The 55,286-nt window shown below is 37.7% G+C and carries 75 protein-coding genes and 1 pseudogene (1 of these 76 running past the window's edge); 49 read left to right on the top strand and 27 right to left on the bottom strand.

What is annotated here, in order from left to right; translation table 11 throughout:
* The 29 genes and pseudogenes from NSQ09_RS22345 to NSQ09_RS22485 form a co-directional block, all read left to right on the top strand.
* Positions 1-603 (top strand): annotated as a pseudogene (locus NSQ09_RS22345) (hypothetical protein); the annotation flags it as partial.
* A gap of 27 nt (positions 604-630) precedes the next feature.
* Complete coding sequence (locus tag NSQ09_RS22350) at positions 631-1,722, top strand: hypothetical protein (RefSeq protein WP_341032720.1); 1,092 nt, start codon at positions 631-633, stop codon at positions 1,720-1,722.
* A 48-nt stretch (positions 1,723-1,770) separates the two neighbouring features.
* Entirely contained in the window at positions 1,771-4,131 is a 2,361-nt protein-coding gene (locus NSQ09_RS22355; protein ID WP_341032721.1) for a VirD4-like conjugal transfer protein, CD1115 family, read from the top strand.
* 13 nt (positions 4,132-4,144) lie between these two features.
* On the top strand, positions 4,145-6,913 hold the full coding sequence (locus NSQ09_RS22360) for a pLS20_p028 family conjugation system transmembrane protein (protein WP_341032722.1): 2,769 nt from the start codon (positions 4,145-4,147) through the stop codon (positions 6,911-6,913).
* Entirely contained in the window at positions 6,910-7,221 is a 312-nt protein-coding gene (locus NSQ09_RS22365) for a DUF5592 family protein (RefSeq protein ID WP_061670945.1), read from the top strand. Before NSQ09_RS22360 ends, NSQ09_RS22365 begins: the two co-directional genes overlap by 4 nt.
* A gap of 2 nt (positions 7,222-7,223) precedes the next feature.
* On the top strand, positions 7,224-7,802 hold the full coding sequence (locus NSQ09_RS22370; RefSeq protein ID WP_341032724.1) for a hypothetical protein: 579 nt from the start codon (positions 7,224-7,226) through the stop codon (positions 7,800-7,802).
* Positions 7,803-7,815: 13 nt separating this feature from the next.
* Complete coding sequence (locus NSQ09_RS22375) at positions 7,816-9,711, top strand: VirB4 family type IV secretion system protein (RefSeq protein WP_326226310.1); 1,896 nt, start codon at positions 7,816-7,818, stop codon at positions 9,709-9,711.
* A gap of 2 nt (positions 9,712-9,713) precedes the next feature.
* Positions 9,714-10,337 carry a hypothetical protein gene (locus NSQ09_RS22380; protein ID WP_341032725.1) on the top strand — a complete coding sequence of 208 codons (624 nt, stop codon included), beginning with the start codon at positions 9,714-9,716 and terminating at the stop codon, positions 10,335-10,337.
* Positions 10,330-11,436 (top strand): bifunctional lytic transglycosylase/C40 family peptidase, encoded by a 1,107-nt coding sequence (locus NSQ09_RS22385; protein ID WP_341032726.1) that lies wholly within the window; start codon positions 10,330-10,332, stop codon positions 11,434-11,436. Before NSQ09_RS22380 ends, NSQ09_RS22385 begins: the two co-directional genes overlap by 8 nt.
* Before the next feature lie 18 nt (positions 11,437-11,454).
* Positions 11,455-12,264 carry a hypothetical protein gene (locus tag NSQ09_RS22390; protein ID WP_341032728.1) on the top strand — a complete coding sequence of 270 codons (810 nt, stop codon included), beginning with the start codon at positions 11,455-11,457 and terminating at the stop codon, positions 12,262-12,264.
* 334 nt (positions 12,265-12,598) lie between these two features.
* Positions 12,599-12,838 (top strand): hypothetical protein, encoded by a 240-nt coding sequence (locus NSQ09_RS22395; protein ID WP_341032730.1) that lies wholly within the window; start codon positions 12,599-12,601, stop codon positions 12,836-12,838.
* A 184-nt stretch (positions 12,839-13,022) separates the two neighbouring features.
* Complete coding sequence (locus NSQ09_RS22400; RefSeq protein ID WP_341032731.1) at positions 13,023-13,466, top strand: hypothetical protein; 444 nt, start codon at positions 13,023-13,025, stop codon at positions 13,464-13,466.
* On the top strand, positions 13,466-14,695 hold the full coding sequence (gene mobP2 / locus NSQ09_RS22405) for a MobP2 family relaxase (RefSeq protein WP_341032732.1): 1,230 nt from the start codon (positions 13,466-13,468) through the stop codon (positions 14,693-14,695). Before NSQ09_RS22400 ends, mobP2 begins: the two co-directional genes overlap by 1 nt.
* Before the next feature lie 30 nt (positions 14,696-14,725).
* Complete coding sequence (locus tag NSQ09_RS22410; RefSeq protein ID WP_072176351.1) at positions 14,726-15,196, top strand: hypothetical protein; 471 nt, start codon at positions 14,726-14,728, stop codon at positions 15,194-15,196.
* 74 nt (positions 15,197-15,270) lie between these two features.
* Positions 15,271-16,650 carry a DUF3991 domain-containing protein gene (locus NSQ09_RS22415; RefSeq protein WP_341032734.1) on the top strand — a complete coding sequence of 460 codons (1,380 nt, stop codon included), beginning with the start codon at positions 15,271-15,273 and terminating at the stop codon, positions 16,648-16,650.
* A 106-nt stretch (positions 16,651-16,756) separates the two neighbouring features.
* A complete protein-coding gene (locus tag NSQ09_RS22420) occupies positions 16,757-16,912 on the top strand; it encodes a hypothetical protein (RefSeq protein ID WP_341032735.1) in 156 nt (51 codons plus the stop codon).
* On the top strand, positions 16,913-17,425 hold the full coding sequence (locus NSQ09_RS22425) for a hypothetical protein (RefSeq protein ID WP_341032736.1): 513 nt from the start codon (positions 16,913-16,915) through the stop codon (positions 17,423-17,425).
* A 223-nt stretch (positions 17,426-17,648) separates the two neighbouring features.
* Positions 17,649-17,993, top strand: a complete 345-nt coding sequence (locus NSQ09_RS22430; protein ID WP_341032737.1) for a hypothetical protein — start codon at positions 17,649-17,651, stop codon at positions 17,991-17,993.
* The gene (locus NSQ09_RS22435) at positions 17,994-18,392 is read left to right on the top strand and encodes a Rok-like winged helix domain-containing protein (protein WP_341032738.1); all 399 of its coding nucleotides are present in this window, start codon (positions 17,994-17,996) and stop codon (positions 18,390-18,392) included.
* Positions 18,393-18,560: 168 nt separating this feature from the next.
* Positions 18,561-18,854: a hypothetical protein gene (locus NSQ09_RS22440; protein WP_341032739.1), complete on the top strand. Its 294-nt coding sequence runs from the start codon at positions 18,561-18,563 to the stop codon at positions 18,852-18,854.
* On the top strand, positions 18,848-19,318 hold the full coding sequence (gene ssb, locus NSQ09_RS22445; RefSeq protein ID WP_341032741.1) for a single-stranded DNA-binding protein: 471 nt from the start codon (positions 18,848-18,850) through the stop codon (positions 19,316-19,318). The genes NSQ09_RS22440 and ssb overlap by 7 nt, the downstream gene beginning before the upstream one ends.
* A 24-nt stretch (positions 19,319-19,342) precedes the next feature.
* The gene (locus NSQ09_RS22450; RefSeq protein ID WP_341032742.1) at positions 19,343-19,792 is read left to right on the top strand and encodes a hypothetical protein; all 450 of its coding nucleotides are present in this window, start codon (positions 19,343-19,345) and stop codon (positions 19,790-19,792) included.
* Between the two features lie 111 nt (positions 19,793-19,903).
* Positions 19,904-20,119 (top strand): hypothetical protein, encoded by a 216-nt coding sequence (locus tag NSQ09_RS22455; RefSeq protein WP_282326744.1) that lies wholly within the window; start codon positions 19,904-19,906, stop codon positions 20,117-20,119.
* Positions 20,120-20,240: 121 nt separating this feature from the next.
* Positions 20,241-20,810 (top strand): site-specific integrase, encoded by a 570-nt coding sequence (locus NSQ09_RS22460; RefSeq protein WP_282326743.1) that lies wholly within the window; start codon positions 20,241-20,243, stop codon positions 20,808-20,810.
* A 27-nt stretch (positions 20,811-20,837) separates the two neighbouring features.
* Positions 20,838-21,077, top strand: a complete 240-nt coding sequence (locus NSQ09_RS22465) for a hypothetical protein (protein ID WP_341032743.1) — start codon at positions 20,838-20,840, stop codon at positions 21,075-21,077.
* A gap of 12 nt (positions 21,078-21,089) precedes the next feature.
* Positions 21,090-21,770: a hypothetical protein gene (locus NSQ09_RS22470; protein WP_282326738.1), complete on the top strand. Its 681-nt coding sequence runs from the start codon at positions 21,090-21,092 to the stop codon at positions 21,768-21,770.
* A 129-nt stretch (positions 21,771-21,899) separates the two neighbouring features.
* Complete coding sequence (locus NSQ09_RS22475) at positions 21,900-23,069, top strand: DUF4062 domain-containing protein (protein WP_282326823.1); 1,170 nt, start codon at positions 21,900-21,902, stop codon at positions 23,067-23,069.
* Positions 23,062-23,307 carry a hypothetical protein gene (locus tag NSQ09_RS22480; RefSeq protein ID WP_013603240.1) on the top strand — a complete coding sequence of 82 codons (246 nt, stop codon included), beginning with the start codon at positions 23,062-23,064 and terminating at the stop codon, positions 23,305-23,307. Before NSQ09_RS22475 ends, NSQ09_RS22480 begins: the two co-directional genes overlap by 8 nt.
* 57 nt (positions 23,308-23,364) lie before the next feature.
* Positions 23,365-23,562, top strand: coding sequence for a hypothetical protein (locus NSQ09_RS22485; RefSeq protein ID WP_341032745.1), 198 nt, complete (start codon positions 23,365-23,367; stop codon positions 23,560-23,562).
* 268 nt (positions 23,563-23,830) lie between these two features.
* On the opposite strand, the gene NSQ09_RS22490 is transcribed toward NSQ09_RS22485, so the two are convergent.
* From NSQ09_RS22490 to NSQ09_RS22520, 7 genes are all read right to left on the bottom strand, one after another.
* A complete protein-coding gene (locus tag NSQ09_RS22490; protein WP_341032837.1) occupies positions 23,831-24,643 on the bottom strand; it encodes an ATP-dependent DNA ligase in 813 nt (270 codons plus the stop codon).
* Positions 24,644-24,873: 230 nt separating this feature from the next.
* Positions 24,874-25,341, bottom strand: a complete 468-nt coding sequence (locus NSQ09_RS22495; RefSeq protein WP_341032747.1) for a hypothetical protein — start codon at positions 25,339-25,341, stop codon at positions 24,874-24,876.
* A gap of 37 nt (positions 25,342-25,378) precedes the next feature.
* Positions 25,379-25,555, bottom strand: a complete 177-nt coding sequence (locus tag NSQ09_RS22500) for a hypothetical protein (protein WP_341032748.1) — start codon at positions 25,553-25,555, stop codon at positions 25,379-25,381.
* Between the two features lie 11 nt (positions 25,556-25,566).
* Positions 25,567-26,085: a thermonuclease family protein gene (locus NSQ09_RS22505; protein ID WP_341032750.1), complete on the bottom strand. Its 519-nt coding sequence runs from the start codon at positions 26,083-26,085 to the stop codon at positions 25,567-25,569.
* Positions 26,079-26,372 (bottom strand): hypothetical protein, encoded by a 294-nt coding sequence (locus tag NSQ09_RS22510; RefSeq protein ID WP_095431364.1) that lies wholly within the window; start codon positions 26,370-26,372, stop codon positions 26,079-26,081. The genes NSQ09_RS22505 and NSQ09_RS22510 overlap by 7 nt, the downstream gene beginning before the upstream one ends.
* 559 nt (positions 26,373-26,931) lie before the next feature.
* Positions 26,932-27,189 carry a hypothetical protein gene (locus NSQ09_RS22515; protein WP_225494347.1) on the bottom strand — a complete coding sequence of 86 codons (258 nt, stop codon included), beginning with the start codon at positions 27,187-27,189 and terminating at the stop codon, positions 26,932-26,934.
* A 99-nt stretch (positions 27,190-27,288) separates the two neighbouring features.
* Positions 27,289-28,131 carry an ArdC family protein gene (locus tag NSQ09_RS22520; protein WP_341032757.1) on the bottom strand — a complete coding sequence of 281 codons (843 nt, stop codon included), beginning with the start codon at positions 28,129-28,131 and terminating at the stop codon, positions 27,289-27,291.
* A 307-nt stretch (positions 28,132-28,438) separates the two neighbouring features.
* Here NSQ09_RS22520 and NSQ09_RS22525 point away from each other — a divergent pair, with 307 nt between their 5' ends.
* Both NSQ09_RS22525 and NSQ09_RS22530 read left to right on the top strand, forming a co-directional pair.
* Positions 28,439-28,711 carry a hypothetical protein gene (locus NSQ09_RS22525; RefSeq protein WP_341032759.1) on the top strand — a complete coding sequence of 91 codons (273 nt, stop codon included), beginning with the start codon at positions 28,439-28,441 and terminating at the stop codon, positions 28,709-28,711.
* A gap of 355 nt (positions 28,712-29,066) precedes the next feature.
* Positions 29,067-29,216, top strand: a complete 150-nt coding sequence (locus NSQ09_RS22530; protein ID WP_013603251.1) for a hypothetical protein — start codon at positions 29,067-29,069, stop codon at positions 29,214-29,216.
* Between the two features lie 295 nt (positions 29,217-29,511).
* On the opposite strand, the gene NSQ09_RS22535 is transcribed toward NSQ09_RS22530, so the two are convergent.
* The 5 genes from NSQ09_RS22535 to NSQ09_RS22555 all read right to left on the bottom strand — a co-directional run bounded on the left by NSQ09_RS22535 (position 29,512) and on the right by NSQ09_RS22555 (position 31,359).
* Positions 29,512-29,706 (bottom strand): hypothetical protein, encoded by a 195-nt coding sequence (locus tag NSQ09_RS22535; RefSeq protein WP_013603253.1) that lies wholly within the window; start codon positions 29,704-29,706, stop codon positions 29,512-29,514.
* A gap of 46 nt (positions 29,707-29,752) precedes the next feature.
* Positions 29,753-29,884, bottom strand: coding sequence for a hypothetical protein (locus NSQ09_RS22540; RefSeq protein WP_013603254.1), 132 nt, complete (start codon positions 29,882-29,884; stop codon positions 29,753-29,755).
* 85 nt (positions 29,885-29,969) lie between these two features.
* Positions 29,970-30,821: a hypothetical protein gene (locus NSQ09_RS22545; protein WP_341032764.1), complete on the bottom strand. Its 852-nt coding sequence runs from the start codon at positions 30,819-30,821 to the stop codon at positions 29,970-29,972.
* The gene (locus NSQ09_RS22550; RefSeq protein WP_013603256.1) at positions 30,821-31,078 is read right to left on the bottom strand and encodes a hypothetical protein; all 258 of its coding nucleotides are present in this window, start codon (positions 31,076-31,078) and stop codon (positions 30,821-30,823) included. Before NSQ09_RS22550 ends, NSQ09_RS22545 begins: the two co-directional genes overlap by 1 nt.
* Positions 31,079-31,170: 92 nt before the next feature.
* Entirely contained in the window at positions 31,171-31,359 is a 189-nt protein-coding gene (locus NSQ09_RS22555; protein ID WP_033881410.1) for a hypothetical protein, read from the bottom strand.
* A 302-nt stretch (positions 31,360-31,661) separates the two neighbouring features.
* On the opposite strand from NSQ09_RS22555, the gene NSQ09_RS22560 reads away from it, so the two are divergent.
* Positions 31,662-31,979 carry a hypothetical protein gene (locus NSQ09_RS22560; protein ID WP_341032769.1) on the top strand — a complete coding sequence of 106 codons (318 nt, stop codon included), beginning with the start codon at positions 31,662-31,664 and terminating at the stop codon, positions 31,977-31,979.
* A gap of 181 nt (positions 31,980-32,160) precedes the next feature.
* On the opposite strand, the gene NSQ09_RS22565 is transcribed toward NSQ09_RS22560, so the two are convergent.
* The 5 genes from NSQ09_RS22565 to NSQ09_RS22585 all read right to left on the bottom strand — a co-directional run bounded on the left by NSQ09_RS22565 (position 32,161) and on the right by NSQ09_RS22585 (position 34,227).
* On the bottom strand, positions 32,161-32,508 hold the full coding sequence (locus NSQ09_RS22565) for a hypothetical protein (RefSeq protein ID WP_341032770.1): 348 nt from the start codon (positions 32,506-32,508) through the stop codon (positions 32,161-32,163).
* A gap of 184 nt (positions 32,509-32,692) precedes the next feature.
* On the bottom strand, positions 32,693-32,941 hold the full coding sequence (locus NSQ09_RS22570; RefSeq protein WP_341032771.1) for a hypothetical protein: 249 nt from the start codon (positions 32,939-32,941) through the stop codon (positions 32,693-32,695).
* 2 nt (positions 32,942-32,943) lie between these two features.
* A complete protein-coding gene (locus NSQ09_RS22575; protein ID WP_013603264.1) occupies positions 32,944-33,444 on the bottom strand; it encodes a hypothetical protein in 501 nt (166 codons plus the stop codon).
* Positions 33,445-33,518: 74 nt separating this feature from the next.
* Positions 33,519-33,761: a hypothetical protein gene (locus NSQ09_RS22580; protein WP_341032774.1), complete on the bottom strand. Its 243-nt coding sequence runs from the start codon at positions 33,759-33,761 to the stop codon at positions 33,519-33,521.
* Positions 33,739-34,227 (bottom strand): hypothetical protein, encoded by a 489-nt coding sequence (locus tag NSQ09_RS22585; protein ID WP_341032776.1) that lies wholly within the window; start codon positions 34,225-34,227, stop codon positions 33,739-33,741. Before NSQ09_RS22585 ends, NSQ09_RS22580 begins: the two co-directional genes overlap by 23 nt.
* Before the next feature lie 486 nt (positions 34,228-34,713).
* On the opposite strand from NSQ09_RS22585, the gene NSQ09_RS22590 reads away from it, so the two are divergent.
* Entirely contained in the window at positions 34,714-35,016 is a 303-nt protein-coding gene (locus NSQ09_RS22590) for a hypothetical protein (RefSeq protein WP_013603268.1), read from the top strand.
* Between the two features lie 294 nt (positions 35,017-35,310).
* On the opposite strand, the gene NSQ09_RS22595 is transcribed toward NSQ09_RS22590, so the two are convergent.
* Genes NSQ09_RS22595 through NSQ09_RS22605 form a run of 3 tightly spaced genes read right to left on the bottom strand, consistent with a single transcriptional unit; the run spans position 35,311 to position 36,335 of the window.
* Positions 35,311-35,568 carry a hypothetical protein gene (locus NSQ09_RS22595; RefSeq protein ID WP_341032779.1) on the bottom strand — a complete coding sequence of 86 codons (258 nt, stop codon included), beginning with the start codon at positions 35,566-35,568 and terminating at the stop codon, positions 35,311-35,313.
* A 27-nt stretch (positions 35,569-35,595) separates the two neighbouring features.
* Complete coding sequence (locus NSQ09_RS22600) at positions 35,596-35,886, bottom strand: hypothetical protein (protein ID WP_341032781.1); 291 nt, start codon at positions 35,884-35,886, stop codon at positions 35,596-35,598.
* Positions 35,883-36,335 (bottom strand): hypothetical protein, encoded by a 453-nt coding sequence (locus NSQ09_RS22605; protein WP_341032783.1) that lies wholly within the window; start codon positions 36,333-36,335, stop codon positions 35,883-35,885. The genes NSQ09_RS22600 and NSQ09_RS22605 overlap by 4 nt, the downstream gene beginning before the upstream one ends.
* Before the next feature lie 912 nt (positions 36,336-37,247).
* Here NSQ09_RS22605 and NSQ09_RS22610 point away from each other — a divergent pair.
* The 3 genes from NSQ09_RS22610 (at position 37,248) to NSQ09_RS22620 (ending at position 39,683) form a co-directional block, all read left to right on the top strand.
* On the top strand, positions 37,248-37,892 hold the full coding sequence (locus tag NSQ09_RS22610) for a hypothetical protein (protein ID WP_282326676.1): 645 nt from the start codon (positions 37,248-37,250) through the stop codon (positions 37,890-37,892).
* A gap of 200 nt (positions 37,893-38,092) precedes the next feature.
* Positions 38,093-38,425 carry a YolD-like family protein gene (locus NSQ09_RS22615; protein WP_052006222.1) on the top strand — a complete coding sequence of 111 codons (333 nt, stop codon included), beginning with the start codon at positions 38,093-38,095 and terminating at the stop codon, positions 38,423-38,425.
* Positions 38,418-39,683, top strand: a complete 1,266-nt coding sequence (locus NSQ09_RS22620) for a Y-family DNA polymerase (protein ID WP_341032786.1) — start codon at positions 38,418-38,420, stop codon at positions 39,681-39,683. Before NSQ09_RS22615 ends, NSQ09_RS22620 begins: the two co-directional genes overlap by 8 nt.
* Positions 39,684-39,731: 48 nt before the next feature.
* On the opposite strand, the gene NSQ09_RS22625 is transcribed toward NSQ09_RS22620, so the two are convergent.
* On the bottom strand, positions 39,732-40,190 hold the full coding sequence (locus NSQ09_RS22625; protein ID WP_341032788.1) for a hypothetical protein: 459 nt from the start codon (positions 40,188-40,190) through the stop codon (positions 39,732-39,734).
* A 324-nt stretch (positions 40,191-40,514) separates the two neighbouring features.
* Here NSQ09_RS22625 and NSQ09_RS22630 point away from each other — a divergent pair, with 324 nt between their 5' ends.
* Positions 40,515-40,802 carry a hypothetical protein gene (locus NSQ09_RS22630; protein WP_439187723.1) on the top strand — a complete coding sequence of 96 codons (288 nt, stop codon included), beginning with the start codon at positions 40,515-40,517 and terminating at the stop codon, positions 40,800-40,802.
* A 37-nt stretch (positions 40,803-40,839) separates the two neighbouring features.
* On the opposite strand, the gene NSQ09_RS22635 is transcribed toward NSQ09_RS22630, so the two are convergent.
* Positions 40,840-41,457, bottom strand: a complete 618-nt coding sequence (locus NSQ09_RS22635) for a hypothetical protein (RefSeq protein ID WP_282326670.1) — start codon at positions 41,455-41,457, stop codon at positions 40,840-40,842.
* A 440-nt stretch (positions 41,458-41,897) separates the two neighbouring features.
* Here NSQ09_RS22635 and NSQ09_RS22640 point away from each other — a divergent pair, with 440 nt between their 5' ends.
* A complete protein-coding gene (locus tag NSQ09_RS22640; RefSeq protein WP_219145028.1) occupies positions 41,898-42,212 on the top strand; it encodes a hypothetical protein in 315 nt (104 codons plus the stop codon).
* Between the two features lie 73 nt (positions 42,213-42,285).
* Here NSQ09_RS22640 and NSQ09_RS22645 read toward each other — a convergent pair whose 3' ends face one another.
* Together NSQ09_RS22645 and NSQ09_RS22650 are read right to left on the bottom strand one after the other, a co-directional pair.
* The gene (locus tag NSQ09_RS22645; protein WP_013603286.1) at positions 42,286-42,912 is read right to left on the bottom strand and encodes a VanZ family protein; all 627 of its coding nucleotides are present in this window, start codon (positions 42,910-42,912) and stop codon (positions 42,286-42,288) included.
* Positions 42,913-42,944: 32 nt separating this feature from the next.
* Positions 42,945-43,334 (bottom strand): hypothetical protein, encoded by a 390-nt coding sequence (locus NSQ09_RS22650; protein ID WP_013603287.1) that lies wholly within the window; start codon positions 43,332-43,334, stop codon positions 42,945-42,947.
* 335 nt (positions 43,335-43,669) lie between these two features.
* On the opposite strand from NSQ09_RS22650, the gene NSQ09_RS22655 reads away from it, so the two are divergent.
* The gene (locus NSQ09_RS22655; protein WP_013603288.1) at positions 43,670-43,942 is read left to right on the top strand and encodes a hypothetical protein; all 273 of its coding nucleotides are present in this window, start codon (positions 43,670-43,672) and stop codon (positions 43,940-43,942) included.
* Between the two features lie 292 nt (positions 43,943-44,234).
* On the opposite strand, the gene NSQ09_RS22660 is transcribed toward NSQ09_RS22655, so the two are convergent.
* Together NSQ09_RS22660 and NSQ09_RS22665 are read right to left on the bottom strand one after the other, a co-directional pair.
* Entirely contained in the window at positions 44,235-44,639 is a 405-nt protein-coding gene (locus NSQ09_RS22660) for a hypothetical protein (RefSeq protein ID WP_013603290.1), read from the bottom strand.
* Between the two features lie 10 nt (positions 44,640-44,649).
* A complete protein-coding gene (locus NSQ09_RS22665) occupies positions 44,650-45,825 on the bottom strand; it encodes an Alp7A family actin-like protein (protein WP_013603291.1) in 1,176 nt (391 codons plus the stop codon).
* A 1,395-nt stretch (positions 45,826-47,220) separates the two neighbouring features.
* Here NSQ09_RS22665 and NSQ09_RS22670 point away from each other — a divergent pair.
* Complete coding sequence (locus tag NSQ09_RS22670; RefSeq protein WP_013603185.1) at positions 47,221-48,327, top strand: tetratricopeptide repeat protein; 1,107 nt, start codon at positions 47,221-47,223, stop codon at positions 48,325-48,327.
* Positions 48,324-48,458, top strand: a complete 135-nt coding sequence (locus NSQ09_RS22675) for a hypothetical protein (RefSeq protein ID WP_013603186.1) — start codon at positions 48,324-48,326, stop codon at positions 48,456-48,458. Before NSQ09_RS22670 ends, NSQ09_RS22675 begins: the two co-directional genes overlap by 4 nt.
* 170 nt (positions 48,459-48,628) lie before the next feature.
* On the opposite strand, the gene NSQ09_RS22680 is transcribed toward NSQ09_RS22675, so the two are convergent.
* A complete protein-coding gene (locus tag NSQ09_RS22680; protein WP_013603187.1) occupies positions 48,629-49,114 on the bottom strand; it encodes a helix-turn-helix domain-containing protein in 486 nt (161 codons plus the stop codon).
* Positions 49,115-49,708: 594 nt separating this feature from the next.
* Between NSQ09_RS22680 and NSQ09_RS22685 the strand changes: the two genes are divergently transcribed.
* From NSQ09_RS22685 to NSQ09_RS22720, 8 genes are all read left to right on the top strand, one after another.
* The gene (locus NSQ09_RS22685; protein ID WP_282326649.1) at positions 49,709-50,221 is read left to right on the top strand and encodes a hypothetical protein; all 513 of its coding nucleotides are present in this window, start codon (positions 49,709-49,711) and stop codon (positions 50,219-50,221) included.
* A gap of 494 nt (positions 50,222-50,715) precedes the next feature.
* Entirely contained in the window at positions 50,716-51,873 is a 1,158-nt protein-coding gene (locus NSQ09_RS22690; RefSeq protein ID WP_341032801.1) for a hypothetical protein, read from the top strand.
* A 3-nt stretch (positions 51,874-51,876) separates the two neighbouring features.
* Positions 51,877-52,176: a type IV pilus modification PilV family protein gene (locus NSQ09_RS22695; protein ID WP_282326645.1), complete on the top strand. Its 300-nt coding sequence runs from the start codon at positions 51,877-51,879 to the stop codon at positions 52,174-52,176.
* A 47-nt stretch (positions 52,177-52,223) separates the two neighbouring features.
* Entirely contained in the window at positions 52,224-52,508 is a 285-nt protein-coding gene (locus tag NSQ09_RS22700; RefSeq protein ID WP_341032802.1) for a DUF5052 domain-containing protein, read from the top strand.
* Between the two features lie 26 nt (positions 52,509-52,534).
* Positions 52,535-52,897: a hypothetical protein gene (locus tag NSQ09_RS22705; RefSeq protein ID WP_341032804.1), complete on the top strand. Its 363-nt coding sequence runs from the start codon at positions 52,535-52,537 to the stop codon at positions 52,895-52,897.
* Positions 52,898-52,958: 61 nt separating this feature from the next.
* Complete coding sequence (locus tag NSQ09_RS22710; RefSeq protein ID WP_341032806.1) at positions 52,959-53,714, top strand: hypothetical protein; 756 nt, start codon at positions 52,959-52,961, stop codon at positions 53,712-53,714.
* Positions 53,715-53,754: 40 nt separating this feature from the next.
* A complete protein-coding gene (locus tag NSQ09_RS22715) occupies positions 53,755-53,967 on the top strand; it encodes a hypothetical protein (RefSeq protein ID WP_341032808.1) in 213 nt (70 codons plus the stop codon).
* A 107-nt stretch (positions 53,968-54,074) separates the two neighbouring features.
* Positions 54,075-55,286, top strand: the 5' portion of a protein-coding gene (locus NSQ09_RS22720; RefSeq protein WP_341032809.1) for a hypothetical protein. 1,125 nt of this gene lie beyond the right edge of the window; only the first 1,212 of its 2,337 coding nucleotides appear in the window; the start codon lies at positions 54,075-54,077; the stop codon falls past the right edge of the window.

Here is a 55,286-nt window from a genome sequence, read left to right on the forward strand (position 1 = left end):
GAACGTGCTCGTCAGGCTGAAGAGAAGGCCCGGCAGGAGGCAGCTGAGGCAGAACGTGCCCGCCAAGCTGAAGGGATTGTCGAGGAAAACAAAAAAGGAAAACCAGCTGCCGCTGTAAAAACATATTTATTTAATGGATTCAGTAAAGGAATAGTTCTTCTTAAAAAGCTGAAACAGCATGTACCTGATCGTAAAAATAAACGTGAAATACAGTCGCCTTTAGTGGCACAACAATCTGCTGCTATGCCTGATTTTGAAAAAAAACTTATGATGGCCAAGTTTGAATTGATTGAAGAAATTAAGAAAGAAAAATATGAATTGGATAAAAAATTGGCTAAAGAAAAGGAGAAACAGCAAAGAGCAATCGATGCTGAAAAACGAAAGCAAGAAGAATATAAGAAAGCTTTGGCCAAACGTAGAAAACGAATGGCAGCGCCTGGGCTTGGGTCCTCCAAGCTCATTTTGTTTGCCATTCTTCTTATTATCGGCGTACAGGTTTATTTCAACGTTGAATCAGGAAATAGCCCGCTAACAATTCCCGGCTGGGTAATTGACATTGGAAATAAGGTCAGCAACCTAATAGCCTCTTACAAAAAGCTTTAACATTGTTTAAGCAGAAAGGAGGATGATTTGGCTAATAACGTTGATCGATATGATGTTGATATGGAAAAGAAGGCGTCACCTTATCTAAATGCTCTTGGATCGGCTCTCAGCGAAGGCAAAAAAAGAGCTTTAAATGAACTTAATCAAGCCAATACCTTCCTGAACAGAATCTTTAACAGAAAAAAAATTAATCAATTGTCCGAAAAGGTAAAGCTTTATAACTATTGTGAGAACCAAGTAAGAAGTAGCGATTTCAGAAGCAACTTTTCTAAATTTGAGATTCTAGCTGGAAGAGAATCTCAAATAAATATTAATGTATTTGGGGAACGAATTGAAACAGCTTTAGGAAGCTACTTCAAAGAACAAGGAGAAAAATTGACTCCTGGAAATAGTCTTGAAGCGTATGATGAGTTGTATAGGACAATGGTTAACTCACAAACCTTTTCATCTTTACGAGGGAATAATTTCACAGGCAGATCAGAACAAGATACAAGTTTGATTGGATTTATTTCTGCTCAAAACGAGTATCAGAATTATGTGGCCGATTATCGCGAGTCTAAACCAATTCATCAAATCTTTCCAGACCAGTTCAAGGAAGGTATGTTGGAGAATGAAAGTAAACTTTACATCAACGAGTATACAAAACATTTAGCGTTAGTTCATGGCGAGAATAGATCGTTGTTGAAGGGTGAATTCCCTGATTATGCTGCCATCAAAGAGTTGGAAGGAGAAATTCGTTCTAATTTTAGTAAAGATCCGGAATATCCGGTTATTTTATTAAGGACAATGGCAGCAGATAACCTTAATAAACAAATAGCAACTGCTGTTAATATGACTAACTCTTTTATTAATGACTTTTCTAAAGGGATGAAAATTAAACATGTACATTGGCCTACAACTGTGCCTGAACCTCTAACTTATGAGCAGTATAATCAAAATAAATCTAAATATCTTGAACAGCTGTCAAAAGATGATGTGCTGATGAAAAAAAATGAAAAAGATCTGTCAACTGAAAGGGAACTAGAGAATAAAGGGACTGAAAAAGGAAAAGTTGAAGTTCAAATTAAAAAGCCCTCAAATTTGAAAGGTTCAAGAAAAGTTAAAGGTCTAGAAAGATAATAGAAGTGAGGAAGCCGTGTTTACGGCTTCTTTTTTTGAGGTGATCTTTTGCACAAGGAGTTTAAACAGTGGAAAAAAGTATTTGCAGATAAGTATTTTTTGATTGCCTTTACACTGTTTTGTTATGTAGCAGTGACGTGTATTACTAATTTTTTCATACATCTTTTAAAACAGATTCCCGTAATACTCTCTTCTTTTAAAAACTTTGACCAGTCACAGCTTTCAAGTCCTTTTAGTTCGATGACCTGGAAGTGGTTTTTTGAATTTGATTGGAGTATGGGCATTGTTTATGGAGTAGTGTACGTTCTTGCTTCAATTTTCATATTGAGACAAGTGTATAGGTTTAGAATCGCTTTTCGTGATATCAATAAGCAAACGAAAGGTACAGCACGATGGACTGAGATTAAGGAGATTCAAGAAACCTATAAGGCTGTTAAAGATGATGATAATGAGTATGAAGGCAGTGCAGGAATGCCGATTGTTCATTTTAATGACCATCTTTACGTTGACACAAACTCAACTCATACCCTTGTGGTTGCTTCAACACAATCTGGTAAGACTGAAACTTATTCCTATCCATATTTAGATGTCATTATGAGAGCAAAAGAAAAAGACTCTGTAGTAATTACAGATATAAAAGGTGACATGCTTAAAAATACCCGCGCTGAATTCGAAAAGTACGGTTATGAAGTTATGTGTTTCAACTTATTGAATCCGTATTGGGGAATGGCCTATAATCCATTGGAATTAGTTAAACAAGCATATTTGAAGAAAGACTATTCTAAAGCCCAAATGCTTTGTAATACACTATCTTACTCACTGTTCCATAATGATAAGTCACATGCAGATCCTATGTGGGAAAATGCATCTATTGCATTGGTAAACGCCTTGATTCTCGCGGTTTGTGATTTGTGCATTAAGAATGGACAGCCAGAAAATATCACGATGTATACATTGACAGTTATGTTAAACGAACTTGGAAGTAATCCAGATGAAGACGGGTATACACGACTTGATCATTTCTTTGGTAATTTGCCGCCTTCTCACCCTGCTAAGTTACAGTATGGGACAATTCAATTTTCACAAGGCATAACACGCAGCGGTATTTACACAGGTACAATGGCCAAACTTAAAAACTATACTTACGATACAATCGCCCGAATGACAGCTCGTAATGACTTGAATATTGAGGATTTAGCTTACGGAGAAAAACCAGTCGCGTTATTCATTGTCTACCCCGATTGGGATGATTCTAACTACACTATTATTTCTACTTTCTTATCACAAGTAAACGCTGTGCTTTCCGAGAAAGCTACATTATCCAAAGAAAGTACACTTCCAAGGAAAGTAAGGTTTCTCTTTGAAGAAGTCGCTAATATCCCGCCAATTGAAGGGTTAAATAGATCCCTGGCAGTTGGTCTAAGCCGAGGTATGCTCTATACGCTTGTTATTCAAAACGTTTCTCAGCTACGTGATGTCTACGGAGACGACATGGCCGTGGCAATAATGGGGAACTTGGGTAACCAGATTTACATTATGAGTGACGAGTGGGAGGACGCCGAAAAGTTTAGTGAAAAATTGGGTGTTACCACGGTGATTTCTGCAGATCGTCAGGGTGATTTAATGGACGTTCATAAATCGTATAGCGAAAGAGAAGAAGAAAGACCTTTAATGCTTCCTGACGAGCTAAGAAGGTTGAAAAAAGGTGAGTGGGTTGTTTTAAGGACTAAAAAACGTGAGGACTTAAAAAGAAATAGGGTAGTTCCTTATCCGATTTTTGCTTCTTTAGATAACGGAACAAATATGCTGCATAGATACGAGTATTTGATGCATCGTTTTGATAATAAGATTGCTCTTGGTGATTTAGGGTTTAGAGGAGAGCATGAAACACTGGATCTGGAAAGCTTATTGATTGAATTTGAATTTAATGAACCTGTGAAGGAGGAAAGAAAAAGTAAACCAGGTAAAGGGAAAAAACAAAAAGCTAAAAAGGCTCCTGGTGAACCTGTTTCTAGTGAATTGCCATTGCCTGAAGAACCGATTGGGTTTACTGAATCTTCAGAGGGAATGGATTCACTATTCGCCTCAATTCCAGTTGAGAATATGAACGAACATGGATTTTATGAAGATCCGCCAATGAATGAATCATTACATGAAGATGATTTAGAAGCAAGTGAGGAGGATATTATTATGAATTCACTTGAAGAGGTGTACGAAACGAGTACGCCTATTTCTGATGCAATTAAACCTGATCATTACGTGTATATAAAGTTACTTGCTCATAAGCAATTATCTGAAAGCGAATATGCGTATTTCGAGAGTCTGAAAACAGTTGAGGAATTAAGGGCCTTTTTTAGAGCGCCAGAGAAAAAAGAAATTTATGAACAAATTAAAACACATATAGAGTAAGTGAGGGTTGTTTATGGATGATTCAGAGATTCTGAAAATACTGCTTAGGTTTCAAGATTACCTATCCCTGACTTCAATTTGGACCGCACCATTCCGAGTCATCGGATGGTGGGTTATTATGGGCCTGGCCGCAATTGTAGATGCCCTATCTGGGGGGATTGAAGAGATTTATGATTTGCTTAATTTCTTCGATAGTGACCAAATTAGTGGCTTTATCGATAAGTGGATGCCTGTCATTTTTGCATTAATGGCATTGGCGCTTGGCTTTCTTGGATGGAAAATCATAGTTCAGAAGAAAACTGATTACGACAAAATCATAACAAATTCATTATTTGCTGTAACTCTTTTCCTTGTGCTGCCCTGGGGGATGCAGCAGGCATCGGACCTCTTACTTGCTGGAAAAGGAATGCTTGATGAAGACGGAAAGCTTAGTGTTTCTACCAAAATATTTCAAAACAATATAGTTGATGTTTATAAAATTGATAAGGATGCTGAGTGGAGTAAGAAAGAATTCAAGAAGCTAAAGAAAAAAAATAATATTGAGAATGACCAGGATGTAAAACTTTTAGATATAACGGAGCCAGTTGATACGGGCGGGATTTTTCACTCTAGTCCGTTAACTAAAGATGGCGAAAAAATATTAGATAAAAAAGTAAGCGATGCATCAGGAGAGAAGAAATTAGAGGATCTTGAGTCATTTTGGATACAAGAAGATGAAGCCTATTATAGATATTCTTGGCACCCTGTGTACATGATGATTGAACTCGGTACCATGGCGTTTGTTTTGTTTATGACCATGTTTAAGACAGCTCAGTTAATCATGGAACTAGGAATCTTAAAGATTTTCAGTGTTGGAACTGCTTTAACGGATATAGAGCATGGACAACGTAATAAAAAATTCTTGGAAAAGATAAAGAATACTTTCATTGTTTTATTTTCAATCGAGCTTTTGCTACAATGCTACATCCTTTTCACAGACTTCATCGGCCAAGCTGACATATCTGAGCCGACAAAAATAGTTGTATTTATAGCAGCAGCTATTTTGACAGCGGATGGACCTAACTTTATTGAAGAAATGTTTGGTATAGATGCAGGTTTGAAGAGCATTTCGCGGAGTTTAGTTGGGCTATTTGCAGGTGCTAAAACAGCAAAAATGGCTACGGACTTTACGGCATCAACAGCTAAAAAGGCGGGGAAAATGGCAGGCAAAATTGCCAAGAAATCATCTGATGCTGCTTTAGTTGGTATGGGTGCTGGAAAGGGTATCCTTGATGGTTTTAAAGAAAACATGGACGCTGCTAAAAGTGGTGGAGCTACCGGAAAAGATAATAATACGCCGTTGTCTCATGGTTTAGCCGGTAAGCCGACTAATGTTATGTCAGACGAGGCTCTAAAAGAAGCAATGATGTCTGGCGACGATCAGAAAGAGAAAGAAAAAGATAAATCATCACAATCTGATTCTCCATTGTCTTCTATGAATAAAGAAAATAGCTCTGGGTCATCAGCAGCAGAAGATTCTGAAAATCGCGAGGGTAGATCAGGTATAGAAAATGGATCTCGAATGGAAGATCATAATACACCGCTATCATCCATGTCCGCGGGAGACGAAGCTGGAATCAAGAGTGAGAATGGAACAGACAATATTCTATCAAAAGATGGAGATACACCATTGCAAGCATCAAAAGATCAGTCGAGTCCTGATGAAGCTAGTGATGGTTTAGGTGCTCAGCAAGGTAAAAACATTGAAATGGCTGCTGATAAAGACGGAAATACGCCGTTGTCTAATATGGCAGCATCTGAAGGAGTACATTCTGGCCAACCTGATGGAGCTGCTACTGACAAAGATGGAAATACCCCGCTGTCTAACATGACAGGTGATAGCCCAATTCCAGGGCAAGTTGGCGGAAACGCGCCAGACAGCTCTAATACACCGTTATCACCTCAGGGGCCAGCAGAAAGTCCGGTGCCAGGGCAAGTTGGCGGAAACGCACCAGGCAGCTCTAATACACCGTTATCAACTCAGGGGCCAACAGAAAGCCCAATTCCAGGACAAGTCGGTGGAAGCGCACCAGGCAGTTCAAACACACCATTATCATCCCAAGGACCAACTGCAGGACCAATTTCTAGTCAGATCGGTGGAAACACACCAATTACACCTGGTAGACAATTATCTCAGGGACCGATTAATGGTGGTTCTGTAGCAAACAATAGCACTTCCGATAATGGATGGGATTCATTGTTTGCAACTATGCCGCAGAATATAGGTTCACATTCTTCCGGAAGCCCAATGTCAAGTAGTCCTATTTCACAGGTGCCGGCTTCAATGACACCTATTACATCAAGCAGTAATCCTGCTATCAGTAATGCATCGACAGTCAATTCCGTTACTAATGGCTCTAATTCATCTTATTCGGCACCTACACCGGCAAATAACATTTTGCCGACACACCGCGCTGCCGTAGGAAATGTTTTACCAACATATAGAGCACCTGTACAAAATACAGGAAGTGGCCGTTTTGACTATTCACCTAAAGTAATGAGTACAGTAAGCAATAAACCAATTGGAATGCCTAAGCATGTTCAAGCAAGTGCAGAAGCATTTAAAAATCAGATGACAAGAAGGCCGACTACTAATATGACAGCAAAAGATGTTTTGGTTAATAAATATGCTGATTTGGCACAACGGATACATGATTCAAAATCAATTAGGAATTCAAGAGCTGCATACGATATCGCGAAAAACACTGTGACAGCTGGACTTAAAGGGGAGAGTGAAAAATGAGACAGACCCTGACAGTATCAGAGAATATTCAAGCAAAAATACAATGGAATAAGTTGACGGTCGTGGATGGGTTTATGATCATTGGGAGTTTAGCTGTCGGGTATTTTATGAAAGGCCTGGTATACCCGTATCTTCAGGTCCCTTTTGTATTATTTGTAGTGCTTGCTACTACATTTTATCTTTGGCCATGTCCAGATTCTCCTAATAAAAAGATTTATGAAATGACTCTCATAGTCTTTAGAAAAGATAGTCGGACATATAAAGCACAAGAGCCTGTTATTGGTTCAGAGATAGGACAGGAGGATTAAACATGGGATTTGATGCATTATCGGTTAAACAGAAAAGCAAGTCAGGTACCGGTAGAAAATCCAAAAAGATGCAAAAAAGTTTAGACCGAATTAATCGTGTGTATCCGATATGTGGAGTTACACAAGAAGGTTATGTGAAAACAAAAATTGGTCTTAAACAAGGATTCTTTGAAATATTGGATGTCAAACATTACGATACCAATATCTTTGATAAAAAAGATTTTGATGAAGTGACGGAGACCTATTGGAAACTGCAGCAGCTATATTCAAATTCACTTAAAGAATTGCATATGAATTTACCTGAAGACAATCAAATTCAACAGGAGTACCTTAATTATAAGATTGAAAGAACAACTAATGTAGAACGGTTAAAGGTACTGAAAGCTGAACTCGAAAAATTAAAATTTATAGAAAAGACATATAAAAGCCGTAGAACTTATCTCTATGTCTTTGGGAAAACGGAAGAAGAAGTAACCAAGAATATTGAAGAATTACGTCCTTTCCAACACTTCTTGGAGCCGCAGCCAGTATCCCTTGAAAAAAAGATCAGGATTTTGCATGGAATAAACAATTTTATTTAGGCGGTGAGTTAATATGGATCAAATTGAGAAAGACTTGAATTTTGTTTATGCCACCCAGCCAATGGGTGGTATTTCTTTTAAAGATGAGTTTTTTAATAGGACAGGTGACGGGTATGTTGCATGTCTACATGTATATCGTTATCCCGAAAACTTTACACCCCACTGGTTAAAAAAACTAACCAGTATTCATAATACAATTGTTACGGTTGATACTTATACACCAAAAGATATAGATTATGCTGATAAAGTAAAGCATTCTACAACAGAAATGCGCTCAAGAATGAATAATGCAACTAGCCAAACTGAATATGATTTAGCACACGAAGAATTCCAATCATTAAGGGAGCTTGGCATAGCCCTTAATAAAGGCGGAGAAGTAATTAAACAGATTCATATTCGAATTTTTTTGCATGGTGCTACACAATCAGATTTAGAGAATCGTGTATGGGAGATCCAAAAACAAATTGACAGTGATGGTTTTAAGAGTAAAGTATTCCTAGATGAAAATAAGGAAGAATGGCAATCGTTGTTTCTTGATTATGAAACTCAGCTCAGCTTACCAAATAAAAGGATAGGTAATGATATGCCGGCTGAAGCAATAGGATTAGGATTTGCGTATGATCAAACCAGTCTTAGTGATCCGACTGGTCTTTATTATGGTTATACCTTTACTAAAGGAACTGTCTATTGGGACTTGTTTCATAAATCATCAAAAAGGCTTTATTATAACATGTTCGTTTCCGGAGACATGGGATCAGGGAAGTCTACACTACTAAAAAAGATACTTAGAGATAATGCGTCTAAGGGAAATTTTATCCGTGGATTTGATAAATCAGGTGAATTCCATGCAGTAACTGCAGATCAGGGCGGGATAACGATTGACTTGGATGGGAGCAATGGCCGTATAAATTTAATGCAGATATTCCCTTCAGTTACTAAAAAAACAGGAGATAAAATTGTAATAGATGAAAGTGCTTCTTTTAGACAGCATGTTTCAAAATTAAATACGTGTTTCCGCATTCAAACCCCTAAAGCTAACGATAATGTGTTAGTTCAATTTGATGAATTAGTATATGGATTTTACGAGAAACATAACTTCTGGGGTGAAAATTCACGTGCAAATATTACTCAGTTATCTCCTGAAGAATATCCATTATTATCTGATTTTCAAGCATATTGTGAAGAAAGATATCATGCAGAGAAAGATCCGAATTTCAAGTCCAGAATTGGTGACATAGCTATGTCAATAAAGAACCTTGTTACTCAATTTGGAGAGATATTTGATGGTATCACCACTATTCCCGATATGGTGAATGAACAGATTGTTTTTTATGACATAGGGAACCTGTCTCAGCTAAGTGAGGAAGTAAAGGATATTCAGATATTTAATGCGCTCAGTCAAATTTGGGGAACGATGATGAAAGTCGGGAGACAAGCGAAAGAAGCTTATGATAAAGGTGAAATTCATTGGTTCGATATTACGAGATTCCTTATTATACTTGATGAGTGTCACAATTTGTTAGAATTGAAAAAAGCTTTTACTGCGAACTTTTTTGTTACTCTTATGTCTGAAGCTCGTAAATTCTTTGGTGGGCTGGTATTGGCCACACAGCGTATTGAACGGATGTTTCCAAATACCAATACTTCTGATCCGGATATGGCTTTAGCAGCAAATAAACTTCGTGAAATATTTGGGTTAACGCAGTATAAAGCACTGTTCAAACAAGATCAGACATCAATGAAATTAATTAAGAGTTTATTTGAAGACCAAATGACAGACAATGAGTATGCCCTGCTGCCCAAATTTGAAACTGGTGATTGTATTCTTTCGATAGCCGGGGATCGTAATTTAGTTATGCATGTAGAGGCTACCCAAGAGGAACTTGAACTGTTTGAAGGTGGGGCTTAATATTGAAAAGGATTCCAGCGAAAAATGTAAATGTAGATAAAAAAACTGTTAGGCAAAAGAAGTTTTTTATTGTCATATGTATTGTTTTTATTGGTGCTATGCTGCTTTATTTTATGGGTGGTAGTAATAAAGAAAAGGTAACAAAAAATGAACAAAAAGAAAGCTTAATTGAAGGGGATAGTTCAGAGCAATCAACCTCGAAAAGTTCTGTCGTGAAGGAAGAAAAAGCAGATGATAAAGATAAACAAGAAATGCAACAAACACTGAAATCCTTTATAGAATCATACTACTCGTACGATTATAAAAATAAAGACAAGCATTTAAAGGAGTCAAAAAAATATTTGACTCCTGAGTTTTATAAAGAATTAAGTCTTGCTGAAGAAAACAATACAAAAGTGCAGCCTTTCGCTTATCGAAAAGTACAGGATATTTCCTATTCAGGATTCTCTTTAGTAAACGGAAAGCCTCATTGGATTGCCAGTGTTAATGCTGAATTATTGGATGAGAAGAGGAAGGTCACTGGCACTATTGAAGTTGAATTTGAATTGGATTTAGACAAAAGAGAAGATAATTGGACCGTAACATATTTTGCTGTAACAGGTAAAGGGTTGAAAGAGAATGAATAACGGGGCATCTGCCGCCAAAGAAGCAGTGAAATACTTAATTAAGAAACAATTACAGAAGCGCGCGCTTCTGTTTTTTTTATGCTCTTGGGCCGGTTTAATTACGATTGTAGTATGTGTAGTTATTGTCTGTGCTATAGGGATAATTTCTGGCCTATCAGGTTCAGATTCGGGCGGAGGCGGTGGAGAATCTGCGATAAACATTGCGCCAGAAGTTGAACAGTATAGGGCAGTTGTAGAAAAAGAATGTAAAGCGAATGACATACCTGATTTAGTTGATTTAATACTAGCACTGATCATGCAAGAGTCTGGTGGGAAGTCATTAGATGTAATGCAAGCAAGTGAATCAAAAGGGCTGCCTCCCAACTCAATTACCGATCCCCATGAATCAATCAAAGTAGGTGTTGCAAACTTTGCTTCAGTATATAAAGCAGCGAAAGCAGCTAAAAAAAATGTCAAAGAAACAGCGCTACAAGGTTATAACTTTGGAAGTGGATATATTAATTGGGCGATAAAGAAAAGTGGAGGTTGGACAAAAGAAAACGCTGCTGATTTTGCCCGGATTCACAGTAACGGCCAACAGCGTCCAAACGGAACCTGGATGTATGGAGATCAACTTTATGTAGAGCACGTTATGAGATACCTAAAGCCGAATAACGGAGAAAATGGAGGAGAAATTGAGGTAATAAAGGGAGGAAATAAAGTTATTGAGAAGGCAATAAAAGAGGGATCAGCTTATATTGGAAGGTCAACTTATGTAATGGGTGGAGGAAGAAATCAAAGTGACATTTTAAAGGGGATTTTCGACTGTAGCAGCTTTGTACACTATGCATTTAACAAGGCAGGTTTATCCCTTGGGAATTTAGCCTCTACAACAACTGACACGCTTGTTATGCGCGGGAAAAAAGTCAAATATTCAAATATAAAAAGAGGCGATTTAGTATTCTTTGATACTTACAAAGTAAATGGTCATGTTGGAATCTACCTTGGAAATGGAGAGTTTCTAAATTGCCAAAATAGTTACGGTGTTAGCGTGGCAAAAATGAGTAATAGTTATTGGAAAAGTCATTTTAATGGGGTTGTTGTACGTATTACAGAGTAAAGGAGGGGAACTGAAAAAGTGAAAATGAAATTTAAAACTGTCGGTGCAAAATATAAAGTTTCTACAGGCGTAATTGCTTTGATCCTGCTGTTTTTCTTGTCCAGCAGGATCATTTTTGATTCGCCGTTTGAAGAAGAAAATACAAAACTAAACACCCCCGTTAGTATAAATAACATGACTGTGGAAATGACAGATCGAACTTATTTTTCAGACAATCACATGCTTGAAATTGATTTTATGATCACAGATTCTCTACAAGATATTCCTCCCAAATTAGATGCTGTTGTTAAGGAAAAATCTAATAAGAGAAAGAAATATCATCCCGAAATTATCAAGGTTCGTGATGATTTTTATGTGTTGTTTATAAGAGATATTCCGGAAGATTGGACAGCAGTTTCGGTTCAGCTGACTGATGAAAATGATGAAGATTCAAGCTCAATTGGGTCGAGCAAAAAGATCTATTCATCATCTGCAGATACGAAAACAAAGGATGTTTTTGTAAAAAGAAATAAGGATTATTATGAGGCAAAGTATATCGATTTAAAGATCAAAAATAATAAAAAATTGATAAAAGAAGAAGAGAAAAAACAGAAAGAATATGCGGTTGAAATTACCCAATTGAACTCGCGAATCTCGTCTTTAAAAGAAGATAAGGAGTACCAGATCGGTAAAGAAAAAGAGGAAACAGAATCACAAATTACAGCCAATGAAAGCAAAATTTCTTCAAAAGAAGAGGCTATAAAAACGAGCAAAGAGACGCTGGATGAACTTGAGAAACGAAATGAATTATTGAAGAAAAGAAAGAACAATCTCGTCCTCGAAGATTAAATTTTAGGGTGGTATACAGTTATTTTGAGTGTGTATAAATTGAAGATTTATGTGCATTTAGCTCTAAATCACCTAAATAATGGTTGATCATAAACATTTTATTTATGTGTATTCAGCAATAAATCTGGTACCACAAAAAAACAAACCGCACTGCGGTTTCACCATGTAAATGGTGCCAGTTTCCCCTTATGCTCTTTCCTTTTCCACCCCCTCCTTCCTTCGGAATCGGGGGCCGGCTTTTTGCTGCCGCAAAAAGCCTTGGAAAAAGAAACACTTTTTTGAACAGATCGTTGCTAAGTAATGTGCAGAAATCGATGAAAAGGAGCGTTAACAAATGCCGGATATCAACATCAAAGGTCTTTCAAAAGATACAATGAATAGGCTTGCGGATAAGGCGAGGAAGGCAGGACTTTCTCAGCAAGAATACATCCGCCAATTGCTTGATAAACATGTTGTCGCTGATGAAGTTGAGGGCGTGCGAAGCGAATTAGGAGAAGTCATTAAATCTGTAGCATTCGCCCTCGAACAAAACACCAAAGTGCTTAACGAATTCATCAGAGTAAATGAAGGATAGCGACCGATTTTAGGACGCTATCCTTGTTTCTTTTTAAAGCAAATAAATGAGCTGGCCGCAGTGTTTAAAGTGCGATGATTTTTTCTTTTTTAAAGACCGTCTTTAAAAAAGGATAAATGAGGTGCATAGATGATTTTATGCTGTCATGTGGTTAAAAGATATTGGAAAGTGAGGGTTATATCATATGGCAAAAGTAAAGAAGCATCTTACCTTTAGTGATTCAACAGAATCACCGTATGGTATTGCTTATATTGAAAAAGAAATGAAAGCGAAGAATTGCTCAAAAATGAATGAAACAATTGAACGGATCTTTGCTGAACATGCTGAAATGAAAGCAAGATTAAATGACGAAGATGCACTTGTTGAGAAGATATTTCAGCGTTTTAAGAAAACGCTCGACGTTATCCGGGTGCGCGCTGGGCACACCGATAAAAATGCTCAAATTAACTTAGAGCTTTGGAATGCATTTCTCATGGCCAACCCATTACCTTTGACAGTTTTAACCGACCAGCATACCTCTGAATCATTATCGATGGCAAAAGAAAAAGTTAGTAATGACATTGCTACATTTAAGCAAAGGAAAGATGAACAGAAGGCTAAGCAGGAAATGCAGAAAGGTGAAAAATAATGGATTCTCCTGGCGTTGTATTAGTCTCTAAATATGTGTCGGGCAAATCAACAAAATTTTCGAAGTATGTCAATTATATCAATCGTGATGAAGCCGTCCGAACGGAGAAATTTCAGACTTACAATGTAAATAAATTAGACGGATACAATCAATATATGGGGAACCCTGAAAAGAGCAGCGGGATCTTTACCCAGCACAAAGATAGCTTATCACCAGTAGAAAAAAATCAGCTGAAGGAGATTTTCAGACAAGCACAAAAAAATGATTCAGTCATGTGGCAAGATGTCATAAGTTTCGATAACAAGTGGTTAGAAGAACGTGGGATTTATAACTCGCAAACTGGCTGGGTCAATGAAGGGGCAATTCAAAACTCTATTCGAAAAGGAATGGAAGTTTTATTAAGAGAAGAGCAGCTTGAACAAAGTGGCGTTTGGTCCGCAGCCATACATTACAACACTGATAATATCCATGTCCACATTGCGCTAGTTGAACCCAATCCGACAAAAGAGTACGGCGTCTTTACGAACAAAAAAACAGGTGAGGTTTACCAGGCTCGGCGTGGGAATCGGAAATTAAAAACCCTGGATAAAATGAAAAGTAAGGTTGCAAACACCCTCATGGATCGGGACAAAGAACTTAGTAAAATATCGCAGTTGATCCATGACCGTATTGCTCCTAAAGGCCTTAAATTTCAGCCAAGATTGGATACGTACATGACAAAGATGTATAACCATATCTACGAGAATCTGCCGGAGGATCTGCGGCTGTGGAAATATAATAACAATGCTTTGAATAATATTCGGCCGGAGATAGACAGCGTGATTACGATGTACATTCAAAAGTATCATCCTGAAGACTATAAAGAGCTGGATCAGTCGTTAAAAGAAGAAATGGAATTCAGAAAATCAGTATATGGAAACGGTCCAAAACAGGTAGAGAGATATAAAGAGTACAGGAAAAATAAACATAAAGAACTCTACACAAAATTAGGGAACTCCATGCTGAAGGAAATGGCCGAAATACGCAGGCGTGAGTCACAATCAAAACAAAATCGCTCAGGCACCTATGCTCCTGGTTCAGTATCACATAGACAATGGGATACAAAGGGTAGGCGCATAAAAAGGTCAGATATCAATAAAATTAAGCACGCTTTAGATAAAGATTATCAGAGCATGAAAAACATGCGTAAATATCAACAAATGCAGTATGAAATGGAACAGAGCCGGTAGGCAATTCTGAAATTAAAGGAGAGGCAGCCAATGATTTTTAAACTAGACCACTATATCAATGAAGAGAGAGATCCAGATTATTTGCTTTTTATCGAAAAGGACATTGAACCTTCAAGATTTGAGGACGAACTTTTAGAGCTTATAACGATAATTGGGTGTATTCATTTTAGATTTGAGCAGCTTGTTAGGGATGATATTTGTGTGGCAGGAAAAGATATAGTGTTTCTTCTTGAGAAGTATTATGGTTTCAAAAACGTAACGTCTGAATACATGTGGTTAGAAAAAGAAACAAGGCTCCCGCGTGAGGAATGGTATGTTTTTAACGAATTCAGAGTTGGCACTAACCAAGTGCCCGTGTTTCAGATAGATGTATATAATGCGCGGGAAGCTTGCTGCGGACCAGAATATAAGAACCTCATGATAAACATGCTGCCACTTGATAAGGAATTCGATAATGATATTGAAAAGCTGGGGGCTTTTTATGTTGGTGAACAGCATTAAAAATTAAAGAAAATACATGTGAGATCAGGATAAATCCTGGTCTTTTTTTTATGACTAAAAAAGGGGGAGTTTAAATGCCTAGAGTAAGTGAAGATGTCATAAAACAAGCAGCTGCAGTTGATATTGTTGGCTTTTGTGAGGCAAATGGTTATGAGCTTGTTAAGATGAGTGATAGATGGTATCAGGGCGCTGAACACGACAGCTTAATGATTGATAGAAAGAAAAACAGCTTTCAGTGGTTTTCCCAAGGAAAGAACGGCAATTCAATTGATTTTGTTCGAACATTTTACGGAAAAAGCTTCCGTGAAGCAGTATCAATGCTCACTGAAAAAGACTATAAGCATACAAAAGAAGTTAAAGAGCAGCCGCAGAAAGAATTCGTTTATGACATCGTTCATGATAACTCTACAGAACAAGTTGAACGTTACTTGACTGAAGAAAGAGGCATCGATAAAGGGATAGTTAATGCTCTAATAGCGAAAGGGTTATTGAGACAGGATAAAAAGAAAAACTGTGTGTTTGTTTGGGGGAATACAGGCAAGCGTGTAGGTGCCGATCTTCAGGGCACCATTACAATGAATAAAGACGGAAAGAGAACGACATTTAAACAAATTAAACCCAATTCTCAGCGGAATTATGGCTTTAATGTCTCATTAGGCGTCCCTAAAAAACTTTATTTTTTTGAGGCGCCTATTGATATGTTAAGTTATTGGACAATGTATAAAGACCAATTATCTAATTGCCGTCTCATTTCAATGAATGGGGTGAAGAAAAACACGGTTTTCAACCTGATAAAGCATACAATGAAATCCCGCGGTGTGGCTCCGACAGAAGGAGTATACTTCGGCGTTGATAATGACCATGCTGGCCACAAATTTATGGATGAAATACGACAATATGAGTTTTCTGTTAAAGGGGAGGAAGTCAAATTTCATAACTTAATCCCGGCAGACAATCACATTCCCAAAGAATATTTAGAACTGTATCAAACATACGGCAGCCAATATGGGGTCGATTGGAAGTACCTAGCTGCTATTCATAAAGCTGAAACGAACCTTGGAAATACAAATGAGATTACGAACGGTTATGGTTTTGGCAAGTATTTTGGTGCTAAACAGCTGCCTAGTGAAAAACCTTATGAAATCCAGGTGCCAATAGCAATAGAAGAAGCTGCTAGGGCGTTAAAAGCTAACACTATAAATGGAAAAACGGATCTAGGATCAGTTTTAAAACAGGATGTAAAAGAGGTCGATCTGACTAATCAGGTGAAAATGCAACAGAAAGTACAACTTTATTACGACAACTATAATGATCTAGGATATCTGCCGGTGGAAGAGGTTTCTAAGGATTGGAATGATGTGCTGAAGGTCCGTAGAGCTGCCTCAAAACAACGAGAAAAAACACATTCTCAAAAGCAACATAGGAGCAAAAAAAATCTGCTTGTTAGGGGGTGATAAAACACCGATTTACCTGAATTAATCAAGGGATAACAAGGGAAAAAGGTATCTTCAGTATCGCTAAAATGGTATAATATATTATAGAGAAAGGGAGGTCAATTGTATGGAAAAGATAAAAACAATTGAGCAAGCTCATGAGAAAATGAAAGAACTGCTGGCTGACCCCCAATATAATCGTCCGGAGAACTACCCGGAACGAAACGCTGACGGGACTATCCTGTTAGATGAAAATAATGAACTTCACCAGGAATTAAGATAATTGGCTGAAACAGATCCAAAAAAATTAGAGCTAGGCAATATACATTTAGCGATAACTGAATTTAGAGATGGGACAGGTCGTAAAGCGCGGCCTGTCCTTGTTTTAGGTTCAAAAAAATCCATTGAAGGTGCTTTCGAGCCGGAGGTCCTGATCGGTTACATTACATCTAATAATAACAACAAGAATTTTTCTAAGTATAAGTATCCAATTGCTGACTGGAAAGCAGCTGGTTTGGATAAGGAATCATGGGTTGTTTTGCAGGAACGGGAACTTAAATGGATGAATCACGAGAAGGATTTCCTTAAACACATCGGCTTGCTGACGGAACGTGATACAATAGGCGTCCTGAATAAATTTATGGAAGTCCGAGAATTAGAACAGTCATTAAAGCAAGAGGCTGAAAAATCTAAGCCGCAGCCTCGTAAGGGTAAGATGCAAGTGACTATTCAAGAGAATCCTACATTGAAGCGCAGTAGCCCAAGCGCACAACGAAGAAACAGCAGAGAACGGTAATTTTTTGAAGACAAGCTCCCTCACTTCAGGGAGCTTTTTTATTTTTCTTATTGTATTAAGATGCTGCCGGTTCCGGAAACCCAGGAAGCCAGGTGCTTTGCGCCGATGATGCGGAAGCTGAAGAAGAGATCAATGCCAGTGATCCAGGAGCGAGAGGATAAATAACTTATAGAGCTGAATATTCTCGGACACATTCTTTCAGCTAAAGAAGGGAGATAAAAAGTTGGTAAATAAAGAAGTAAGTATAAGTGATGAACAATTAAAGCGTATAGGGCTAGACTTATTAAATTTTGGTCTCCTATATATCCGTTCAATATCAGGTAATGGACATTTTCCTAAAAGGGAACAAGCAATAGTAAATGATGTGTGTTATAGGATGTCGGATGCTTTGCATAATCTCCCTGAGCACTTAATTTATTTTAATCGCTTGTCAATACTTGTCGAATTAGAGAAACTGGCACTAACCGTTTCTCGTATTCCTAAAACAAATATTGTTCATAATCCGACTCTACAGTTAATAGTTGAAAAAATAAAGCTGTTGTCTGGAGATTACAAAGGAGAGAGGTAAATGTTTACAGAAAGGAAAGCGTTGGAAGAACGTCTAAAAAAAATAGACAAAGATGAAACAGCGATGATCAAGGAGTACCAGAAACAACGAAATAAGATATTTGAGCGCCTAAGAGAAATCGATAGAGTAGAGTATAAAAACCTTCCGGATCTTAAACAATTAGCCTCGCTAGAAATTCATCAAAAGTCAAAACCCGAAAGAGACATAAGAAAGCATGTTGCCGTTAATATTTTGAAAGTCAATTCAGACGGTTTGTCTGCTGATGAACTTAGGAGCCAGGTCGAGAAAGAGACAAATATGCAAATACTAAACATGACGAATTTTATGAGATCGATTATGGAAAAAAATCCTTCAGTAAAAAAACCACGAAGAGGCTATTATCGATTTGAAGAAATGTAACACAATGTTATTGTGTTACATTTTTAAATGAGTGCTGATCCCTTATGTATCAAGGGGTTAGCACTCTTTTTTTTTTGAAAAAGTTAAAATAAAGTATAAAAATGTAACACAACATATGTTATAATAATATTGTGTTACATTTTCAAAAAGAGGAAGAGAGGTGAAAAAATGGATATTCAGTGTTGGGAAGTGAAGGTTAGTCGTAAAGAAGCTGCTACCAGGATTGCGGAAAAACTTAACAAAGTAAAGTTTTTGTTTGACGCTGGGATTACTGATACTCCAAGAGGAAAGTGTCTCTACATAAAATTTGACGATATGCAACTGGAGTATACCGAAAAAACAAGAAATGGAATGATGCTTTTCCTCAATCAGTTAAATAGCATGATAAGGGATAAATCATTGGTTGCTGGGTTTATAAATGATCTGAACATTATAGATTTGGAGGGGAAAATTAAATGTTGAACAGAGTAGTTCTAGTAGGAAGACTAACAAAGGACCCGGATCTTCGGTATACCCCACAAGGAACACCGGTTGTCACTTTTACTTTGGCTGTAAATCGTACGTTTACAAACCAATCAGGTCAACGTGATGCAGATTTCATAAATTGTGTGGCATGGAGAAGGACAGCTGAAAATGTTGCTAATTTTTTAAAAAAAGGGAGTATGGCAGGAGTTGACGGCCGTCTTCAGACCCGGACTTATGATAATAACCAAGGTAATCGTGTATGGGTAACTGAGGTGTTAGCTGAGACCGTTCAGTTTTTAGAACCCAAGAACAAAAACCAGAATGGAGCCAATCCAGGATATGATCAAAGCTTTAAAGGTCAAAGTAACAACCGGGAAGATTTTGCTGATGTAGGTGCGGGGAGAGATCCATTTACAGGTGGAAAGCCTATTGATGTTAGTGATGATGACCTTCCTTTTTAATGACATGAAAGGAGAAATTAGACCATGAGAGAAGTTTTATCGTTTACCGGTCTTTTCATTACTTTTCTATTGTTTTTGTGTGGAGGTTTCTATTGGATGGTACATGAGACTGACGAAACCCTTACAAAGATGGATAAAGATTTTAAAAGTATTACAGAAAAGGCAGCAGAAGAAGCAAGAATTGAGAAAGAAAATGTGTTAAAGAAGGGAAAGAAGCTGGATGCTTTAGTGATTGACAAATATTCTACTACAGATTCGAGTATGGATTTTACGGTAACACCGGTTGTTATAGGTGGTGGAACTTATATGATGTCTGCAGCTACACCGGGGGCATCAACTGAGAGTTATTACATTAAAATTTACGCAGACGAAAAAAACTACGACATAACTGTTCCTAAAGAAGTTTATGATCAAAAACAAGTCGGGCTAAGAATACCGATTAAACTTTATAAGGATAAAATTGAACTACTATAACCCTCCGGGATCAGTCGCCAAACAGAAATCCCGAAGAGTAAGGAAAAGGGGCTGCTTCAGCCCTTAATTAAGTATAAATTATTAAGCAATCGTTGAAAATAGGAGGCGCTTATGGAAAGAAAAGAGAAAAATTTTTTAGGATTTATCGTAAGTATCGTTGTTGGTGCTATTGTGGCCTCTTTATGCATAATTCAAGCGATTTTCCCAAATGAATTTAAGGCATTCTTCATTCAACATTCTATTTTCTTTAATATTATGGGTGGATTTCTTGTATTTATTGTTGTCGTGATATTAGGGTTTGTAACCTTTATACATGAAAGATATTAACAGGTAGGGATATTGAAAAAACTGTTCAACTAACAGCAGCACTATTACAATAGAAGTAATGCAAAAAGGACTGTGAATTTAGATTTCACATGACTTAATTTAAAACGAAGAGGTAATTTGTATGAATTTAGTTGAACCGATCCGAAACAGAAAAGATATAGACAACATGAAAAAGCTACTTTATTCGATGAATGAACGTGACGCCGTATATTTCATTATCGGAATAAATACTGCTTTTCGGATTAGTGACTTAATTCATTTGAAATTCAAAGATGTTATTGACGAAAAAATGAAGCCCCTTGATTACTTTGAATTGAGAGAAACCAAAACAGGGAAACACAATAAAATTGCTATGACTAAAGGTGTCCGAAAAGCAATTGTTCAATATGTTCATCACCGGTATGAGGGGAACCTTGACCATTATCTTTTTACCGGCCAGAAATCTAAAGATAAGCCGATTACCAGGGTGACTGCTTGGCGGAACATTAAGGCTGCTGCAGACACAATAGGCTTAAAAAACATTGGGACGCATTCATTGCGGAAAACCTTTGGTTATCATCAATACAAGAATGGAACTGATATCACGCTCCTGATGGATATGTTCAATCATAGTAGCGCGGGCATTACATTAAGATATATCGGAATTACACAGGATCAAAAGGACCAGGCTGTGAAGTCATTAGACTTATGATTTGACGACTACTAACAGGGGGAATTCATGATGTCAAAAAAAATAAAATACATGTTGGCCATTGCGCTGGTGATTACGCTATTAGTTTTATTCAGGCATATTTTATTCCTTCTGTTGGTGAAATTGGTCTTTGGCGCTTTACTGATTTTCGTTGGTATTGTTGGAGTGTATGCTCTATTTAGATTATTTGCGGGATTAATAAGTGTGGCACTTGTGGTCGCAGGAATGTTTCTTATTTTTAAGATCGTTCAATTGGCTTGTGCATAGGAAGGAGATAGTATGGAATATATTTTAGCTGTATTGTTGGTATTATTGCCTTTAGTGTCGTTTTCAGTTGGAGAAGATATTTTGGATGGTGTAAAGGAAATATCCAATAAAATTTTCGCTAAAAGGAGGCTTTCTAAAAGATTCAATGCGAGTAAAAAGTCAATTAGAGATTATTTGCAGATACAAAAAAAATTAAAACATTATATGGATGCTATTATACAGCGTCCAAACAAGGATGTAAGTTTTACGACATTGGTGGATAATCTTAAAGATCTGTTGGGTGTTCTTAGTTTAGAGGGTCCACGCTTTGATTTTTCTAATAAGAATGATTTGTTGGTAAGGAATTTTCCACAAGCTTATTTCAAAGTATACATTCAGCTTATACGCTATGATGACTCGTTGAAAATAATATTTGATCAACTGATATCTCTAATCTATGGTGAATATGATGATCCTCATATAAAAGAGATTAAAGCTCTTCGCGATGAAGTAACCGATATCATTGTGTCAATTAGAAGAGAAGCTGAAAACACAATTAAACCTTATCGTAGAGAGAAAAATCAATTATTTAAAGTCGATGTTAAACATGCTAAGGAAATTATTGAATTTGAAAAACAGTTCATAAAAAAGCAACGCGCGGCAGTAAAGAATGTTGCTGAAGATAACTCCATTTTAAAACTAGAAAAGATATAGGCGCAGTCATTGGGATTTATCCCAATGGCTCTTGTTTTGGGATTTCTTCTGCTTGTATCAAAAGGTATAATTTTCATATGGAAGTGAGAGGGGGAGAGCACGCTGGTTATTGATAAGACGAGAATATTTATCAGTTCAGCTTACGAAGAGTCCTTAAAGACACCGAGAAAAATCATCAAAAAACACTTAGAGGAATGTGGCCATGAGGTACCCATCTTTGAAGAAGAAGATTTTGGGACATGGAAGCCGGATACAATGAAGCATTGCATCGAAGTAGTTGAGAAAAGCGACATCGTCATATTACTGATAAACACTAAATCAGGTGAAGAACCGGAATTAAGGTGGGGGAATGTAACACCTACATACTTGGAATTCCAAGAAGCTTGGAAAAAGAAAAAGCACATTTTGGTTTTCGTAAATCCGGATATCAAAAAGAGGTTCTTTGAATTAAAAAAGGATTTTGATTCACTATATAACCAATACATTGAAGAGAACCATAGGCCACCTGATTCACCCTTTGACCCTTTTGAAAGCTGGATCGCCAGTCAGGATGGAATGGTTAAAAGACACTTAGAAGCTGCTGATCCTTTTGTTTGGGCATTTTTATATGACATTTATAAAAAAAGGTATTGGTTGTATGAATTTGATTATGCACAATCGGAAAAAGAAGCTAAACAAATTGCACAAATGATTAGCAATTCTTTAAAGACGGTTGTTGACTTTATCCCTAGGTTAGACGAGTTAACTGAGATTGAAGAGCAGCAGTCATATTTAGTAGAATACGCCGAACACACTCTTACTATGCTCCATCAAAGAAATTTAATATTGAATAAAGAGCAACAAGATTGGTCAAACTTTTTAAAACAAGGGATTGAATTTCTTAACCACAGTTACGACATCATACAGGCTAAAGATACAAACCCAGTAGTCGTTAATCATATCAATTCTTGTTATGCTGCTTCGTTATACTTTCAGGATGGAGAAACATTAAGATTGGTCGGAAAAGCAGGAGATATAACAGCTCCGGAAGTATTTGCATTATACGAAGAGGGAATTCATGTTGTTGATGCCTTCAATCAAGGTGAACGATTAATTACTTACAGGGAAGATAAAAAGACATTCTACATCACTGAGGCCATTGATAACTTTGTTCTATGCCTTCATTTTTCACTTGAAGAGGATTGGAATGTAAAGCGTGCTGAAGCATACGCACAAGAGGTTGAATGTGCTATAATGGATAAACACCAACTCTATTTTGAATTTTTGAACTTGCTGATAGGAGGGAGCACTAATGAGTAGAGAACTTGCGAATTACAGTAGCTCTGGCTCGGTTGTTGTTAAACGTTCCCCAGCTGTAAGGGCAAGAAAAGTTAAAGGTTCTGCCGGAACTAGGGCTAGAAAAATTACAGCCGATGGTAAGTATATTCCTTCTCAAAATCTAAGAAGAACAATTTCTAAAATGAATTCGAATGTTCGGTCTTTAAATGATTTATTGAATAAGTCAAATCAAATTAAATCTGATCAGGAAAATCGTTAAAATAGTAATCGTCCTTTTATTAAAGGACGATTTTTTGTTTATAGGCAGGAAAAGACCGTGTGTCAGTATCCTAAACAGTTGAAGGTAAGATCCGGCCGCATCCGGAATCCAGGAAAGCAGGCGCGCTGCGCTGGTGCTGCGGAAGCTGAAGAGAGATCGATGCCAGGTATCGGAGCACCTGCAGCTGAAGGTAAGATCCGGCCGCATCCGGAATCCAGGAAAGCAGGCGCGCTGCGCCGGTGCTGCGGAAGCTGAAGAAAGAGATCGATGCCAGGTATCGGGAGCGCGGCACCTGGAAATACGATGAGGCCCGCGACATCCTTGATCTTATACGTTAGCGACATTAAAAATTTGCGAAGAGGGAGGTTGAAACGTTGATATAGAAAGGTTCCCTTGATTGTAACAGTGTAACAGGTTTACTCATTAACAAATTTACTTTGTAACAGTGTTAGTGGGTTATTTTAGATTTTTTGCGCGGAATTCTTTTAAAAAAGAGTGGGGGAGTGGTTATGTAATGGAGAGGTTACTCTCTCCAAGAAACGAATGAAGGTAAACGAAGTTTCCCGTGTTTGGTCATAAAGCGATGTTTAACATTGCACGAGATAGGTTCAACAAAAACAAAATCTTCAGTTTCAGACTTTAATTTTTTCATTAAATGAAACTTATGTCGCTCTGACTTTGGCATAAATTCCATCATGCCAGCTGGGGTGCCATCTTGGTAAGACAGCAGAAATTTTATATCTTTACGTGTGTAGCCGGTTATCAGCACTTCAGTAAAGTCATAATTAATGACTTTAATCCAGTTCCTAGAGCGTTTTCCGATTTCATATGATGAGTATGCTTTTTTTAGGACGATGCCCTCTAAACCTTTTTCTTTAACCATATTGAAATAGGAGACACCATTTCCTCTTATCCCTTCAAGTACAAAAGCATTCGGATGGTTTATTTCAAGACCTTTAAGCACTTCTTTACGTTGCGTTAGTGGGCTTGATGCGATGGATTGGCCGTTTGAGTATATAACATCGAAAATGCAATATACGATCTTATGTGGGGACTTATTGGACATAAACCTTTCCATGACAGCCTCAAAGTCAGGAGATCCATCGTCACCTGTTACGATTATTTCGCCATCTAACACCGTACCGTCAGGAACATCTAAATTCAATAACTCAGGAAACTTGCTGCTAACCTCATTATTGTGACGCGTATAAAGTTTTATTTGATTATTGAATTTCGATAGTACAATCCGTATACCATCAAATTTAAGCTCACTAATGTAAGAGTCATCATCGAATGGTTCTTTTGTGGATTCCAGTAGCATAGGGGATATAAACAAAAAATCACCTCCCTTTTGAAATAATAAGTGAAGGGCGGTGATCTTTAAAGTCATTTGAACCTGGTACTTAATGGGTTTCAACATGTACAGCTCTATGGTTTATCATAAGAAAATAAAACACCCCGGAGGGTCTAATTCCGGGGCCGGTAAACGGTAAAAATCAATCCTCAAGCACAAAGATCGATTATATTTATGATACACATAGCGATGAGATATGTAAACCAGGTATGTTACTTGGAGTATATCTTCATTTTTTCATTGGTCTTTTTGCCGTTCTTAATCTTATCCAGGTACTTTTTAAGAAAAGAATCATATAGACTATCCGGAATATATCCAAGTCTTTGTAGCAAGAGATTTTCAACGATATTCATTTTCTTTGTGAGGAATTGATAATCATTCCTGGATTCCTGTGAATCAGTGTTACCGGTCGCTGTCTTCTTATAAAGTTCATTATACTTTTGGCTGCGTTTTTGTCTGATAAGCTTTAATAAGCAAAGCAACTCATATGTGTGAAAAGTCATTAATTCAGGTGTAGTCTTGTAAAGGTCCTCTTCATCGGCAGTTTCACGGAAGGGAACTGTTTTGCGGTTGCCATCTTCTTCAGCGTCTTTTATGTTAATCATGCAGAAATCACATTCATAATAGTTAGCTTCGTTTTCTTTTGCTACGGGGCTACCGCAGTATGGGCAAGTTTTCATTTCATTATTCTCTCCTCAGTTAGTGAAAATCAAAAGGTTATTCAGTAAGTTCGCGAATAATACGTTTATTATCTTCATCTAAATTCTGTCTTTGGGATCTTAAACTTTCATAGAATTCTTCTGTTTTCTTAGCATTTTCAGTATCTCCAATGCTTTTATAATGCTCTATTAATCCTTTATAAAATTGGTCATTTGTTTCTCTAATGTCCATCATTAACCCCTCCTTTAATTGTTATTCCAAATGCCTAATTTTTTGTTTTTTGCTGTTTCTTCAGCTTGTTTGTATTCATCCTCATATTTAGTGTTGGACGGAAAAACAGCTAAACGAGCATAGCCCTTCTCTAAAAGAATTTTGTTAAATGAGGTCCCGTCCTTTAAAAATACGTATGCCAATAGCCTATCATATTTATCACGCTTTTCTTTGTCGTATTCCAGATAAACACTTTGATTCTCTAACGTCTTTTTTGAAAAGGCTGAAGCTTCTTTTCCATAAGGCTGCACTGCTTTTGTTGGATGGACTGTTTCCGGAGTATCGACCAATATTAAACGGATTCTTTCCTCAGTACCATTAACATCGGCAATAAATGTGTCTCCATCTATAACGCGTCTAACTGTTACCTCAATTTTATCAGATAGATCAACGGCCTTTTCAGTTGTTCCAGAATGGCTGCTGCTAACGCCCTGGCATCCACTAAGTAGGATGACCAGGACGGCCAGAGCTTGCATTAACTTTCGAGTTAGCATGTTCTTTCTCCTTTGAGCGTTTTTTTAGCTGAGAGGAATATGGCTGTAATTTTAATTACATCTAAAATTCCTGATGTGCCAGCCGGCAGGAATTGAATGACAAGATTGTGCTGCGGAAATGTACTTGATTCCGTGAAGACAATTTGATTGTCAGTTTTATTGAATGCCATAGTATTATAGTCTAAATCTGCGGCAATAAAATCCGTTTCTGGTAGAGTGATAGTACGGTTCAAGTGAGGCGTTAGATGATCGGACACATCCAAATGCCATGACATAGCTTTCTTCATGATTCATTCTCCTTTTTTTAAGACTTTTTTGGTTTTGCTTGGAGAGCCAATCAGCATTCACAGTCAAAAGGACACAAGGGGTTACGAGCCGTTGAGGGGTGTTCTGTGGCCCTTTACGGATCGTTAAGACCAATTTATTTGTGACAGCTGCGGGCAGCTGTCCGTTTACAAAAAAATTGGCGACCCTTGTGTGCTTTTATGAAACACGGATAGTAACGCGGCGGGCGTGCCCGGCGTGTTGCTTGCCGATGTTGAATGTGAAATGCTAAAGCCCCCGGACAGCTTCAGCTGGCCAAGTATGGGGGCGTTTGGCTGAGCAAAAACAAAAAAGGCGTCTAAAAAAAGGATTTAATCATGCCGGCGGCTGCCGGCATTCTTTTTGCGGAAATGCGACCGGGGCTTTCCGGGAGCCTTTCTGCTTCTTTTGGGTTTAAGAGGCTGCTTTAGCAGCCTCCAAGCAGGCTCGATGCCTGCGTTTTAATCAAGGAAAACTTTAGTTTTCCGACCTTGCGTAACCGGCAAAAGCCGGTTGCGATTTTAGCCGCAACAAATTTTGCGCCTAATTTGAACTCACGAGTTTTAAGTCTTTTTCGTGAATTATTGGACCATCTTCCACGTCCCAGAAAGATAAACTTTCATCCTCACGTAAAAGAGCTTCCGTATCTTTATAGTAAAAATCAACTTCTACGTGTGACATCTCCTCATCTTCTTTGTCATGCCAAATAACTTTCCCTATTGTACCTTTTGGGAAGTACCCCCACGGTGAATCGTGATCAACTAAAAGCTGTACTTTTGCACCTTTTCGAAATGTTTTCATGTTTTTTCCTCCTTTGATTTTTGCTGTCCATAAGTAAATGCGGGGGGACCAGCCCCGCGAGTTTTTCCTTGTGCTTGTGTTTTTGATTCCTACCTGTATTTAACTTGCCGTACTTATTTGATCTTCTTCTGTATTTCCTAAAATATAGTCAACAGCTTTTTGGGCTTGTGCAGATGCATGGAATATCAGGCGGTTATCGTCTTTTAATGCAGAAAGCCAGGATTTGATATAGCTTGCACTATTCTCAATGGTATTGTTTTCTATCCCGGCAATGCCGCACAGCATAGCTGCACCCATTTCTGCCACTAGCTCTTCTTTAGAATATTTCTCGTCACCAAATGTACCAAAGGTTCTTGCTAGGCGACTTTTGTGGCCTGTACTGTGTATCATTTCGTGGAAAAGAGTCGAGTAGTATTCTTCTGGCACTTTAAAATCTTGTATTGGCGGACAATTGATTTTATCGAGTGTTGGAAAGTATGCAGCTTCTCCAGGTTCAAAGGTGTAGGTTGGACCATTGGGATAGTTATTGATAATTTCTTCAGCTTTTTCAATGGGATCGTGATTATACGTTTCTTGTTTTCGTTTACTTTTTAGCCCGGTACATTGTTTATTGATATCCCATACGCGGTAGTAGATAGGCTTTGCAAATTTCTTTTTTTCTTCTGTTTCTTCGTCTTCAAACTCTTTCCATAACCAGAACACAATGATATGTGAGTTTTTAAATTCTTCTTTTTTGATGCGGCCGCCAGCTTCTAAGATTTGTTTTTTAGAAGCGTATTCCCCAGGAGGGACTAAAAAGTTATTGATACCGCGATAAGGCTTTTGTGTTTTCCAGTTAACTGCTGCACAGGAATTTGTCCAGGGCTGATGCCAAGGAACAACACCCTTTTCAAGTTGTGCAATAATTTTCTCCGTGATGATTTCATAAACTGATTTCCCCACAATGTGTCTCTCCTTTTTTTAAGACTTTTTTGTTTTTGCGGAGGCCGAATTGCATTCACAGCCAAAAAGCACACAAGGGGTTACGAGCCGTTAAGGGGTGTTCTGCATCCCTTTACGGATCGTTAAGACCAATTTATTTGTGACAGCTGCGGGCAGCTGTCCGTTTACAAAAAAATTGGCGGCCCTTGTGTGCTTTTATGAAACACGGATAGTAACGCGTCGGGCGTGCCCGGCGTGTTGCTTGCCGATGTTGAATGTGAAATGCTAAAGCCCCCGGGCAGCTTCAGCTGGCCAAGAATGGGGGCGTTTGGCTGGACAAAAACAAAAAAGGCGTCTAAAAAAGGGTTTAATCATGCCGGCGGCTGCCGGCATACGTTTTGCGGAAATGCGACCGGTGCTTTACGGGAGCCTTTCTGCTTCTTTTGATCTTCCGTCCTCGTTCACTCGTGAAGAAATGGCCAGGAACAATGCAGCTGTTGCTTCAGGATCCGCCGCAGGCAATCCGGAAGCTTACAGATGTATGTTATCGGGCATTTTAGAGGGAAGCGAGATGCCGCGGAATGTTGGCCGGCGTTTTTAGCCGGCTTACAGTCCGGGAGCAGACCCGCAGGGGGACCCAAGGGAAATTTTTAACCATTTTTAGAAGTAGATACGCAACTTATAGTAACTGATGATGTCCATTTTGAAAGAATAATACGCAGTTAGAATTAGAAGAGGTTTTCACCATAAATTTGTGCCATTTTAAAAATCGCTTCGCAGTTAATAATGAGGGTAGAAATTTTCCCTTAATTGTGCGGTATAAAAAAATTGCGAATATTATCTAGTGAACATGTAAGAGAGGGGTTTGAAATTTAATGTCCCAAAATAATAGCTTAATGCAAGTTATGAAGTGTAAAAGAAAAATAAGACTAATCGAAGGAAGGAGGTTAAACGGAATGGAAAAAATCAGTAAGGGAGAAAGGAGAAATAATATGAATAAAGAGGAACTGCTGTGGATGTTAAGGCTTGTCTTAATTACAAATTCATTTACGGCCACAATATTGTTTGGTATGTTTAAAGTTATTTTGATTGCTACAGGTAATTAAAAAGATCAGCTTAAAAACTGATCTTAAAAGGGTGACTGAAGATGTTCCAGCATCAGTAGTCATCATGATATAAAGTTATTGTAATTATAGCAGAGAAGATATAAAGAAGAAGCTTACAAGGTTTTGATTGGTGGTTTGCGCAGCAAAACCACCAGAGAAGGTTTTAATGTTTTTAGAGGTTGCTTTAGCAACCTCCAAGCAGGCTCGATGCCTGCGTTTTAATCAAGGAAAACTTTAGTTTTCCGACCTTGCGTAACGAGCTTACCGCGCTATGTAGCGCGGTAACTTCTTTTTGTTATTTGAGCAGTTCTTGTTGCGTAATTAACCAATTTTCAATTTTTTCAACTACTTCACAAAAATCTTGATCGAATGGAAAACCCTCATTAAGTTTGTTAAACGTAACATCATCAGATTCATCCCATAAATCAGAAATCTCCCGTGCGGAAGTTTTGAATAGTGTTAAGGCGTTTAATAATTTGTTTTTTGTCATTGCAAAAACTCCTTGCTGAACCGTTCAATAAAGTATGACGGTAGTATTATAATTTTTTCACTTCAACGTATAATGAACCTTCCGTGATTAACGATTTAAAGCTTTCGATAGCTTCTTCGGCTGCTTCTTCTTCTGAATTGGCATCTACTTCAATTTCGCAAACTACTAGGTACTCCATATTGTTCCCCTCCGAATTTATATAGAGGGACAGGTAGACGAATCCTGTCCGATTTGTGCTTGTGTTTTTAATCTCTACCGAGTTTCTATTCAAATATAGCCTTTGCGGCCCTATATGCATTCATTGTTAATTTTCTTTGCCAGGCTTGTGAGCGTGGTGACCATCTAAATGTGTTTTTCTTTAATTTATCTTTTAATTGATCGTCGGGCCGTTGATCATCAGAAAAGATAATTTTTAATCTGTCGCTTTCTTCATCAGCGACTACGCGACACTGTTCATAAGTCAAAGTGGGATAGTGCGGCTTTTTTTCTTCAGCTTGAAAGAGTTTATAGATGCTGTGACGTTTTGTGAAAACTTTTGTCATGCCTTCTGCTTCAAATATCTTGTATAACTCTTCCTTGTTGTGTCCTTCTTTGAATAGTCTTTTTAATTTGGTGACGAGACTGTTTTTGAATAACGTAATATCATATCCAGGCATTTTACCTTCTTTTATTAGGCGGATTCTTATACAATCTTTTCTGAATTCAGAATATGCCTTTACTGCTTTTTCTTCGGGCTTCTCTAAGGAGCCAAGATGTTTCTTTGTGTTTTGAATAAACCGTGTCATCTTTTCAGTTGTTTCTCGATCATAATTGTCTTTTCGAGCTAATTCCTTTTGCTTTCTTTCAAATGGATAGTTTGCCCGTCCGGTAATCAAGGGACTTGGTGTTTTGATCATGGTAAGTGATTTCTCCATTCGCTGAGTTAAAAATTTTTCAAACTCCATCAACCTATTTAGAAAATAATCTCTTTGGTCTTCATTTTGAACTAGAGGTGCTAGATCGTTTTTAAATTTGTTTGCATAATACTGAATTTGGTGATCGGGATTGTATTTGTACATGTGCAACTCGTTATATCTCTTTGTGATTTCAGGTTTTACGTACGTTTTTACTGCCATTACATAGACACTCCTTTTTTGTTTTCATATTCAATCATTTTTAATGCTCGCCAAAACTTAACATCAGGAATTCGTAAATCTTGCCGTATGTCAGACAACAGTTGCAATTTGTCTAGAACTACTTTGCATTTTTCTTGGTAGAGTTGAACTTCAAATGGACAGTTAGCAAGTTCTTTTTCTTCCTCTGTTAATTTAAGGTCTAGTTCTAAATCTGTAATGTATCTGGCTAATACCAGCGCTATTTCTTGTTTAGTCACTCATTTTCGCCCCTTGATTAAAAATTGAGTGGAAGGGGAGACCAACCCCCAACCGATAACCCTTGTACGTGTGTTCTTGATTTCTACCGTTTTTATTCTGTAACTTCAAAAAAACGTTTAAGTGGAGGCAAAGCCCACCCATCCTTTTTGGTTTGGGCAATAGCTTTTTTATACATTGCTTCCTCAAAAGCATCACCTAATCGTTTTTGCTCTTTTTGGTAATCACCTTCTAAATAAACATTTAATTGATAATCACCAAAATCGATCTTGACTATGATCATTTTGTCCTCCTTTTTTAAGACTTTTTTGTTTTTGCGGAGGCCGAATTGCATTCACAGCTAAAAAGCACACAAGGGTTATGAGCCGTTAAGGGATGTTCTGCAGCCCTTTACGGATCGTTAAGACCAATTTATTTGTGACAGATGCGTGCAGCTGTCCGTTCACAAAAAAATTGGCGGCCCTTGTGTGCTTTTATGAAACACGGATAGTAACGCGGCGGGCGTGCCCGGTGTGTTGCTTGCCGATGTTGAATGTGAAATGCTAAAGCCCCCGGACAGCTTCAGCTGGCCAAGAATGGGGGCGTTTGGCTGGACAAAAACAAAAAAGGCGTCTAAAAAAGGATTTAATCATGCCGGCGGATGTCGGCATTCGTCTTGCAGAAATGCGACCGGAGCTTTACGGGAGCCTTTCTGCTTCTTTTGATCTTCCGTCCTCGTTCACTCGTGGAGAAATGGCCAGGAACAATGCAGCTGTTGCTTCAGGATCCGCCGCAGGCAATCCGGAAGCTTACAGATGTATGTTATCGGGCATTTTAGAGGGAAGCGAGATGCCGCGGAATGTTGGCCGGCGTTTTTGGCCGGCTTACAGTCCGGGAGCAGACCCGCAGGGGGACCCCAATTAATCTTGATAACAACGGATCACAAATGGAAAAAAGGATGTGCTATGCTTTGAAATATAAAGAGGGGGTGGTGTCAAATGGATACAAATGAGGTACTACAGTTGTTAATTGCTACGAATGGAACTACAGCAACAGTTTTAGTTGGGATGTTCACATTAATTTTAACGGCACTTAAAAAGTAAGATCAGTGTATTAAAACACACTGATCAGCAGAATGATTTTGTAACTGAGATGTGGCTGCATCTTCAGTTACGCTCATTATAGCAAATTGATTTTGGTTTTCCCCCTGTTTTTGCGCTAGCAAAATCAGGGGGGAGGTTTTAAAGGTTGCTTTAGCAACCTTCAAGCAGGCTCGATGCCTGCTTTTAATCAAGGAAAACTTTAGTTTTCCTACCATGCGAACCAGCATGATTTTCATGCTGGTTTGTTTGCCGTAATGTCTATTAACATTAACAGCAAAATTCAGATGTAACATTATCGGTGTAAAGCACTTCATTTTCTCCGGCTTCTTCAGGAAAATACGTTTCCCCATCAAACTCGTATCTTTTCTCTGAAAGGACGACTGTCATAATAGATGAAAAGCAGTCCGGGTCAGCGTGGATTTTATGCATTTCCTCGTTAGTTAGTTTAAATGATATTCCTGCCCGTCCCCAAATTGTTATAAAGCCAGGTTCTTGGGAGGACTTTTTAGATGATTCCATTTTTTTATCATCCCTTCAGTAAAGATTTATTTCCTTAACAGTAACTGACCAAAAGTTTTCGTCATTTTGGACAGTGATAGAGTATATTTCATACTTAACAAATGGTTCGTACACTTCAGGTTCTTCATCCATATGAAATTCTAAAATGTGTTTGTTTTTCGCTTCTATGGCATGTTGTATTGCTGTGTTTGGATTTGTATATAATTGAACTTCTGAACCAATGCCGCAGTTTTCTAAATCGTACAAGGTTTGAACCATATACATTGTTATCTCACTCCTTTGGAATGGGGTGGGTTTCCTGCACCGCAGATTAATACGTTAGATGTCGCAATTGCATCCTGTAGCCAGCCGGCAGTGTCATCCATGATGTACTCACTTTGAAATTCAGACAGTGAGTCATAGCCGTGCTGTTTCGCTTTACTTTCTGCCCAATCGCTGGGAACTGTAAACCAGGCACAACCTAAGTGATCATTTATGCCGTTCTCATTTGGTATTAATTCACCAACGTAAGTGTAGATTGTGGTGACTTTCGCCTTTTCATAGTTTGAAAGCTCCGCATAAGGCGGGAGCGATTTGTCTTTTTTGGCTTGTTTCCACATATATAATAGATCGATTGCCGATATCTCTGAAAGCTTTATATAGTTCGCTTGTGTGTTTTCGTCTACATAACCTAAGTCGTGAAGATCAAAGCAAGAATCAAGAGCTTCACAAAGTTCTTCAAAGGTTTTGTAGCGAGTGAGAATTTCATAGATAGTTAAAGATTTCATTGCTGTTTTCGTCTCCTTTGATGATTGAGGGCAGGGGGACCAATCCCTGCCAACCAATCTGTATGCTTGTGTTTTTAATTTATACCGTTTTTCACATTTACTCGTTCATAATCGAAATCGTTGTTGCTAGGTACTATTTTTTCTCCTGAATGTTTACATTCTATGACCTTCCACTTTAATGGAGAAACCAGCTTTTGTAGGTATCCCATAGCGTTTGCTTCGGTGTCAGGGACAGGCATAGGAATGACTACTGCCGGATCGCCTTGTTGTTTTTCAAGAGTTGCTTGATATATGTCAAAATGTACTTGGTTTATCATTTTGATAACACCCCTGTATTTGAGATTTCAAACTGTTTTCTATGGCAGTAAGACACGTTTGGAAAGTAAACTCATTCTCTATATCTTTATAGGTGAAAACATAGCCTATACGGAAAAAATGATACTTACCGTTGCGTTTAAAAATAGATTCTACGAAACAATCAAATTCATTTATCCCTTGTTCGTCAGAATCGCAATACATAGCAGGCTCATATGATATGAACTCATTCTCTGAAAAGAATTGATTATGATCCATGAAATTCAAAATTACTGTATCTATGAAGTCACAGAAAGTGCCGCAAATAGCTTCCAAACTTTCCTCTGAATGACCTTGTAACAAGGCTTTATCGAAAGGTATAGCTTCAGGTATGCCTGTTAATGCTTGGTACTCTTCTTTGGCTATTTCAAGAAACTCATTGAGTGACATAGAACCAACTAGATTCACGTCTGCTGTATTGACATTCATTTGACCCTCTCCTTTTGAGTTTTTAGGAAAATTTACTGCAACAAACTACACCAAGAAACGCTATGGCAATTAGTAAAACCAAGATGGAATACCTTTTGCCTTCACCTTTTGTTCTGATAGTGATAACTGATAAAAAGCCAAATAATGAAAGTGCTATTATCACTAAAATGATCTCTTGCATGTGAATTCTCCTTTTTTTAAGACTTTTTTGTTTTTGCGGAGGCCGAATTGCATTCACAGCCAAAAAGCACACAAGAGATTACGAGCCGTTAAGGGGTGTTTTGTGGCCCTTTACGGATCGTTAAGACCAATTTATTTGTGACAGCTGCGGGCAGCTGTCCGTTTACAAAAAAATTGGCGGCCCTTGTGTGCTTTTATGAAACACGGATAGTAACGCGGCGGGCGTGCCCGGCGTGTTGCTTGCCGATGTTGAATGTGAAATGCTAAAGCCCCCGGGCAGCTTTAGCTGGCCAAGAATGGGGGCGTTTGGCTGGACAAAAACAAAAAAGGCGTCTAAAAAAAGATTTAATCATGCCGGCAGCTGCCGGCATTCTTTTTGCGGAAATGCGACCGGGGCTTTACGGGAGCCTTTCTGCTTTTTTTGATCTTCCGTCCTCGTTCACTCGTGAAGAAATGACCAGGAACAATGCAGCTGTTGCTTCAGGATCCGCCGCAGGCAATCCGGAAGCTTACAGATGCATGTTATCGGGCATTTTAGAGGGAAGCGAGATGCCGCGGAATGTTGGCCGGCGTTTTTGGCCGGCTTACAGTCCGGGAGCAGACCCGTAGGGGGACCCCAAAGTAAGGATTCCTGAAAACTCCTAAAGAAATCATTTAATGTAATCGATATGAGATATAGCTCTTTCAGCTGGAATCTGAAGGGTTAGGGGTGTTGAAAGGGGTTTGTAAGGCTTTGTGTTAACAAAGCCTTACAAGAAGGTTTTTGTGGTTTTAGAGGCTGCTTTAGCAGCCTCCAAGCAGGCTCGATGCCTGCTTTTGATCAAGGAAAACTTTAGTTTTCCGTCCATTCGTCCGCCAAAGGCGGCGAAAAAACCAGGCTATTTGAAGCCTGGTTTTACAATGTTATTTTGACCATATTTGTCTGTTTCGGCTGTAAGGGGCTGTATCGTCAAAATGAAGTGTTTCTTTTAGTCTAAACCCTAATTTTTCAACGTATTTAAGGCGTTTCTTCATCTCAAAAGGATAATCGACTTTGATTTCTCTAGCAGTTTCCAGGTGTGCGGAGAGGTCTTTGTAACGACTGCTTATGATTCTACCGGAATCAGCTGTAATTGGTTTATAGATAGTTACTGTCCTATCGAGTCTTACAAGTATCATCATATATTGCTCCTTTGGAATGGGAATGTTTTAAGCTATGAGGTTCCCGAAGATTACTGTTCCGAAAAATAACAGCCCGATTAAAGAAAGTGTTATTCGTGAACTGACTGCTATAATTTTGTCATCGAATACGATGATCTCTCCCTGGGATTCAAGTTCAGCAATATGAGTCATGACCTTATTTGAATCGCCATATTTTAATAGTTTGCTGATTGTGGTATACTTTGATTCACGTATTGATTTGAGCAGTGATTCTTTGGTCGGGGTCACATGCTCTTTTTTTATTTGCCGTTGAATTGCTTGTGTTGCGTTTACGTTCATTCTCCTTCATCCTCCTTCAAAATGGTTAGTCCACTTTCACTTTTATTTTCAGTTGCTATTTCAAAAATGAGTTTAGTTTGGTCGTACGTATATTCACTCGTGAAGGTACTGATATCAGGGATATCAGTAAATCTGCGATTTAGAACTTCTTCTAACCAGTCCTCGTAAACACAAAATCTTACCTGTGTTTCAGGGTATTCATTGGCGGACGCTTTATAAGTCCAAAAACTGCAGTACGCCTTTGACTCGGTTTTATCTAGCTGTGATTCGATTGATCCAATTAGGTCATCTAATATTGTCCATCCTTCTTCAACGCTTCTTTCTTTTAATGTTTGTTCAAAGCCATTGGTAATGCAGGCTTCAATATTCTTCTCAGTGCCAAGGAATCCTTTGGATTCTAATGCGGATTTCAGGTCTTCTTTATGCCATACAATAGATGTGAAAAACATATGTAACAGCTCCTTTTTTTAAGACTTTTTTGTTTTTGCGGAGGCCGAATTGCATTCACAGCCAAAAAGCACACAAGGGGTTACGATCCGTTAAGGGGTGTTCTGCAGCCCTTTACGGATCGTTAAGACCAATTTATTTGTGACAGATGCGTGCAGCTGTCCGTTCACAAAAAAATTGGCGGCCCTTGTGTGCTTTTATGAAACACGGATAGTAACGCGGCGGGCGTGCCCGGCGTGTTGCTTGCCGATGTTGAATGTGAAATGCTAAAGCCCCCGGGCAGCTTCAGCTGGCCAGGGTGGGGGCGTTTGGCTGGACAAAAACAAAAAAGGCGTCTAAAAAAAGGATTTAATCATGCCGGCGGTTGCCGGCATTCGTTTTGCGGAAATGCGACCAGGGCTTTCCGGGAGCCTTTCTGCTTCTTTTTGGGTTTAAGATGCTGCTTCAGCAGTATCTAAGCAGGCTCGATGCCTGCGTTTTAATAAAAGAAAACTTTAGTTTTCTGACCATCCGAGAACTTCAAAGGAATCATCATAATCGATGACGCCGGCTGTCCTCGAAGTAATCAGAATATTTATTCTGTTTTCTTCCTAAAAATGATTTAACTTTTGTTGCTATATAGCCAGATAGCATATCAAGTGCTCTGTTGATTAACCATTCAATTAATAAGACACTAAGAATATATTTCATATAAAATGTTCCTCCTTACCCGTGATATATATAAATATCAATTTTTCACTGCAAAGACTTTTATGGATTAGATGAAAAAATTTTCAAAGGGAATTTTGATAGCAGAAATATCATAATTTGGGTAAGATTGAATTGTTGAGTTTCATTTAAGAGTGTGAAAAAAATGCTGAAGATATGCTAAAAATTACCGATAGAGAGTATAAAGGTTGGAAAGAGAGGTAGACATGAAGAATATAAAGCACATTAAGAAGATGAAAAACAGTATTCTATTCTCAGTTGTATGGCGGTTTTTGTTTTTAGTATTTTATCCAGTAATTTTAGGGGCTGGGTTGCCATTGATTGGAGTTAACTTGCCTTCAGAAACGCTGTTTATATTAAGTTTTATTGGTTGTATGATGGTTTGTTTAAGTACAGCGACTCATATAAGTAACCTCGTTAATATAAGAGAAGTTCTAAGACTGTATGATTCAATTGAAAGGGAACTTGTTGGGAATTATGCAATTGACGCTAAAGTGTTGGACGACATGCTTGATAACACCAGGGAAAAGTATCGTCTTCAAATATCTTTTGACAGAGAATATGACATAAAGGATTTACATGCTATTCAAGAATTGAATAAAGATGACCGAGCGGGGAAGTATTTTGATCAATATCTTAATGATGCTAATAATGTAAAAGATGAAATCCTTTATGCCACTATTCCGAAACGGACAGCAGAAACTTTCCTATACTCAGTGTTTAATTCAAAGACTGTATTCGGTGTAACCGGAAGGAATTATTTTCACAAATGGGATAAGGCCCGATTAGATGACGAATTACTGTCTATGTTCCAAGAGAAAGAAGAAAAAAAGAATACGGTTAAGCAGTGATAAAGTATCTGGAGATTTCCAGATACTTTTTTATTTTTTTTCAGTATCTAATTGAAGAGTTGCCAAAATAAAATATGCCCGGAGAGATCCGGGCGTTTTTACTTGGAGAAACTTTCCTGTACTAAAGGAACGTATGTTCTGTTAATATATAATCAAAAAATGTTTGAGGGTGTGATCAAGTGATAAAGGATCGAGGTTTAATGAAATGGGCAACTTCTATGATGTTGCCGGAGCACAACGAAATGTTAAAGCAGCTGAATCTTGAAATGGAAAAAATGAAGCGCCCTGAAAATGATGAACAAAAAATTGAAGCAATGGCCCTTATAATTAATGAAGCAAAACAAGGAAACCAACTTTTAAGTATCTCCTATTTTGAAAATGGCCATATTTCATCGCTTACAGGCTTTGTAAGGTCTTTTAAGTACATTGAGAGGGAAATGTTAATAAAAACGAATGAAGGGCATATTAAGGCTGTTTCAGTTGATGATTTGATCGAGGTGGAGCTGGCTGAAGGAGAAAAGTTTTATGATTGACTATGATAGCCTTCCTAAACGTACTTTTTTGACCGTAGATATGCGTAGCTTTTACGCCAGTGCATCTGCAGTTATGCTGGGCCTCGATCCCATGAAATGTTATCTCGCTGTGGTAGGCGATACTGAACGATCAGGAAGTGTTGTTTTAGCTGCATCACCGGCTTTAAAAAAACGATTTGGTATTAAAACAGGTTCGCGCCTTTATGAAATACCTGATCATCCTCAAATTCACATTGTAAATCCTCAGATGCGGATGTTTATTAAGCTTTCCACCAATATAACTCATTTGTTTTATCAGTTTGCTTCACCAGAAGATATACTCACCTATAGTGTCGACGAGAGTATAATTAGATTTGATTTTTTGAAGAGACTATGGGGAACACCGATGGATCTGGCGAAAAGAATACAAAATGCAATCTACAGAGATTTTGGTGTACCAGCAACAGTAGGAATCGGCCCAAATATGCTAATGTCAAAACTAGCCTTAGACTTAGAAGCTAAGAAAAGCCCTTCAGGAATTGCGGAATGGACATATGAAGACGTTCAAACAAAATTATGGCCAGTTCATCCATTATCGAAAATGTGGGGCATAGGAAGTCGAATGGAGCGGAATTTGAATCGAATGGGAATTGCCACAGTAGGACAGCTTGCAAATTATCCATTGGAGCTTTTAGAAAAACGGTTTGGCATCATGGGGAGTCAGATTTATTATCATGCACATGGTGTGGATCTTAGCGAGCTGGGCACGCCTATTAGGCAAGAGCAAATTTCTTTCGGGAAAAGCCAGATATTGTTGAGGGATTACGATAAAGAAGCTGAAATTAAATCAGTCATATTAGAAATGTGTGAAGAAGTGGCCAGCCGGGCTAGAAAGGCTAAAAAGGCAGGCAGAACCATTCATTTAGGATTAGGTTATAGTCACACAGTAGGCGGAGGCGGCTTTCATCGTTCTTTAACAATAGATCAACCAACTAATATCACGATGAAACTTTATAAAGCGTGCCTTGGTTTATTTAAGAAGTTCTATCAAGGTCAAACGGTAAGGAGCATATCAGTTACATTAGGGAACGTAGTTGATGATAACCAATTTCAGATGTCTCTTTTTGAAGAAAACAGTGAAAAGGAACGTCAACTTGGCCATGTTATGGATTCCATAAGGGAAAAATACGGCTCAAATGCGATTTTAAGAGCTATTTCTTATACAACAGCTGGAACTGCGTTAAAACGAGCTAGGCTAGTGGGTGGACATAAAGCATAACGGTCATAACACTAAGTGAACGATATAAAAGCAGGTTTATACCTGCTTTTACGTTGTAATATTACTATCATCATCATCATCATCATCGCACCATTCCCAAGTTCCTGGAACCGGAAACTCTACATGAGCAATTCTGTCATAGAGATTACTGTCATATCGTCCTTTTCGGTGACGAGGTTCGTTAATTACACCACAATCTACAGGGAAGATACCGTCCTCCCATCTGTTAATTGTTTTATTTTCACTATCGAGAAACTCGTATACTGACCTTGCAGCAGTTATACCCGAAGGCATCGCTCCTAATGAAGTCACTTTAAAGTGACTTTCACATCTGCCATCTTTCCAAATAGTAATTCTATGGCCGTCAAGGCGGGCTAGATCCATATTATTATGCAATATGTGTGGATCGGGCTGTAGATATGCTGTTTTAGAATCATCTGTAACATTTCTAAATGTACCTATGGTTTTCGAATGATTAAATGTTGGTTTATTTTTATTATGTTTCATGTTTTACCTTCCTAAACTTTTTTAGATAGTTTTCCATATGAAAAGTAAATTTATTCGACATAAACGAGTGTTGCCGAGGTGGGTTTAGAATACAAGGAAAGTCAAGACAATATCTGCAAAAAAGCAGCTACAGGTAAGGAATGGGTTTAGACATCAGGATTCAATTGTTGTAGCAACATAAATGAGAGTACGAGTTAAAACTTCTATAGGATTTCAATTGCTAGACATGATATACTCGTTAGGAAGATATTTACTGGAAACAAAGGAGGCGGGGAAATGAAAAAGAAATTCATTGGATTCTTGGTCATAGCTTCTTTTTTGTTGATGTTTAATACGGCTTCATATGCAAGTGGCACTGACGAAAACACCGAGAAAGCAACTGCTGAAATGTTGGAAAGTGTAATGGATGAGTTTGGTTTATTCAGCTTTCAAATTGGCCGAACAGATCAGGAGATTATAATTGGGATGGATCAATCCAAGAGTGAAGCAAAGCTTCGTGAATACTTAGATGATAACCTGTCTGAAGAAGCAAAGAAAAAGTATGAAATCTATATATTTAAAGAGGATATTGATAAGTTGAAACAAGAACATCAAAAGAGTTTACAGGAATAAAGCAGACCGATTAAGGTCTGCTTTTTTTATATCAAAATTAGTTATACCACAAAGTAGCTTGATTTATTGTAATTAATTTATCAGTGTTTCCTTCATTTTCGAATTTAATGTGATAGCTTTTCCCTTTTTTTAAGTTCCAATTCATATGAAATTGGCCTTTCCATCCACCAGGTAAAGTAACCTTTTGGGCACGACCTTTAGCCCCACCTCTACCATCATCGTAAAATGCGGATACAGAAAACTTTCTCGCTGTTCCTTTATAGGTTACGATGAGGGTACTTGGATCTTTAAAAGTTTTTCCATATGTCCCTTTTCCAAGCCAAATGTTATAGTAAAAATCAAAGTAGCCTGATGAATATGTTTTTTTCAATACCTTTATTGGATTATCTGTAGGCTGCTCTTCTGTAAGTCTAATCATGCTTTTCAGCTGTTCAGTTGTATAAGGATGAATCTCTTTGTTATTTTCGTCAAAAATTTTGATTTGAGAAGCAATCTCTTCCTTCTGAGCTTCAATTTCATCCTGTGACAGAATTTTTTCCTCAATAGGCAAAGATTCTTTTACCTCTGCTGCCTCTACTTTGCTTGTTCCCATGAAATCAAAAAGAGAAATACCCAAAACAGCTGCTATTGACCAGTACTTGAAGTTTGCTTTCATATTGAACGGCTCCTTTATTCATTTTTTAATTTGCTAAAGTTGCATTGAATTTTCTTATGTTTTCTCACTGGTGAAATTCTTACTGAGGAATCCTATGGAGTATAGATACAGCTGATAATTTGAGCCATTAAAGCTGTGGAAGCTATTCATGGGGTTTTGGGTTCTTTCGTAATGACTCAATCAGCAAAAGAGAAAAATTAAACGATAATGTGAAATCTAAATTAGTGTTGACGTTGGCAGCCAGTAATTTTTATCAAGACAAATTAACCCCTCCTTTGAATGATAATACAAAGCAAAACTACCATAGAGATCAGGAATATTACAACAAAAAACACCAAAATAATTGAAAATTATCTATATTTCTACAATTATGTACATAATTATATGCTTTATGTACATATATTCTCTGAACAGTGAAACCAGCTGCAGCTGAAGAAAAGATGTTGCCGGTACCGGAAACCAGGAAGCCAGGTGCGGCTTGTCGTGATGTGGTAGCTGAAGAAAGAGATCGATGCCAGGCATCCAGGAGCGAACCAGCTGCAGCTGAAGAAAAGATGCTGCCGGTACCGGAAACCAGGAAGCCAGGTGCGGCTTGTCGTGATGTGGCAGCTGAAGAAAGAGATCGATGCCAGGCATCCAGGAGCGAACCAGCTGCAGCTGAAGAAAAGATGCTGCCGGTACCGGAAACCAGGAAGCCAGGTGCGGCTGTGTCGGTGATGCGCGCAGCTGAAGAAGATCAATGTCTGGAATTGTGAGACAGAACTATTTGGTCATAAAAAAGAACCAGTGGCTTCCTGGTTCTCATTGATTTATGGCCATAATTGGCTCTTATATATGTTTACGTACTTTTTGTTTCCTAGACGTCTTGTTAGTGCTGTCCACTTCAAATAGCTCCTGTCTAACCATTGGATAAACGAATTTATAAAATAGGTATCCAAGTGCAGAGCCTAGGGTGTTTAATATAAGATCATCTACATCAAAGCTTCTGTATGTGAGTCCAATCGCTGATGATATAGTAAACTGTGAGGTTTCTATGATGAGTGAAGCAATAAACCCAGCGATAATAACACGCTTTGCTTGTCTCATTCTGTTGAAAAGAAGAGGAAGAAAACATCCTAATGGGAACAAGAGTATTATATTTCCGCCGAGCTGATATACGGTTACGGATAAACTTGAGCCTGTTAGTGCATCCTTCATGGTGTTAAAAGGTATGAGGTTATTAGTTTCTTGGAAGCCTTCTGCGGCTCTGTCATGAATTAATAAAGGGTCAGTTGGAATTGGAAATAGCGTCATACAAATAACGCCTGTAAGATAAACAAAAGTAGCAAGTATATAAATACTTTTCTCTATTGTATATCTCGGCTTCTTTTGCACGAAAACAGCAAATAAACGGTAAACAACAAACAAAACATAAGCGTAAACAACGTACGGAATAATAAAACTATTAAGTAACACTATATCACCCTATTCTTATAATAAGCTGTTACTTAATTGTAAATGTCCCCGTATCCTCCTGTCGATGCTCCATTATTCTTCTTTTTCATAATAAAATAAAATTTCCCTTTAGTTTTATTTCCATAACTGTTTGTAGTTGAACCGTTTTGAGAGAACTTTTTAGAGCCAAGATATTTGGCTTTGCCTTTTTTCTGCTTTCTGTATAGTTCAATGTTAAAAGTGCCACCACTACCACCTGTGTCAGCATGAGTATAAATTTTAATATTACTAGCACCGCGGCTGTACGTTTTAGAAGTAACTTGATGTTTAAACTCAAACCAAAAATCATGCTTTGATGCAGCCAATGCAGCTGGTGCCGTTACAGGGAGTAGTAATGTAAAACTTAGAGCTGAAGAGACTAGAACTTTTTTAATTTTTTTCAAGAAAAAAACCTCCTTTAATATGGTAATCCAAAACAAAATTACCATATGGATTAAGCGGTTACAACAAAAAATATCAAAATAATTGAATATTCACTAATTCTCTACATTTTATGTGCATAATTACATATTTTATGTACATATGAGATGATATAAGTGTCACCGGCTTAATCTTTTGGAGAAGTAGCATGCAGTCACCATGCCTACAATTTTAATTGGTTGTACATATTTTAAAGAGTTACAGAATAACATAGTAACAGATGAAAACTGTTACGGTGTTACAGTGTTAGTGGGATAATCTCAAATAAGTTGATGTTTAGTTGGGGGGAGAAGATGATATGAAGAAAAAAACGACTAACCAGGTCGAAGAAAGAAAAGTACGTTCGGATAAAAAAACACGAGTTAATCCTTCATTGGATGCAAATACACATGAAAAGCTGAAGAAGTTGGCCATTTCTTGTGATATGACAAAGACACAGTTAGCAGCTGAAATTCTTAAAATGGCGCTCAACAATGAGAGTGTAATTGACTGGTATCAAAAAAAATACAACAAAGACGATTCATATAGAATTATCCTTGCCCGTATTAATGGTGAATTGCATTATTCTTAACCAACTTTCCCCCAGGTGCGGCCAATTTTTTTCCAGAGTTTAAAACAACTAGAACAAAGTTTTTGATTCTTATTATATTTTTCTTTTGACATCCGGACCGTTTTACCACAATGTTTACATTTCATTTTTATGACCTCCCTTTAATAGTATCAGCATTGCCAATAAAACAGATTTTATACAGATTAAGTGGATTCTAATGTTGCTCAGGGCGTCTGTGTTGCAACTAAAAAAAGTTTGTCATGCAATCCTCCCTTAAATGGTATAAAAAAAGAGCCTAGATTAATCCAGGCTCTTAAAAATCATAGTCGTATTCTTCTTCAATAGTTCCAGTGATTTTTTCAGTGATTAACTGACCTTCTTCAATCGTTTCTGAAGCTGACTTTGGATCAGCTGTTTTGTGTTCTACGTAGATCGATCCCTGATCAATTTTCTTCCTCAAATCACGAAATTCTTTCTTCATTTCTTCTCTCATGGCAATTAATTCATCATGAACATGACGATCTTTTTCTCTATTCTGCTGTTCCTCTTTCTGTTGTTGCATGTCCCTTTCTATGAGCTGAAAGGCATACTCTCTAAAGGTACCCTTACTCTTACCTTTACTGAATGTACTAATCTGCTCTAAAACAAAATCGTACATTTCATCAGACATTTGTGTTGTTCGGACATTAAAGAGTGGAATTCTTTTGTTTTTCCCCATTTCTAATCACCTAAATTGATTGTGCCTCTTTTTCATTTGCCTGTTTCTTTACTTGTTCAGCGCGGCTTAAAACTTCAAGGCCATATAAGTTGAGCAGTCTTGCATCCTCAGCAACTATATGATTTGATTCAGAAATATCACGGCCATATCTCTCTTCAGTAACCACACTAATTGATTCTTCAAGCACCTCGCCAACACCGCCAAAATAAAGGTATTTGTAAACCTTATCTTTTGGTGCAGGGAACGTATTTTCAGCTTGGGCTATTTTGATTTCTGTGTATTCTTTAAGAGATTTTTTGATGATATCAGTTAAATCAAATTTCTGACCGGTATTCCCGTCTCTTCGTTCCATCTTGGTTTTTCCAATATTTGAGTATATAAACTTTTCAAGCTCCCTAACGCTATCAAAGTGCTCTAGGAGTTTTTCTTTTCTCAATTTTTCTAAGTGCGCTAAAAACGGTGCTTCGGTATTAGAAACAAAAGAATCACGACTTTTTGGCGGTTTTAATCCAGCTGGTAGTAATACTAGATCATCTGTTCCGCCACCTAAATCACAAAAAACTACGTCATAATTTTTAAATTGTTCGGCATAGTCTTTATCTTCTAGGTCAAAGTTTTTCTTTATTGCCCATCTTGCTACTTCAGATTCGATCCTGCACGCTGCATCTTCCACTTTTATAGTAAGCTCTTTTTCTAATCCTAATGTCAGCACCTTTACTTGGTGAGTGCCCAAAAATTTAGATGCCATCCTTTTCTGCATTTCACTGAACTTATCCAATTTTTTAAGAAGCCAAATTGGTAGCATTGTTTGAAAGTATTCAATAGTAACTTCATTATCTTCACGTTTGCCTTTTAGCGCTTGGTAATAAGCAGTTGCAGCTAAAAATGTTACGTATGGAATATGTGACTCTACTTTATTATGTAACTTCTTGATGTGTTGGTTGCCTAACACTTCTGGTTCAGCAAGTTCACCAACTAGAAAATATCTCTCTGTTTCATCAATAACTGTAGAAACTAATAACCGGTCCTTTAAATCTGCCGGATCTTCAACGATACTCGTAAATTTTCCTTCAGCAGCTTCTTTAGATATCTCTACTACATTTGTAGGCAATTCAAAAAAATAACCATCAATTAAATTCATGTACATACTGTTTCCAAAGTCCACGTTCATACGAGAAATATTCATATTTTTATTCTCTCCTTTGATTTCACTTTCCTCAATACTAGCATCTTATATCACTAAAGTCAATAAAATGAAATCACATTTAAAAGCAGTAAATACAGGCTATTTGAGGACTATATAATAAAACTGAAATCAGTGAAATCAGTAGAGAAAAGTGATTTCAGGCCCGGGGCTTTACGTCAAAAAAAAAATCGTGTAAGATAAAGTCAAGTTAAGTCAATGTGAAAGTTTTGGCATTGAATTCTGGTTCTAGTTATTCTAAATAAACAACAAAAAACCCTGTTGTTTGCAGACAACAAGGTTAATAGATTTGATGATACATATTTTGTTTGCGAGCTATTTGCAAAATTGAATACAAATAAAGAATGACAAATAAAAAGTGTCCGATGTTGCAGCATCGAACACTTCAGCGTTTGAATGTCGCACCATTCAAAACATGTGATTAGTTATGTCTTCATTTTACCGAAAACAAGTGTGTACGTCAATAGTTTTCGGCTTCTTTTGAACGACAGAAAACCACTGTTTGGTACGGCATCAAACTTGGTTTTCTGTCGTTTTTTGTTTGTCACCCAGCTGCCGTTAAGGGGTGTAAAATAAACTGACGTCAGGAGTTGCCCCGTCCACCGCAAACCCGGGGATATACCACAATAAGCGTTCCTTGCTGCGCTTGTGGTGAATGGCGAGGACGGCCATTAACGGTCCGGAGAATGTGGAGAAACCACTAGGTTGCTTGGCGCACTACGGTGCGGGCAACTATGGCCAAGCTTCTATGTAGCGGCACACAATTGAGTGTGACCGTGTGAGAGAACACGAGACAAACCCCGTAGAAGTTGCATACAGGACAAGCATTGTATGTAAAAAGGTCATGGCAGGCGAAAGCCTGGCGATAGCAAGGCAGAACTGGAAACCTCAGACGTCTCTATGACGCTAGTTTCAAATCCTGATCGATTGCCTATGTCTGTCCGTTTTTATTTTTTGCGCGACAGACATAGGCAATCGAAATTCGCCCTGTTTCCTAGAACAGTCAGCTATTCTGCTAGTTTCAAGTTCTAAAAGTCAAGAGAAATACACTAAATAAATGCGAATTTCCTTAAAACCCTTAGGTTTTAAGTTCCTTTTTTAAGGGTTGTTCGTTCGATAGAACAATAGTATTTTAATATATTTTTCCTGCGGGATTTCACTAACGTATACTGTTATTCCCTTTGGCCTATCTTAAAAACTTGTATAGATTGTGTTTGAGCCGTTTAGTATGATATCAGTACATGCTTGGGTTTAGAGCATAAAAATGAGCTTTGAACATTAAACACTATGTACTAAATGTTCTTTGTTATTAAAATGTTTGATGATGCCGATAAGTATTAGGACTAGTTTTGTTTTTGAATAGCTGGAGGGAAGTGTATGTTGTCCAAAGTAAAAAAAGTACCGTCTCCCTATGTAGGCAATCTGTTGAATAAATGGCATGACTATATTATGCAGGAGAAGGTTCATGAGTCTATAGAGAAAAGAACTGAAATAAAGCAATTGTTAAGTCAGGCTGAAGATAATAAGGACCTGGTTGATTATTTTATTCTACTGGATCATCGTCATAGCCTTTGTTTTGATCAAGAGGCATCTATGGGTGATGTCGTTAATATGTTAAGTAAGGGAAGTCATGATCTTTTAATAAATTTTTATTTTGAATTGTTTGCAGGGGATTATGAGTTTTTTAAAAAAAATTATGTTAAAGCAATTTCTTTTTATGAAAAAGCTGAACAAAAGTTATCGAGTATTCCCAATATTGAGGAAACGAAGTTTGCGGAGTTTCATTATAAGATTGGAGTTGCTTATTATGAGATTGACCAGCATTTGGTGTCAGTCAACAAAGTAACTAAAGCCAGGGATATTTATAAAAAAAGTGATATGTGGAACCTCGAAGCTATTCAGTGCAGTTTGGTGGTCGGTATTAATTTGTATGATATGGGGCGTTTAGATGATGCGGATGCATATTTTCGTGATGCCTTGACTGAGGCCTTGGATCATGGCTATGATAAGCCTATAACTAAGATTTACCACAATCTTGGATTAGTCCATTGGCAAAAAGGTTCTCTTGAATTAGCTCTGCATTATTTTAGGGAAGCTTATTCGCATGAATGGTTGAGGGATTCGCCTAAAGGACAGCAAACTGTATACATGCTTTCAAGAGTACTGTATACAATGGGGCAAAATGAAGAAGCTTATCACTGGTATGAATTAGGAATAGAAATGGCGCGTAAATTTGATGATCATGAGTATAAAGCAAAACACGACATTCTTTATCATCTTTATGAGCAGCCTTCAATCGATGAAGTAAAGCAATCTTTAGCTTTCTTAGAAGAGCGTAATCTTTGGCCGGACGTATCCAAAATTGCAAAAGGTATTTCAGAGCTTTATGAAAAAAAAGGTGATTTAGTGACTAGTCACGAATTTTTGAAAAGAGCTTTTTATGCTAAAGAGCAAATTCAAAGAATAACGGAGGCGTTAGGATGAAGAAAATTAATGGTTGGATTGTCGTTGCTTTGCTTGCTGTTACTACTGTAGGAGCTGCAGCAGCTATACAATACACTAATAATGCTGATTCTCCTGGACAATTTCAAGTAGCCCAAAAAGGGATGTATTAAAAGCTGACCAATAAGTGTCAGCTTTTTTTGTGTTCGATCACGGCTGCAGCTGAGGAGAAGATCCGGCCTGAATCCGGAACCCAGGAAGCCAGGCGCCTATGTTCGACAGCTGAAGAAAGAGATCGATAAGCTATTGATCGGTAATCAGTAAAAAAAGGACTGCACTTAGGCTAGTCCTTTTTTAATTTCATGTATTCATTTCTAATTTTTAATAATTCTATCTCTTCCTTAACGCGCTCTATATCCTTTTCTGAAAGCCCAGTAACATCAAAAAAACGAATAACACTATTATTTTCACTTGATTTTAACTGGTCAATTTGATTTTGAATTTGATTGATACTTGCCTCAGTTAATCCAGTTAAATCAAATAATTTTATCTGTTTTGAAGTATCTTTATCCTTCTCTTTAACATGATCTTCTTCCATTGATGCTATATACTCCATTATTTGAAGCATTTCTATATTAGGAATGGAGAGCGCCGTTGCCAACTTTTTAATAACTGCCTGTGTCGGTCTTTTTCTTTCACCTTTTTCAAGCATGGAAATATAAGCAGATGATAACCCTGTATCATTTGCTACTTGTGTTTGGCTTAACCCTTTTTGTTTTCTTTTTTCTAACAAGTATTTAGAGAGATCAAATTGCTCTCTATTGCCCACTTATACCACCTCGCAAAATAAACCCTGTATATGGTCTAGCGCTTACAATTTTTCGCGTTTTTTTACTCAGTGAAAAAAACCGGTTAAAAATTTCACTGAAATACTTTACAGTTAAAAAAATGTCTGTTATCTTAGTGAAAGAGTCAGTGAAAAAAATGCAGAAAAAGGTTTTTTGTTGTTAATATCAAACAGTTTTTGTGTAAAAAGAACTAGAATTCAACTTTTGTTTTAACCAACGTATTCACTGTTGTCTCTGAAGTTTTAACTACCAGTTAATTTAACCGTATGTATGTGTATTAATCATACACTATCAAAGTGTGCTATCACAATGTAGTCAGTTAATAATAAGTTTAGTAAAAACAGGATAAGGGCCATCAAAATCAGGCTGCAACTTGGTTTTGATATAGCTCACAGTGAAAGTTAGTGTGAACTTGCCCCATTTATTGTATTCATACATCATTTTAGCTTTAAAAGAGAGGCATCTTTTGAAGTAAAATTCATTTCGATGTATGTTTATCGATTTGGAGCTGTCAGACTAACTGGCGGCTTTTTTTGTTGTCTTTACACTGATTGAAAATTTAGGGAGGGAATAGCTTGGCTAAAGTTAAATTGCTAGAAAAAAAAATGACTGAAAAAGACGTTGAAGAGTATGGAAGCTCTTTAAGATTGTTTGACGGCAGCACTCATGTGTTGATCGGTAAGGAATGTTTACATACTCATACTAAAAATAAAAGACCGATTTCACAGTGTTATTCAGATATTCGAAACGTGAAGAACGCTGACGGTATTATTGTGGGAAAACGGGTTTCCCCGCATTCTAGTCTTCTTTTTACGACTGAAGCCTTTCAGCCGGCAAGAAAAGTAACCCAGGTATATAAAGCTCCAAAAATGCCGCGTCGAAGTACACAAGTACGGCCGAGAAATACCTCTGGAAGAGCTAAGAAGGTATCAGTTCTTTTAAGTGAAACTGGATATGCAAATGTTCATCAGCTGAAACAAGTGTTACTTGATGCCGGTGCTAAAAAAGTCCAAACATATAACACAAGCAAAGGCATTGCTATCGTTTGTCATCCTAACTATTTGCTACAAAAAATAATTTCTGAATAAAGTGAGGCTGATCAGGATTCACACGTTTGTCAGTGATTTAGCACAATTAATAGCTTACCAATCCATAGTTTTACCAGGTGTAAATGGACGGAAAACTAAAGTTTTCACGGGAGTGCAGAATATACTTCTGCTGTTGGTTGCTAAAAGTGCTGACAAAAACTAATTGAATACTAGGGTAAGTCCCCCTCCAAAGGTATAACGGCCATGCAATACTTTTGGGTGAACATTTCTTCTTGGCGCGAGTGACGGTTTTCACCGGTCGTAGACGGCAAGTTTGGCCTTACATTATCAGATTCAGATGAAGTTAAGTCTGAATACTTGGCTGATATAGAGTTCCGTGAGTAACAACTGCTACAAACTCACGATTTTGGACTGTTTCATTGATAAACGTGTGAATCCTGGCTTCCAAGTCAAATTACATCATATGTTTTTAACTCAAACCATAGTAAAATTGTGAATGGAAAAATATATTTAAAAAGGTGTTGAGTGTAAGTATGAGAAAGAAATTGGCTGCTGGTATTGTTGCCGGTGCAATTATTTTAGGAGTGCCTGGCTATACAATTTTTCATTCATACCAAGCAAATGCTGAAGAAGCTCGTGTGTTAGACAATGCAACGGATGCAGTTAACTCATTATATGCTTCTAAAAAATATAATTACTTGGCTGATGGGGTTTCAAAGAATGATATTCAAAAGGCTCAGAAGTTAGTATCCGATGTAGCTGATTCTAAGAAACAGAAATCATTAGCAGAAAAAGCATCTAATGCTGCGATCATGTTAGAGGCCTCAAATGCAGTTAAAGAGGATATCGTTGACGGGGTGATCGTTGATGATCTCACAAAGTCTATTCTTTCTGTTACCAAGGAAAGCGTAGATAAGGTAAAGCCGATCAGCAAAGATTTGTATAAAGATTTATCTAAAGACTTATCTAAAGCTTATGATCAAATTGAACAAATAGACAAAACAAAAAAATTACTCAAAGATGCGAAGAAAGATTGGAATTCCTATAAAAAGATTGAAAAAGAAGTAAATAAGATTTCCAATCAGACTGCGAAAAAGAGTCTGAGAAAACAGCTTGAAACGCTAAAAAAGAGAATTGAAGATCAAGAGTCTATAAGCAAAAAAGCGAAAGAAAAGCTGAATGAGATTGAGAAAACGTCACAGAAGGACAGTGACAGTAAAGCAGCAAACGACAGCAGTCAAGTAAGCACAAACGATAATGAAAATGCTACTTCAAGTGCGGAATCAAGTAATACTTCTGCAACACAGAATAAATCAGGTAGCTCGTCCAATTCAAGCAGCAGTTCGGGATCATCGAATTCCGGGTACAGCTCATATTCAAACGGGTCTAGTAAATCAAGCTCCAACACGAAATCATACTCAAATTCTTCTTCATCAAGATCCTATACATCTAAGTCAAATTCGGGCAGCACTAGCCATAGCGAAAGTAAAAAAAGCAGCACTGGAAGCAGCAATAAATCATCAAGCAGTAAGTCGTCTTCCAGCACATCTAAAAGTAAACAATCCCAAAACAACACCATGAAAAATGCGAACGATTTTGTTAATGACTTTAACAGTGGAAATTATAATCATGTTGGTAGTGGTAATAATGGGACAGGTAATAACTACGATGTGTATGAGAGAGGACAGTAAGCATTGGGTGATAACACGAATAAATACGTGGTCTCTCTGATTTCGGTATTCATTGCTGGTTTAATAGTGTTAATTGGTCTTATGGCGTTAAGTGGGGTGTATGCACAGATTGAGGAAAGGCAGTCTGAAAAAAGATATCAGGCAGTTTCAACTCAATTAGGCATTCCAAAAGCTGAGATCCTAATAACACCTTCTGCCCATGACGGAATCTATACTGTAAAAGCTAACAACAGGTTATACTCAGTAGAGTTTGACACCTCAGATAAAAAAATTGCACATATGACTGAAGAACGGACTAATTGATTAGTCCGTTCTTTACGTTTTTTAATAAAGAAAAAGGGGCTTGTGGAATGAAAAAGATTTTGCTAATTCTAACATTTGTAATCCTGGCATTTTCAGCTTTAACCGGCTGTAGCAGTGAGAGTTGGGATCGCTCAGTAAAAGATCATGAATCAAGTGTTAACGGGCTGAAACGCACAGCAACGGTATATGACCAAAATGGGAAGGTCATCAAGACGTATAAAGGCAAGTTCGATGTAGAGGTCAATGATTATGGAAATAAAGTGAAGTTTGACATTGATGGAAAGCGCGTGGTTATCAATAATGCGATAGTGATTGTAGAAGAGGATAAATGAAAAGGGTGTTGTGAAGTGATGATCGAATGAAACATTTAATCTATATTGTTCACGGGTTTATATTGCTTCTTTGTAATGTGATGGCTGTGATGGCTTTCTTATTTGTGATTGCTTTTACTGTGGCCCATCTTTTATTTATAGCTGTTCCCATTTACTTTTATTTCACAGGACATACTATTTTGGGTTTCATTAGTGTGACAATAACTTTACTATTTGTTTTTTGGATCAATGGGTTAAATGCATCTAGTAAGGATAAAAAAAGTACATTCTACGACAAGATCTTTAGTCCACATTGGCATTTTGATTATATTGAAAAATTTTACGAATTTATGATTGGGAAACTAGGAATTAAAAGTGATGGAGATAAGAAATTAAATTCTCATGAATAACATTCTAGCAAAAGGGGGTGATGATGAATCAGTTTCTATTTTAGGGTGAAAGGAGAGAGCCATGGGTGCAGAATCTATTTTAAGTGATGAAGTGGCCAAGGATAGAATATTAAAGCGAATTTCCGGTGAAGGGATTAGAATAAGACCTTCTTTTTCAAAGTCTGCGATTGGGCAATATGCGTATTATTTGGGAGAAGATAAGATACCGCCGACAATTGAAGTACCACAATTCACTGATCTCAGTGAATTAATACAGGCATTTGCGTTGGCGCATGAGTTGGGCCATCATTACGTATACCAAAAGAGTTCAGAAAAAAAAGCTCGGCTAATCAAATCCGGACTGCTTTTTACAACGTATTGGAATGAGAAATTGGCGTGGCGGGAGGCCGAACAAATACTGAAGGAGGAAGGAATTCTAGTTGATGAGCAGACCAACTGCTCTTTCCTTATGTACAAGACACATTGCTTAAACACTTATAAAGATCAGGTGGTACATTCTATTACCAGCCCGTTCAAGTTCTTGTTCGACAGTGTTCTGCTTCTAATTAAGCTATACATTGGTTTTTATATTCTACTTGGTATTGGCCTAGTTTTTTCCGCGAATTCTATCCCGATACCGTTTGATGATTTTTTAGGGATCAGTTCTTTAAATAAAAATGAACTCCTTACTGTCGTTCCTAAGCTTGTTTACATCGTGTTAAGTTTAGCCACTATGTATAAGTTTTGTTGGTGCTACTTTCTAAGGCGCTCATTTAGACCGGTTCTTTTTTATTTTGTGACATTGTTTTTCTCAAAATTAGTACCTCTGGTATTTTAGGAATCTCTAGAGAAAAATGAATATAAAATGAGGTGGAAATATGGATTTGAAAAAAGGTATTGAAGGAGTGCAATCTGCACGTAGTCTCAAAGGGGTACTATTAGAGGGACGTGGAGACTTCAAAAAGTTTCTCAAAAAAAATAACCATTTAGATATTAAGGATATCCACTGGCAAGCAATACAACATAATTCGTGGATAGAACACTATTTTTTTGTTAAGTACACCGAGAAGAATGGTGAATTAAAGGTATAGGAGGAATCTTTGTTGAGGCAAATCATTATAATTCCCCCATCGGGATTTGTTTCTTTGAGTTTGTTTAAGCTTTTGCCATACAGCACAATGAGAAAGGGGTGATCGAAGTGATTCACATAGTGTATAAAAGAATTTTGATAATGCTATCAAGTGTTGTAGCGATTGCCGCAGCGCTTTTTTTTGCGCCATTTTTCACGTCATCGGCCGAAGCTGCTACAGCTGTTGCCACAGGTCCGTATTCATGGAAAGATCCGCACGGCATTACTCATGAATCAGCTTACATCAAAATAGGAGATACCATTGTTTACTGTATTGATCCAGATAAGCCGGCGCCTTATGGCGGTCATTCATATAAAACCCCGCAGCGTCAATATGATGATGGTGTCAAAGCCATTCTTTATTACGGGTTCGGCGGTGATGGTAACGAAATTGGAAAGACAATGACCGATATGGTCAAAACCTATGTCGCTCTTAACAACTGGCTTGATGGAAAAAGGGATCAAAGAACATATAGTAACCAGGATGCTGAAGTGTGGAAGTTAATTCAACATGCTAAAAAAGGTGATGCTCCGAGCTACCAGGTATCCTTCAGCAAAACTAAAGTAGGCAGCTCTGTTTCCGGTGATCAGCAAAAATCAGAAACCATTAAGCTGAACGGGAAAGGAACAGCTACGTTAACCGTTCCTTCAAAGGTAACGATACACGTGAACGGCGGCAAAACCCAAAAGGGCGGCCATATCACTATTCATGATGGCCAATCATTTTATTTCACTGCACCTTTAGATTATGGATCTGACTACGACACAGGGAATGTTAATGGTGAGATCAGACAGCTGGCGTCCCTGCTTTATCTACCTAATACGAGCAGCTATCAACGGCTGATGTCAAGTACATTTGTGGTTGATCCGGTTGTGGCAGCTGGTTTTACCGTTCATTTTGAAAAGCGTCAAAAACAAATTACGGTCGTTCATAAAGACAAGTACGAAGGCACGGTCTTAAAGAAAGTAAAAGAGTCTAAAAATATCGGAACCAATTACAGCTATTCACCTGAGAAGAAAATCGTAAAAGATGGGAAAACCTATGTGCCCGTTAAAACAGAAAAGAAAACCGGTAAATTGGGAAACAAAGATATCACTATTACTTTTGAGTATGCATTGCAAAGGAAAGTAACAGTGATGCACAAAGATAATCGTGACCACACGTTGATCAAGAAACAAGTATATACCAAAAAACGAGGCGATACGTATTCGTATGGTCCATTAACCAATTTGAAAAAGAACAATTACACATATCGTCCTGTCTCGGATAAAAAGATAACT

Origin of the sequence: Bacillus sp. FSL W8-1202 (assembly GCF_038006165.1) — a bacterium.
GTDB classification, from domain to species: Bacteria; Bacillota; Bacilli; order Bacillales; family Bacillaceae; genus Bacillus; species Bacillus subtilis.

Coding starts and splice junctions, on each gene's coding strand:
- NSQ09_RS22570 (WP_341032771.1), bottom strand. CDS start 32,941: ATGTATATGGTTCAAACCTTGTACGATTTAGAAAACTGCGGCATTGGT.
- NSQ09_RS22600 (WP_341032781.1), bottom strand. CDS start 35,886: ATGAACGTAAACGCAACACAAGCAATTCAACGGCAAATAAAAAAAGAG.
- NSQ09_RS22630 (WP_439187723.1), top strand. CDS start 40,515: ATGTTTAATACGGCTTCATATGCAAGTGGCACTGACGAAAACACCGAG.
- mobP2 (WP_341032732.1), top strand. CDS start 13,466: ATGGATTCTCCTGGCGTTGTATTAGTCTCTAAATATGTGTCGGGCAAA.
- NSQ09_RS22610 (WP_282326676.1), top strand. CDS start 37,248: ATGAAGAATATAAAGCACATTAAGAAGATGAAAAACAGTATTCTATTC.
- NSQ09_RS22665 (WP_013603291.1), bottom strand. CDS start 45,825: ATGAATATTTCTCGTATGAACGTGGACTTTGGAAACAGTATGTACATG.
- NSQ09_RS22470 (WP_282326738.1), top strand. CDS start 21,090: ATGGAATATATTTTAGCTGTATTGTTGGTATTATTGCCTTTAGTGTCG.
- NSQ09_RS22360 (WP_341032722.1), top strand. CDS start 4,145: ATGGATGATTCAGAGATTCTGAAAATACTGCTTAGGTTTCAAGATTAC.
- NSQ09_RS22505 (WP_341032750.1), bottom strand. CDS start 26,085: ATGCTAACTCGAAAGTTAATGCAAGCTCTGGCCGTCCTGGTCATCCTA.
- NSQ09_RS22420 (WP_341032735.1), top strand. CDS start 16,757: ATGGAAAAGATAAAAACAATTGAGCAAGCTCATGAGAAAATGAAAGAA.
- NSQ09_RS22440 (WP_341032739.1), top strand. CDS start 18,561: ATGGATATTCAGTGTTGGGAAGTGAAGGTTAGTCGTAAAGAAGCTGCT.
- NSQ09_RS22670 (WP_013603185.1), top strand. CDS start 47,221: ATGTTGTCCAAAGTAAAAAAAGTACCGTCTCCCTATGTAGGCAATCTG.
- NSQ09_RS22640 (WP_219145028.1), top strand. CDS start 41,898: ATGTTGCCGGTACCGGAAACCAGGAAGCCAGGTGCGGCTTGTCGTGAT.
- NSQ09_RS22625 (WP_341032788.1), bottom strand. CDS start 40,190: ATGAAACATAATAAAAATAAACCAACATTTAATCATTCGAAAACCATA.
- NSQ09_RS22705 (WP_341032804.1), top strand. CDS start 52,535: ATGAAACATTTAATCTATATTGTTCACGGGTTTATATTGCTTCTTTGT.
- NSQ09_RS22515 (WP_225494347.1), bottom strand. CDS start 27,189: ATGAAAACATTTCGAAAAGGTGCAAAAGTACAGCTTTTAGTTGATCAC.
- NSQ09_RS22535 (WP_013603253.1), bottom strand. CDS start 29,706: ATGACAAAAAACAAATTATTAAACGCCTTAACACTATTCAAAACTTCC.
- NSQ09_RS22715 (WP_341032808.1), top strand. CDS start 53,755: ATGGATTTGAAAAAAGGTATTGAAGGAGTGCAATCTGCACGTAGTCTC.
- NSQ09_RS22435 (WP_341032738.1), top strand. CDS start 17,994: ATGTTTACAGAAAGGAAAGCGTTGGAAGAACGTCTAAAAAAAATAGAC.
- NSQ09_RS22450 (WP_341032742.1), top strand. CDS start 19,343: ATGAGAGAAGTTTTATCGTTTACCGGTCTTTTCATTACTTTTCTATTG.
- NSQ09_RS22375 (WP_326226310.1), top strand. CDS start 7,816: ATGGATCAAATTGAGAAAGACTTGAATTTTGTTTATGCCACCCAGCCA.
- NSQ09_RS22395 (WP_341032730.1), top strand. CDS start 12,599: ATGCCGGATATCAACATCAAAGGTCTTTCAAAAGATACAATGAATAGG.
- NSQ09_RS22500 (WP_341032748.1), bottom strand. CDS start 25,555: ATGATGGACATTAGAGAAACAAATGACCAATTTTATAAAGGATTAATA.
- NSQ09_RS22565 (WP_341032770.1), bottom strand. CDS start 32,508: ATGGGGAAACGTATTTTCCTGAAGAAGCCGGAGAAAATGAAGTGCTTT.
- NSQ09_RS22410 (WP_072176351.1), top strand. CDS start 14,726: ATGATTTTTAAACTAGACCACTATATCAATGAAGAGAGAGATCCAGAT.
- NSQ09_RS22530 (WP_013603251.1), top strand. CDS start 29,067: ATGGAAAAAATCAGTAAGGGAGAAAGGAGAAATAATATGAATAAAGAG.
- NSQ09_RS22660 (WP_013603290.1), bottom strand. CDS start 44,639: ATGGGGAAAAACAAAAGAATTCCACTCTTTAATGTCCGAACAACACAA.
- NSQ09_RS22555 (WP_033881410.1), bottom strand. CDS start 31,359: ATGATCATAGTCAAGATCGATTTTGGTGATTATCAATTAAATGTTTAT.
- NSQ09_RS22365 (WP_061670945.1), top strand. CDS start 6,910: ATGAGACAGACCCTGACAGTATCAGAGAATATTCAAGCAAAAATACAA.
- NSQ09_RS22545 (WP_341032764.1), bottom strand. CDS start 30,821: ATGGCAGTAAAAACGTACGTAAAACCTGAAATCACAAAGAGATATAAC.
- NSQ09_RS22620 (WP_341032786.1), top strand. CDS start 38,418: ATGATTGACTATGATAGCCTTCCTAAACGTACTTTTTTGACCGTAGAT.
- NSQ09_RS22415 (WP_341032734.1), top strand. CDS start 15,271: ATGCCTAGAGTAAGTGAAGATGTCATAAAACAAGCAGCTGCAGTTGAT.
- NSQ09_RS22370 (WP_341032724.1), top strand. CDS start 7,224: ATGGGATTTGATGCATTATCGGTTAAACAGAAAAGCAAGTCAGGTACC.
- NSQ09_RS22675 (WP_013603186.1), top strand. CDS start 48,324: ATGAAGAAAATTAATGGTTGGATTGTCGTTGCTTTGCTTGCTGTTACT.
- NSQ09_RS22385 (WP_341032726.1), top strand. CDS start 10,330: ATGAATAACGGGGCATCTGCCGCCAAAGAAGCAGTGAAATACTTAATT.
- NSQ09_RS22690 (WP_341032801.1), top strand. CDS start 50,716: ATGAGAAAGAAATTGGCTGCTGGTATTGTTGCCGGTGCAATTATTTTA.
- ssb (WP_341032741.1), top strand. CDS start 18,848: ATGTTGAACAGAGTAGTTCTAGTAGGAAGACTAACAAAGGACCCGGAT.
- NSQ09_RS22460 (WP_282326743.1), top strand. CDS start 20,241: ATGAATTTAGTTGAACCGATCCGAAACAGAAAAGATATAGACAACATG.
- NSQ09_RS22710 (WP_341032806.1), top strand. CDS start 52,959: ATGGGTGCAGAATCTATTTTAAGTGATGAAGTGGCCAAGGATAGAATA.
- NSQ09_RS22510 (WP_095431364.1), bottom strand. CDS start 26,372: ATGAAGAAAGCTATGTCATGGCATTTGGATGTGTCCGATCATCTAACG.
- NSQ09_RS22400 (WP_341032731.1), top strand. CDS start 13,023: ATGGCAAAAGTAAAGAAGCATCTTACCTTTAGTGATTCAACAGAATCA.
- NSQ09_RS22465 (WP_341032743.1), top strand. CDS start 20,838: ATGATGTCAAAAAAAATAAAATACATGTTGGCCATTGCGCTGGTGATT.
- NSQ09_RS22495 (WP_341032747.1), bottom strand. CDS start 25,341: ATGAAAACTTGCCCATACTGCGGTAGCCCCGTAGCAAAAGAAAACGAA.
- NSQ09_RS22615 (WP_052006222.1), top strand. CDS start 38,093: ATGAAATGGGCAACTTCTATGATGTTGCCGGAGCACAACGAAATGTTA.
- NSQ09_RS22595 (WP_341032779.1), bottom strand. CDS start 35,568: ATGATGATACTTGTAAGACTCGATAGGACAGTAACTATCTATAAACCA.
- NSQ09_RS22655 (WP_013603288.1), top strand. CDS start 43,670: ATGAAGAAAAAAACGACTAACCAGGTCGAAGAAAGAAAAGTACGTTCG.
- NSQ09_RS22540 (WP_013603254.1), bottom strand. CDS start 29,884: ATGGAGTACCTAGTAGTTTGCGAAATTGAAGTAGATGCCAATTCAGAA.
- NSQ09_RS22455 (WP_282326744.1), top strand. CDS start 19,904: ATGGAAAGAAAAGAGAAAAATTTTTTAGGATTTATCGTAAGTATCGTT.
- NSQ09_RS22700 (WP_341032802.1), top strand. CDS start 52,224: ATGAAAAAGATTTTGCTAATTCTAACATTTGTAATCCTGGCATTTTCA.
- NSQ09_RS22605 (WP_341032783.1), bottom strand. CDS start 36,335: ATGTTTTTCACATCTATTGTATGGCATAAAGAAGACCTGAAATCCGCA.
- NSQ09_RS22575 (WP_013603264.1), bottom strand. CDS start 33,444: ATGAAATCTTTAACTATCTATGAAATTCTCACTCGCTACAAAACCTTT.
- NSQ09_RS22585 (WP_341032776.1), bottom strand. CDS start 34,227: ATGAATGTCAATACAGCAGACGTGAATCTAGTTGGTTCTATGTCACTC.
- NSQ09_RS22635 (WP_282326670.1), bottom strand. CDS start 41,457: ATGAAAGCAAACTTCAAGTACTGGTCAATAGCAGCTGTTTTGGGTATT.
- NSQ09_RS22580 (WP_341032774.1), bottom strand. CDS start 33,761: ATGATAAACCAAGTACATTTTGACATATATCAAGCAACTCTTGAAAAA.
- NSQ09_RS22480 (WP_013603240.1), top strand. CDS start 23,062: ATGAGTAGAGAACTTGCGAATTACAGTAGCTCTGGCTCGGTTGTTGTT.